Annotated in this window: 58 protein-coding genes, 1 pseudogene and 1 riboswitch (2 of these 60 only partly in view); of the genes and pseudogenes, 25 read left to right on the top strand and 34 right to left on the bottom strand. The window is 62.0% G+C overall.

Annotated elements, in window-relative coordinates; genetic code table 11:
- A riboswitch (TPP riboswitch) is annotated at nt 1-9 on the top strand; it begins 90 nt to the left of the window's first position.
- Nucleotides 10-45: 36 nt separating this feature from the next.
- Genes MWU54_RS08400 through MWU54_RS08390 form a run of 3 tightly spaced genes read left to right on the top strand, consistent with a single transcriptional unit; the run spans nt 46 to nt 3,213 of the window.
- On the top strand, nt 46-1,035 hold the full coding sequence (locus MWU54_RS08400; protein ID WP_247082116.1) for a thiamine ABC transporter substrate binding subunit: 990 nt from the start codon (nt 46-48) through the stop codon (nt 1,033-1,035).
- A complete protein-coding gene (locus MWU54_RS08395) occupies nt 1,011-2,528 on the top strand; it encodes a thiamine/thiamine pyrophosphate ABC transporter permease ThiP (protein ID WP_247082114.1) in 1,518 nt (505 codons plus the stop codon). Before MWU54_RS08400 ends, MWU54_RS08395 begins: the two co-directional genes overlap by 25 nt.
- Nucleotides 2,512-3,213, top strand: a complete 702-nt coding sequence (locus MWU54_RS08390) for an ATP-binding cassette domain-containing protein (protein ID WP_247082113.1) — start codon at nt 2,512-2,514, stop codon at nt 3,211-3,213. Before MWU54_RS08395 ends, MWU54_RS08390 begins: the two co-directional genes overlap by 17 nt.
- A 366-nt stretch (nt 3,214-3,579) precedes the next feature.
- Here the strand turns inward: MWU54_RS08390 and MWU54_RS08385 are convergent, their stop codons facing one another.
- Genes MWU54_RS08385 through petA form a run of 3 tightly spaced genes read right to left on the bottom strand, consistent with a single transcriptional unit; the run spans nt 3,580 to nt 6,308 of the window.
- Entirely contained in the window at nt 3,580-4,368 is a 789-nt protein-coding gene (locus MWU54_RS08385; protein WP_247082112.1) for a cytochrome c1, read from the bottom strand.
- Nucleotides 4,369-4,385: 17 nt separating this feature from the next.
- The gene (gene petB, locus MWU54_RS08380) at nt 4,386-5,732 is read right to left on the bottom strand and encodes a cytochrome b (protein ID WP_247082111.1); all 1,347 of its coding nucleotides are present in this window, start codon (nt 5,730-5,732) and stop codon (nt 4,386-4,388) included.
- 12 nt (nt 5,733-5,744) lie between these two features.
- A complete protein-coding gene (petA, locus tag MWU54_RS08375) occupies nt 5,745-6,308 on the bottom strand; it encodes a ubiquinol-cytochrome c reductase iron-sulfur subunit (protein ID WP_247082110.1) in 564 nt (187 codons plus the stop codon).
- Nucleotides 6,309-6,528: 220 nt separating this feature from the next.
- On the opposite strand from petA, the gene MWU54_RS08370 reads away from it, so the two are divergent.
- On the top strand, nt 6,529-7,191 hold the full coding sequence (locus MWU54_RS08370) for an outer membrane beta-barrel protein (protein WP_247082222.1): 663 nt from the start codon (nt 6,529-6,531) through the stop codon (nt 7,189-7,191).
- Here MWU54_RS08370 and pssA read toward each other — a convergent pair.
- From pssA to fsa, 7 genes are all read right to left on the bottom strand, one after another.
- The gene (pssA, locus tag MWU54_RS08365) at nt 7,188-7,937 is read right to left on the bottom strand and encodes a CDP-diacylglycerol--serine O-phosphatidyltransferase (protein WP_247082109.1); all 750 of its coding nucleotides are present in this window, start codon (nt 7,935-7,937) and stop codon (nt 7,188-7,190) included. The genes MWU54_RS08370 and pssA overlap by 4 nt on opposite strands.
- A complete protein-coding gene (locus MWU54_RS08360; protein ID WP_281496007.1) occupies nt 7,934-8,617 on the bottom strand; it encodes a phosphatidylserine decarboxylase in 684 nt (227 codons plus the stop codon). The genes pssA and MWU54_RS08360 overlap by 4 nt, the downstream gene beginning before the upstream one ends.
- Nucleotides 8,618-8,689: 72 nt before the next feature.
- Entirely contained in the window at nt 8,690-9,307 is a 618-nt protein-coding gene (locus MWU54_RS08355) for a glutathione S-transferase (RefSeq protein WP_247082105.1), read from the bottom strand.
- Nucleotides 9,308-9,417: 110 nt separating this feature from the next.
- Complete coding sequence (locus tag MWU54_RS08350) at nt 9,418-10,080, bottom strand: FMN-binding negative transcriptional regulator (RefSeq protein WP_348647629.1); 663 nt, start codon at nt 10,078-10,080, stop codon at nt 9,418-9,420.
- A 41-nt stretch (nt 10,081-10,121) separates the two neighbouring features.
- Nucleotides 10,122-11,048 carry a tyrosine recombinase XerC gene (locus MWU54_RS08345; RefSeq protein WP_247082103.1) on the bottom strand — a complete coding sequence of 309 codons (927 nt, stop codon included), beginning with the start codon at nt 11,046-11,048 and terminating at the stop codon, nt 10,122-10,124.
- Nucleotides 11,045-11,749, bottom strand: a complete 705-nt coding sequence (locus MWU54_RS08340) for a DUF484 family protein (RefSeq protein ID WP_247082101.1) — start codon at nt 11,747-11,749, stop codon at nt 11,045-11,047. The genes MWU54_RS08345 and MWU54_RS08340 overlap by 4 nt, the downstream gene beginning before the upstream one ends.
- Before the next feature lie 155 nt (nt 11,750-11,904).
- Nucleotides 11,905-12,558: a fructose-6-phosphate aldolase gene (fsa, locus tag MWU54_RS08335; protein ID WP_247082099.1), complete on the bottom strand. Its 654-nt coding sequence runs from the start codon at nt 12,556-12,558 to the stop codon at nt 11,905-11,907.
- A 78-nt stretch (nt 12,559-12,636) separates the two neighbouring features.
- Between fsa and MWU54_RS08330 the strand changes: the two genes are divergently transcribed.
- The 8 genes from MWU54_RS08330 (at nt 12,637) to uvrC (ending at nt 21,546) form a co-directional block, all read left to right on the top strand.
- Nucleotides 12,637-14,835, top strand: coding sequence for a primosomal protein N' (locus tag MWU54_RS08330; RefSeq protein WP_247082097.1), 2,199 nt, complete (start codon nt 12,637-12,639; stop codon nt 14,833-14,835).
- Between the two features lie 155 nt (nt 14,836-14,990).
- A complete protein-coding gene (locus tag MWU54_RS08325; protein WP_247082095.1) occupies nt 14,991-15,284 on the top strand; it encodes a Dabb family protein in 294 nt (97 codons plus the stop codon).
- Nucleotides 15,285-15,289: 5 nt separating this feature from the next.
- Nucleotides 15,290-16,498 carry an aminodeoxychorismate synthase component I gene (locus MWU54_RS08320; protein ID WP_247082093.1) on the top strand — a complete coding sequence of 403 codons (1,209 nt, stop codon included), beginning with the start codon at nt 15,290-15,292 and terminating at the stop codon, nt 16,496-16,498.
- Between the two features lie 153 nt (nt 16,499-16,651).
- Nucleotides 16,652-17,449, top strand: coding sequence for a S49 family peptidase (locus tag MWU54_RS08315; protein ID WP_247082091.1), 798 nt, complete (start codon nt 16,652-16,654; stop codon nt 17,447-17,449).
- 1 nt (nt 17,450) lies between these two features.
- On the top strand, nt 17,451-17,618 hold the full coding sequence (locus tag MWU54_RS08310; protein ID WP_247082089.1) for a hypothetical protein: 168 nt from the start codon (nt 17,451-17,453) through the stop codon (nt 17,616-17,618).
- 7 nt (nt 17,619-17,625) lie between these two features.
- Nucleotides 17,626-18,573 (top strand): calcium/sodium antiporter, encoded by a 948-nt coding sequence (locus MWU54_RS08305; protein ID WP_247082220.1) that lies wholly within the window; start codon nt 17,626-17,628, stop codon nt 18,571-18,573.
- A gap of 15 nt (nt 18,574-18,588) precedes the next feature.
- Nucleotides 18,589-19,368: an SDR family oxidoreductase gene (locus tag MWU54_RS08300; RefSeq protein ID WP_247082087.1), complete on the top strand. Its 780-nt coding sequence runs from the start codon at nt 18,589-18,591 to the stop codon at nt 19,366-19,368.
- 312 nt (nt 19,369-19,680) lie between these two features.
- A complete protein-coding gene (gene uvrC / locus MWU54_RS08295) occupies nt 19,681-21,546 on the top strand; it encodes an excinuclease ABC subunit UvrC (protein ID WP_247082085.1) in 1,866 nt (621 codons plus the stop codon).
- A 42-nt stretch (nt 21,547-21,588) separates the two neighbouring features.
- On the opposite strand, the gene MWU54_RS08290 is transcribed toward uvrC, so the two are convergent.
- The 18 genes and pseudogenes from MWU54_RS08290 to trpS all read right to left on the bottom strand — a co-directional run bounded on the left by MWU54_RS08290 (nt 21,589) and on the right by trpS (nt 36,342).
- Nucleotides 21,589-22,002, bottom strand: a complete 414-nt coding sequence (locus MWU54_RS08290; RefSeq protein ID WP_247082083.1) for a hypothetical protein — start codon at nt 22,000-22,002, stop codon at nt 21,589-21,591.
- 46 nt (nt 22,003-22,048) lie between these two features.
- A complete protein-coding gene (locus MWU54_RS08285; protein ID WP_247082081.1) occupies nt 22,049-22,489 on the bottom strand; it encodes a thioesterase family protein in 441 nt (146 codons plus the stop codon).
- The gene (locus MWU54_RS08280; protein ID WP_247082078.1) at nt 22,489-23,247 is read right to left on the bottom strand and encodes a TIGR02186 family protein; all 759 of its coding nucleotides are present in this window, start codon (nt 23,245-23,247) and stop codon (nt 22,489-22,491) included. The genes MWU54_RS08285 and MWU54_RS08280 overlap by 1 nt, the downstream gene beginning before the upstream one ends.
- A complete protein-coding gene (locus MWU54_RS08275) occupies nt 23,247-24,161 on the bottom strand; it encodes a sulfite exporter TauE/SafE family protein (RefSeq protein ID WP_247082076.1) in 915 nt (304 codons plus the stop codon). The genes MWU54_RS08280 and MWU54_RS08275 overlap by 1 nt, the downstream gene beginning before the upstream one ends.
- 148 nt (nt 24,162-24,309) lie before the next feature.
- Nucleotides 24,310-25,275 (bottom strand): ABC transporter permease, encoded by a 966-nt coding sequence (locus tag MWU54_RS08270; RefSeq protein ID WP_247082074.1) that lies wholly within the window; start codon nt 25,273-25,275, stop codon nt 24,310-24,312.
- A 3-nt stretch (nt 25,276-25,278) separates the two neighbouring features.
- A complete protein-coding gene (locus MWU54_RS08265) occupies nt 25,279-25,917 on the bottom strand; it encodes a LysE family translocator (RefSeq protein WP_247082071.1) in 639 nt (212 codons plus the stop codon).
- Between the two features lie 5 nt (nt 25,918-25,922).
- Nucleotides 25,923-27,029 carry an ABC transporter permease gene (locus tag MWU54_RS08260; RefSeq protein WP_247082069.1) on the bottom strand — a complete coding sequence of 369 codons (1,107 nt, stop codon included), beginning with the start codon at nt 27,027-27,029 and terminating at the stop codon, nt 25,923-25,925.
- A 403-nt stretch (nt 27,030-27,432) separates the two neighbouring features.
- Nucleotides 27,433-28,995: pseudogene (locus tag MWU54_RS08255) on the bottom strand (ABC transporter ATP-binding protein); the annotation flags it as partial.
- 94 nt (nt 28,996-29,089) lie between these two features.
- Complete coding sequence (locus tag MWU54_RS08250) at nt 29,090-30,085, bottom strand: BMP family ABC transporter substrate-binding protein (RefSeq protein ID WP_247082067.1); 996 nt, start codon at nt 30,083-30,085, stop codon at nt 29,090-29,092.
- A gap of 121 nt (nt 30,086-30,206) precedes the next feature.
- Nucleotides 30,207-30,650, bottom strand: a complete 444-nt coding sequence (locus MWU54_RS08245) for a GNAT family N-acetyltransferase (RefSeq protein ID WP_247082065.1) — start codon at nt 30,648-30,650, stop codon at nt 30,207-30,209.
- Nucleotides 30,647-31,222, bottom strand: coding sequence for a tRNA (adenosine(37)-N6)-threonylcarbamoyltransferase complex dimerization subunit type 1 TsaB (gene tsaB, locus MWU54_RS08240; RefSeq protein WP_247082063.1), 576 nt, complete (start codon nt 31,220-31,222; stop codon nt 30,647-30,649). The genes MWU54_RS08245 and tsaB overlap by 4 nt, the downstream gene beginning before the upstream one ends.
- On the bottom strand, nt 31,212-31,775 hold the full coding sequence (locus MWU54_RS08235) for a NifU family protein (protein WP_247082061.1): 564 nt from the start codon (nt 31,773-31,775) through the stop codon (nt 31,212-31,214). The genes tsaB and MWU54_RS08235 overlap by 11 nt, the downstream gene beginning before the upstream one ends.
- Nucleotides 31,776-31,874: 99 nt before the next feature.
- The gene (locus MWU54_RS08230) at nt 31,875-32,342 is read right to left on the bottom strand and encodes a hypothetical protein (protein WP_247082059.1); all 468 of its coding nucleotides are present in this window, start codon (nt 32,340-32,342) and stop codon (nt 31,875-31,877) included.
- A gap of 130 nt (nt 32,343-32,472) precedes the next feature.
- On the bottom strand, nt 32,473-32,928 hold the full coding sequence (locus MWU54_RS08225) for a universal stress protein (protein ID WP_247082057.1): 456 nt from the start codon (nt 32,926-32,928) through the stop codon (nt 32,473-32,475).
- A 66-nt stretch (nt 32,929-32,994) separates the two neighbouring features.
- Nucleotides 32,995-33,459: a GNAT family N-acetyltransferase gene (locus MWU54_RS08220; protein ID WP_247082055.1), complete on the bottom strand. Its 465-nt coding sequence runs from the start codon at nt 33,457-33,459 to the stop codon at nt 32,995-32,997.
- Nucleotides 33,456-34,316 carry a branched-chain amino acid aminotransferase gene (locus MWU54_RS08215; RefSeq protein WP_247082054.1) on the bottom strand — a complete coding sequence of 287 codons (861 nt, stop codon included), beginning with the start codon at nt 34,314-34,316 and terminating at the stop codon, nt 33,456-33,458. Before MWU54_RS08215 ends, MWU54_RS08220 begins: the two co-directional genes overlap by 4 nt.
- Nucleotides 34,317-34,377: 61 nt before the next feature.
- The gene (locus MWU54_RS08210; protein ID WP_247082052.1) at nt 34,378-34,965 is read right to left on the bottom strand and encodes a GntR family transcriptional regulator; all 588 of its coding nucleotides are present in this window, start codon (nt 34,963-34,965) and stop codon (nt 34,378-34,380) included.
- Nucleotides 34,966-35,310: 345 nt separating this feature from the next.
- Nucleotides 35,311-36,342, bottom strand: coding sequence for a tryptophan--tRNA ligase (gene trpS / locus MWU54_RS08205; protein WP_247082050.1), 1,032 nt, complete (start codon nt 36,340-36,342; stop codon nt 35,311-35,313).
- Between the two features lie 42 nt (nt 36,343-36,384).
- Here trpS and MWU54_RS08200 point away from each other — a divergent pair, with 42 nt between their 5' ends.
- Entirely contained in the window at nt 36,385-37,110 is a 726-nt protein-coding gene (locus MWU54_RS08200; protein WP_247082048.1) for a rhomboid family intramembrane serine protease, read from the top strand.
- On the opposite strand, the gene murJ is transcribed toward MWU54_RS08200, so the two are convergent.
- On the bottom strand, nt 37,107-38,654 hold the full coding sequence (gene murJ, locus MWU54_RS08195) for a murein biosynthesis integral membrane protein MurJ (protein WP_247082046.1): 1,548 nt from the start codon (nt 38,652-38,654) through the stop codon (nt 37,107-37,109). The genes MWU54_RS08200 and murJ overlap by 4 nt on opposite strands.
- A gap of 283 nt (nt 38,655-38,937) precedes the next feature.
- On the opposite strand from murJ, the gene MWU54_RS08190 reads away from it, so the two are divergent.
- Complete coding sequence (locus tag MWU54_RS08190; RefSeq protein ID WP_247082044.1) at nt 38,938-39,255, top strand: type II toxin-antitoxin system Phd/YefM family antitoxin; 318 nt, start codon at nt 38,938-38,940, stop codon at nt 39,253-39,255.
- Between the two features lie 9 nt (nt 39,256-39,264).
- Here MWU54_RS08190 and MWU54_RS08185 read toward each other — a convergent pair whose 3' ends face one another.
- The 3 genes from MWU54_RS08185 to MWU54_RS08175 all read right to left on the bottom strand — a co-directional run bounded on the left by MWU54_RS08185 (nt 39,265) and on the right by MWU54_RS08175 (nt 45,130).
- On the bottom strand, nt 39,265-41,154 hold the full coding sequence (locus tag MWU54_RS08185; protein ID WP_247082042.1) for a DUF4214 domain-containing protein: 1,890 nt from the start codon (nt 41,152-41,154) through the stop codon (nt 39,265-39,267).
- 27 nt (nt 41,155-41,181) lie between these two features.
- Nucleotides 41,182-43,863, bottom strand: a complete 2,682-nt coding sequence (locus MWU54_RS08180) for a [protein-PII] uridylyltransferase (protein ID WP_247082219.1) — start codon at nt 43,861-43,863, stop codon at nt 41,182-41,184.
- A gap of 85 nt (nt 43,864-43,948) precedes the next feature.
- Entirely contained in the window at nt 43,949-45,130 is a 1,182-nt protein-coding gene (locus tag MWU54_RS08175) for a penicillin-binding protein activator (RefSeq protein ID WP_247082040.1), read from the bottom strand.
- A gap of 86 nt (nt 45,131-45,216) precedes the next feature.
- Between MWU54_RS08175 and rsmI the strand changes: the two genes are divergently transcribed.
- From rsmI to gshB, 3 genes are all read left to right on the top strand, one after another.
- The gene (gene rsmI, locus MWU54_RS08170; RefSeq protein WP_247082038.1) at nt 45,217-46,074 is read left to right on the top strand and encodes a 16S rRNA (cytidine(1402)-2'-O)-methyltransferase; all 858 of its coding nucleotides are present in this window, start codon (nt 45,217-45,219) and stop codon (nt 46,072-46,074) included.
- A 38-nt stretch (nt 46,075-46,112) separates the two neighbouring features.
- Entirely contained in the window at nt 46,113-46,499 is a 387-nt protein-coding gene (locus MWU54_RS08165) for a YraN family protein (protein WP_247082036.1), read from the top strand.
- A gap of 66 nt (nt 46,500-46,565) precedes the next feature.
- Complete coding sequence (gene gshB, locus MWU54_RS08160; protein WP_247082034.1) at nt 46,566-47,501, top strand: glutathione synthase; 936 nt, start codon at nt 46,566-46,568, stop codon at nt 47,499-47,501.
- On the opposite strand, the gene MWU54_RS08155 is transcribed toward gshB, so the two are convergent.
- Nucleotides 47,502-49,010 carry a YifB family Mg chelatase-like AAA ATPase gene (locus MWU54_RS08155; protein ID WP_247082032.1) on the bottom strand — a complete coding sequence of 503 codons (1,509 nt, stop codon included), beginning with the start codon at nt 49,008-49,010 and terminating at the stop codon, nt 47,502-47,504.
- Nucleotides 49,011-49,148: 138 nt separating this feature from the next.
- Between MWU54_RS08155 and MWU54_RS08150 the strand changes: the two genes are divergently transcribed.
- Nucleotides 49,149-49,517 (top strand): YbaN family protein, encoded by a 369-nt coding sequence (locus tag MWU54_RS08150; RefSeq protein WP_247082031.1) that lies wholly within the window; start codon nt 49,149-49,151, stop codon nt 49,515-49,517.
- A gap of 15 nt (nt 49,518-49,532) precedes the next feature.
- Here MWU54_RS08150 and MWU54_RS08145 read toward each other — a convergent pair whose 3' ends face one another.
- Nucleotides 49,533-50,399: a glutathione S-transferase gene (locus MWU54_RS08145; protein ID WP_247082029.1), complete on the bottom strand. Its 867-nt coding sequence runs from the start codon at nt 50,397-50,399 to the stop codon at nt 49,533-49,535.
- 212 nt (nt 50,400-50,611) lie between these two features.
- Here MWU54_RS08145 and MWU54_RS08140 point away from each other — a divergent pair, with 212 nt between their 5' ends.
- The 7 genes from MWU54_RS08140 to MWU54_RS08110 all read left to right on the top strand — a co-directional run.
- Entirely contained in the window at nt 50,612-51,490 is an 879-nt protein-coding gene (locus tag MWU54_RS08140; RefSeq protein WP_247082027.1) for an RNA polymerase factor sigma-32, read from the top strand.
- Nucleotides 51,487-52,269, top strand: a complete 783-nt coding sequence (locus tag MWU54_RS08135) for a ChaN family lipoprotein (RefSeq protein ID WP_247082025.1) — start codon at nt 51,487-51,489, stop codon at nt 52,267-52,269. Before MWU54_RS08140 ends, MWU54_RS08135 begins: the two co-directional genes overlap by 4 nt.
- 60 nt (nt 52,270-52,329) lie before the next feature.
- Nucleotides 52,330-53,523, top strand: coding sequence for a bifunctional phosphopantothenoylcysteine decarboxylase/phosphopantothenate--cysteine ligase CoaBC (gene coaBC / locus MWU54_RS08130; RefSeq protein ID WP_247082023.1), 1,194 nt, complete (start codon nt 52,330-52,332; stop codon nt 53,521-53,523).
- A gap of 65 nt (nt 53,524-53,588) precedes the next feature.
- Entirely contained in the window at nt 53,589-54,032 is a 444-nt protein-coding gene (dut, locus tag MWU54_RS08125) for a dUTP diphosphatase (RefSeq protein WP_247082021.1), read from the top strand.
- Nucleotides 54,029-55,087: a molybdopterin-synthase adenylyltransferase MoeB gene (gene moeB, locus MWU54_RS08120; RefSeq protein WP_247082019.1), complete on the top strand. Its 1,059-nt coding sequence runs from the start codon at nt 54,029-54,031 to the stop codon at nt 55,085-55,087. The genes dut and moeB overlap by 4 nt, the downstream gene beginning before the upstream one ends.
- A gap of 92 nt (nt 55,088-55,179) precedes the next feature.
- Nucleotides 55,180-55,971 (top strand): transporter substrate-binding domain-containing protein, encoded by a 792-nt coding sequence (locus MWU54_RS08115; RefSeq protein ID WP_247082018.1) that lies wholly within the window; start codon nt 55,180-55,182, stop codon nt 55,969-55,971.
- Between the two features lie 18 nt (nt 55,972-55,989).
- A protein-coding gene (locus MWU54_RS08110; protein ID WP_247082017.1) for an amino acid ABC transporter permease crosses the window boundary here: on the top strand, nt 55,990-56,256 show its 5' end (the start). Its footprint extends 525 nt past the window's final position; the window shows 267 of its 792 coding nt (coding positions 1-267); the start codon lies at nt 55,990-55,992; the stop codon falls past the right edge of the window.

Here is a 56,256-nt window from a genome sequence, read left to right as displayed (position 1 = left end):
GATGCGTTCCTGTCTTGCCCTCTCGTCGCAAAACAGGAGTGAGCCATGAAAAAGGCCCTTTCATTTGCTGCGGGACTTCTTGCGTCGACCACCATGGTGGTGGCGGACGACAAGCCCGTTCTGACCGTCTATGCGGGCGATTACATCGTGTCCGAATGGGGTCCTGGCCCCAGGATCGAAGAGATGTTCGAGGCGCAGTGCGATTGCGATTTGCAGTTCAAGCCGGGCGATCTGTTGCCGCGTATCCTGCTGGAAGGCGACCGGACCGATGCGGATATCGTCTTTGGCCTGAACACGGATGTGACCAAGAAGGCACGCGAAAGCGGGCTGTTTGCGCCGCATGGGCAGGACACGTCGTCGCTGACGCTGCCCGTTGAGTGGACAGACGAGGTGTTCCTGCCGTTCAACTATGGCCACACCGCGTTCATCTATAACGAAGAGCGGATTTCGGATGTACCGGACAGCTTTGACGCGCTGCTGAATGCATCCGATGATCTAAAGGTGGTCATTCAGGACCCGCGCTCGTCGATCTCTGGCTTGGCCTTGGTGCTCTGGGTCAAGGCGGTCTATGGCGACGAGGCCGAGGCGGCGTGGGAAAAGCTGGCCCCCAAGATACTGACCGTGACCAAGGGCTGGTCGGAAAGCTATGGTCTCTTCACCGATGGGGAAGCGGACATGGTGCTGAGCTACACGACATCCCCCGCCTATCACATCATCGCCGAGGAGGACCGCACCAAGAAGGCGGCGATCTTCCCGGAAGGGCATTACTTCATGGTGGAACTGTCGGCCAAGGTCGCGGGCACCGACGTGCCGGAACTGGCGGATCAGTTTCTGGAGTTTCAACTTTCGGAGGAGTTTCAAGCAATGATCGCAACCGGCAACTGGTCGTTCCCGGCCAAGCTGGAGGCCGACAAATGGCCGGATGGGTTCAAGGAACTGAACCTGCCGGAAAAGGTCCTGTTCTACTCTGAAGATGACGCCGCGGCCCTGCGCGATGAAACGGTTGAGGAATGGCGACGCGCGCTTTCGCAATAATCGCGGCACTGACCGTGGCCGGTCTGGTGATCGGCCCGGTCACGGCGGTGATCCTGCGCGCGGAGGCGTTTTCCGGGTTCACCCCGGCCGATGGGCAGGCGTTGCGGTTCACCTTGGTGCAGGCGACCCTGTCGGCTGCGCTTAGCGTGCTGTTTGCCATTCCGCTGGCCCGCGCCCTGGCGCGCCGGCAATTTCCCGGTCGGGGGGTGTTGGTGGCGCTTCTCGGCGCACCCTTTATCCTGCCGGTGATCGTCGCGGTGCTGGGGTTGATTGCTGTCTTCGGCCAGACCGGGCTGCTGAACCGCGCCCTTGCGCCGCTCGGGCTGCCCGAGATGCAGATCTACGGGTTGCACGGCGTTCTGATTGCCCATGTGTTTTTCAACCTGCCGCTGGCAACGCGGCTCATCCTGCAAGGCTGGCTGGCGGTTCCGGCCGAGCAGTTTCGGCTGGCCGCCACGCTCGGTCTTGGGCCGCGCGCGGTCTGGTCAAGCATCGAAGCGCCGATGCTGATGCGGATCGTGCCCGGTGCGTTTGCGGTGATCTTTGTGATCTGCCTGTCGTCCTTTGCCGTGGCTCTGACGCTGGGGGGTGGCCCGCGCGCGACGACGCTGGAACTGGCGATTTACCAATCCATGCGGTTCGATTTTGACCTCGCCCGCGCGGCGGCGCTTGGGCTGGTGCAGCTTGGCCTTGCGCTGACCGCTGGTCTGATCGCGCTGAAGATCACATCGGTGCCCGTTGCTGCCCGCGGATTGGACCGCGTGGTGCCGCGCTGGGACGGGCAGGGCGCGTTGTCGAAGGGGCTCGATACGATGTGGATCAGCCTTGCCGCTGCATTTCTGCTGACACCGCTTGCGATGGTGGCGCTGAGCGGGCTGGCAGGCATCCCGACGCTGGGCGCGTCTGTCTGGCAGGCGGCGGGCCATTCGATCACCGTGGCGCTGGGATCAACGCTCCTGTGCCTGCTTTGGGCGCTGCCGCTGGCGACGCGTTGGGGCGAATGGCTGGGGCTTGCGGGGATCGCGCTGTCACCACTGGTGCTGGGCATCGGGTTGTTCCTGATTGTGCGGCCCTTTGCCAATCCGTTTGACTTGGCGCTCTACGTCACCGCGACGGTCAATGCCTTTGTCAGCCTGCCGTTCGTTCTGCGGATCCTGCGCCCCGAGGCTGAGGCGATCCGCGCCGATTACACCCGCTTGCGGGCCGCGCTGGGTCTGTCGGGCTGGGCGTGGCTGCGCTGGGTGTTTCTGCCGCGTCTCAAGCGCCCGCTTGGGTTTGCCGCCGGGCTGACGGCGGCGTTGTCGATGGGTGATCTGGGGGTGATCGCGCTCTTTGCGGATCCGGACCGCGCCACCTTGCCGCTGAAAGTGTTTCAATTGATGGGTGCGTACCGGATGGAGCAGGCGGCAGGGGCGGCATTGCTTTTGCTGATCCTCAGCCTTGGCCTCTTCTGGGCGCTTGACAGGGGAGGGCGCGTTGGCTCTGCATCTTGATCATATCCATGTGCAGGCGGGTGACTTTACGCTTGCTGCTGACCTACGTCTGCACGCCGGCAGCCGGACGGCGATCATCGGGGCGTCCGGATCGGGTAAATCGACGCTGCTGGATGTGATTGCCGGATTTCGCGCGCCAACCCAGGGGCGGGTGAGGTGGCATGACCACGACCTGACGGCACAGCCACCGGCCAAACGGCCCATCAGCATCCTGTTTCAGGATACGAACCTCTTCCCGCATCTGACGATTGGGGAAAACCTCGCCCTTGCTCTGAACCCGCGCACGGGGCGGGTGTCGGCAGAGGAGCGCGCGCGGATTGACGATGTGCTTGCGCGGGTGGGCCTTGCAGGATTTGCCCCGCGCCGGATGTCGGACATGTCGGGGGGGCAGCAAAGCCGCGCGGCTCTGGCGCGGGTGCTGGTGCAGGACCGGCCCGTGCTTTTGCTGGATGAGCCGTTTTCGGCCCTGGGGCCGGCGCTCAAGACCGAAATGCTGGACCTGGTCATGGAGATCGCAAACGCATCAGGCATGACGGTGCTGCTGGTCACCCACGATCCGGCCGAGGCGCGGCGGTTTGCGCCCCAGATTGTCGTGGTCGAGCAGGGCAAGGCGTGGCCTCCAACCGAGACTGGTCCGTTGCTGGACAACCCGCCAACGGGGCTACGCGCCTATCTGGGGTCCTAGCACCAACGCCCCGCGCGGGGTGTGTCCCGGCAGGGTGTGATGTCTGGTCATTGGTGAAGCGGCGCCGCCCCGAGGGTGGACATGCTTTGCAATTGTGACAGGGGCTGCCCCCTGCGACTTTCAACGTCGGCCTTTGTCAGTCAGCGCATGTGCGCCACGGGCAAAGTGATGTCAGATCGCGGCATGGGAGTGACCCTTCCCGCTCAAAAGCTTTTGTGCGGCGACAGTGCCCGCGCACCTGTAAAGCCTTGGCAAATGCGGCGTGCGTTGCGTGGGCAAGCCCTTTCGAAAGGGCTTCGAGTGTGGCAACGAAAAAGCCCCGCTGCGGACAGCGGGGCTTTGTGTTTGGTCGGGTGCGGACCCACGTTACTCTTTGGCGCGGGCCTTGACCGGCGCCCAGATGCGCTTGTTGGTCAGATACAGCAGTACCGACAAGACGGTCAGGAACAACACACCGGCAAAACCGGCCTGTTTGCGCGCCATCATCTTGGGTTCTGCCGCCCACATCAGGAACGCGGCCACGTCCTTGGACTGTTGCTCGATTGTGGCTTCTGTGCCGTCAGCGAATTCAACGTCATCGCCGTAGAACACCGGGGCCATCGAGATCCATCCACCCGGGAACGCCTTGTTCTCGTAGAGGATCGCACCGGCTTCTTCTTTCTCTTCGCCAGTGTATCCCGCCAGAAGCGAAGCGATGTACTCGGGTCCACCCATGCCTTTGAAGAACTGGTTGATGCCCAGACCGTATGGTCCGTGGAAGCCCGCACGGGCTTTGGCCATCATGCTCAGGTCAGGGGCGCCAACCGCATCATTGGCCGGGAAGTGATCCGACGGACGCGCCGGACGGAAATCATCCAGCTCGGGATCGAAGACTTCGAAGGTCTGTGCGGCATAGGCACGAACCTGATCTTCCGGCATCCCAACGCCACCTTCATCATGCAGGGTGCGCAGGGGCACGTATTTCAGACCGTGACACGCGGAACAGACCTGCGTGTAGATCTGAAGGCCACGTTGCAACTGCGCCTGATCATAGGTGCCGAAGGGGCCTTCGAACGAGAATTCGAAGTTTGTGACCTCTCCGGCAGCTCCGGCGGCAAACGCACCGGAGATGGGGGTCAGGGCCAGTGTGGCCGCGAGGGCAAGTTTCTTAAGCATTGGTCGCTTGTCCTTTCTTACTCGGCCGGGGTCGCTGCAGGAGCGCCATCTGTGGACGAGGACTTGCCATAGTGCGCCTTGAAGTCTTCTTCGATGGTCTCGGGCTGCGGCAGCGGCTTTTCAAGCACACCCAGCAGCGGCAGGATCACGAGGAAGTAGGCGAACCAGTAGGTGGACCCGATCAGGGCGATGTAGGGGTAGATGCCTTCAGCTGGCATCGCGCCGACCCATGTGAGAACCACGAAGTTCACCACAAAGACCCAGAACCACATCTTGAACATCGGACGGTAGCGGCCGGAGCGCACGGACGAGGTGTCCAGCCACGGTGCCAGTGCCATCACAACGATCGCACCAAACATCGCGATCACGCCGAAGAACTTCGCGTCGATGATGCCGCCGGTCAGGAAGTTGACCGCGATCACCAGCCACACTTCGGTGTCGAACGCACGCAGGATCGCGTAGAATGGCAGGAAGTACCATTCCGGCACGATATGTGCAGGTGTCACCAGCGGGTTGGCTTCGATGTAGTTATCCGGGTGGCCGAGGTAGTTCGGCATGAAGCCGACAACCGCAAAGAACACCGCGAGGATCACCGCCAGGGCGAACAGATCCTTGATCACGAAGTAGGGCCAGAACGGCAGGGTGTCTTTCTCGGCATCTGCTTTCGAGGTGCGGCGCACTTCAACACCGGTCGGGTTGTTGTTGCCCGTGGTGTGGAAGGCCCAGATGTGCACGATCACCAGACCGGCAATTACAAATGGCAGCAGGTAGTGCAGCGAGAAGAAGCGGTTCAGCGTGGCGTTGTCCACGGCAGGTCCGCCCAGCAGCCATGTCTGGATGCTTTCACCGATGAACGGGATCGCGCCAAACAGGCCGGTGATCACGGTCGCGCCCCAGAAGGACATCTGTCCCCATGGCAGAACGTAGCCCATGAACGCGGTGCCCATCATCAGCAGGTAGATCAGCATACCGATGATCCACGTGATCTCGCGCGGGGCCTTGTAGGACCCGTAGTAGAGACCGCGGAAGATGTGCAGGTACACAGCCACAAAGAACAGCGACGCGCCGTTCATGTGCAGATAGCGCAGCATCGCACCACCGTTCACGTTGCGCATGATGTGTTCGATGCTGGCAAAGGCCAGATCAATATGCGGCGTGTAATGCATCGCCAGAACGATGCCGGTGATGATTTGCAGGGCAAGACAGAAAGTCAGCACGATGCCCCAGATCCACATCCAGTTCAGGTTCTTGGGTGTGGGGATCATGATGGTGTCGTACATCAAGCCGACAATCGGAAGGCGGGAGTGAATCCAACGCTCGCCTTTCGACTGTGGCTCATAATGGTCGTGTGGAATTCCAGACATTCAAAAGTCTCCTTATCCCAGCAGGATCGTTGTTTCGTCGACAAATTCGGCGGGCGGGACCGGGAGGTTCGTCGGTGCCGGGCCCCGGCGGATACGGCCAGAGGTGTCATAGTGCGACCCGTGGCATGGGCAGAACCAACCATTGTAGTCGCCTGCGCCGTCGCCCAGTGGCACACAGCCAAGGTGGGTGCAGACACCCATCATCACCAGCCATTCGCCAGCTTCGTCCAGCGTACGGTTTTCGTCGGTCGCGTCTGCAGACCCGTCGATGTTTTCGTTCTGTGCAATCGGATCGATCAGGTCAGACAGTTCAACTGACCGCGCATCGTCGATCTCTTCCTGGGTTCGGCGGCGGATAAAGACCGGCTTGCCGAGCCACTTCACGGTAATTTGAGTGCCTTCTGACACGCCTGACACGTCCACTCGGATTGAGGACAACGCCAGAACGTCAGCAGACGGGTTCATCTGGTTGACCAGAGGCCAAACAGCGGCACCAGTTGCAACGGTTCCTGCACCGGCGGTTGCGTAGTAGAGGAAGTCTCTTCGAGTGCCTTCGTGATGTTCTGCGTTGGACACGAGGTTATCTCCGTTCATCGGCCAAATAAGACCACAATTCTGGGTTAGGCTGCAGCAAGTCGCAGCGCTCCGAGGCGCTATTTAGCGGGCTACCCCCTAGCCGTCCACCTTTGGACGGACTACGTTAGGAATAAGCGCCGAAGTGTCGCGGCAAAATGGAAGACACAGCGCTAACAACGCGGTTATGCTGCATCTGCACGGTCGACTGGACGACAAAATGATGAAGAAAACGATTCTCTCAGGTATTCTGGCACTTGGCGGTGTGGCCACACCCGCTTTCGCCGAGATGGAGCTGTCGATTTATTCTGGTTGGCAGACGTCGCCGCACAGCCGTGTCTATGGCGATTACCCGGGCACCGGCGCGGATATCGACGCGCTGATCGGCTGGGAAGGCCGGTCGTTCGAAATGCCGCCCTATTACGGTGTGCGTGGGACTTGGTGGAAAAACGAACGCCTGGGCTTCGGGCTCGAATTCACCCATGCCAAAGTCTACGCGCCGGATAGCGAAAAAGAAGCGATCGGGTTTTCCGACCTGGAATTTACCGATGGGCTGAACATCCTGACCGTGAATGCCTATCAACGCTGGCCCGGCCTGTGGGCGCAGGGCGCGATGACGCCCTATGTCGGCGGCGGTCTGGGCGTGGCGATCCCGCATGTGGATGTCGACACGACAACCGGCACGGAAACCTATGAGTTTCAACTCACCGGCCCGGCGGCCCGTCTGACGGCGGGTGTGTCCTATGACCTGAACGACCGGTTTGCGGTGTTCGGCGAATACCAGTTCACCTATTCCAGCAACAGCGTCGATCTGCCGGATGGCGGCTCACTTGAGACCGACATCAAGACCAACGCGCTGAACGTCGGTTTGACGCTGAAATTTTAGGTTTCCCGGTCCTTGGCCAATGCCCGGCGCGAGCTGGGCAACATCCAGATCACGGCCGAGATGTAGATCAGGCTCAGCACCACCAGCGCCACCCAGGTATAAATCGCAATCGCGGCCCCCACGGCGGCAAAGGCGACAAGGAACACCTTGACCCGCCGCTGGCTGATGCGCGTGGTTTTGAAGGACCACACCGGGAAGCGTCCGATCATCAGGAACCCGATCACCGCGATATAGATCGACAGAAGCACGTCCGGCAGGATCTGTTCGCTGTCAAAGGCAAAGGACGCGTACATCGGCAACATGACCAGAATCGCCCCTGCGGGGGACGGGATGCCCATGAAATACGCGTTTTCGGCCGAGCCATTTTCGGCCTTTCGGGCCACGTTGAACCGGGCCAGACGTGTCACGGCGCAAACGGCATAGACCAGCACCGCCAGCCACCCCAACTGCCGCGTGTCATCCAGCGCCCAGACATAAAGCAGCATACCCGGGGCCACGCCGAAATTCAGAAAATCGGCCAGCGAATCAAGCTCTGCGCCCATCTTGCTGTCACTGCCCAGCGCACGGGCCAACCGCCCGTCCAGCCCATCCAGAATGGCGGCCAGCAGGATCAGCTGCACCGCCAGTTCATAATTGCCCTGCAACCCGAACCGGATCGCCGTCAACCCGGCCACAATCGCCGTGATGGTCAGCATGTTGGGCAACAGCTGGACCAGCGTCAGCTTATCGCCGCTTTCCTTGCTCATTTGGTCAGATCCGCGATGATCGTTTCCCCGGCGATCATTGTCTGGCCGATCTTCACCGACGGCGCGACACCGTCGGGCAGATAGATATCCAGCCGCGATCCGAACCGGATCAGGCCAAACCGCTCACCCCGGTCGAGAACGGCGCCTTCCTGTGTGAAACTGACGATGCGCCGCGCCACAAGGCCCGCGATCTGCGTCACGGTGAGAATGCGGTCATCCTCCATCCGGATCACCAGCGAATTGCGCTCGTTGTCCTCGCTTGCCTTGTCCAGCGAGGCGTTTAGGAACTTTCCGGGTTTATAGGCAATCTTCTCGATCTTCCCGGCCACCGGCGCGCGGTTCACGTGACAGTTGAACACCGACATGAACACGCTCACACGGGTCAAGGGCGCCTCTGGCAAGCCAAGCTCGCGCGGCGGAACCGCAGGTTCGATCAGCGACACAATCCCGTCAGCCGGGCTGATTACCAAGCCCGGTGCATCCGGTGTGACCCGTTCGGGATCACGAAAGAAGTAGTAGCACCACACTGTCAGGCCGACACCGATCCAGCCCAGAACATCTTCGATGGCAAACAGCACAAGCGTGATGGCGGCGAAGATCGCGACGAACTTGCGGCCCTCGGGATGCATCGGTTTGATAAACGTGTCGGTCATCCGCATTGCGGTCTCATCCTTTGACAAAGTTGCGTGTCGGTAAACCGATGCACGCGGGGGCGCAAGTAGAGGCCGCCCTTGCGACGCACCGTCCCGCGCTTAGGCGGGTGCGGGATCGGCGGGCACCGTTGCGACCATGCTGTCGCGCTTTGAAAACCCGTCATACCATGCCGCCAGGGCATCGCGCCCGGTGCGCCAGGACCGCGCATCATGCCGGAAATCAAGATACCCCAAGGCGCAGCCAATCGCGATATGGCCCATATCCATCTTGCCGTTCAGATGGCTCATCCAGCGCGTGTTCAACGCATCCAGCGCGCGGGACACCTTGCCCCACTGGCCTTCCATCCATGGCTCGTAGACGAACTCTTCGGGGCGGAAGCGCATCTCGTAGATCACCAGAACGGCGGCTTCCATGATCCCGTCGGCGGTGGCCTCCAGCGTCAGCGTGTCCCAGCGCCGCCGTTCCGGATAGAGGCCGGCATCCGCCCGGTCGTCCAGAAACCGGCAAATGACCCGGCTGTCATACAAGGTCGGCCCGTCCGGCCGGATCAGCGCCGGGATCTTGCCCATCGGGTTGGCCGCAATCAGCTTTGAATCCGGCTCAAGCGGAGACGCCGTGACATCCACTTGCTCCACATCGTCGAACTGGTTGGTTTCGTGCAGGGTGACCAGCACCTTGCGAACAAAGGGCGACGGACCGGCGCGCAACAATTGCATGATGAGACCTTTCGATATGGCACAATGTATAGCTAAGCCCGCGACACGCGGATTGCAAAGCGCAGGATGCGTCGACGCATCCTTGTCTTTCCGTCGCCGGAAAGACCCGCCTACAAACGGGGAGGGTCTGTCATCAGTGCAGAGAGCGCCTGCAGCCCGGTGCCAATCCCGGTCGTCAGCGCGTCGGCTGCCCCCAACCGCGCGGCCTCATCCTTGTTCTGCCCCAGTTTCCACGTCGCGGCGATGTCGTGCACCTGCATCCGGCAGGGCACGATCATCCGCATCATCCGGTCCAGCACCTCGGGCGTCATCTTGTCCGGACTCCATGGCGTCTTGGGGGCCAGTCGCGTCTCGTAAAACGCCGATTGCGTGTCCAGCACATGCCGCATCTCGTCCTGTGGCAAGCGCTCCAGCGTTCCGGTCAGTTGTACCGCAACGTAGTTCCAGGTCGGCACCTGATCCGCAACGCCGTACCAGTCCGGAGAGATATACCCATCCGGTCCCATCACGGCGATCCGCGCCGGGCAGGGCGTTGTCAGAGCCCGCGCAATCGGGTTCGACCGGACAAGATGGATCAGCACTTCTGCCCCGTCTTCGGACAAGAGCACCGGCACATGTGCGACATGCGGCACCGGGTCGGCATTGATCACCAATGTGCCAAAGGCGCGATCGCGCACGAAGGCGATGTCCTTGGCGTGGTCCGTGCTGTGAAAACTCGGGTTCGGGTGCATATGCGGGCTCGTGTCCTGGGCATGGTCCGGGCCAAGATGCATGACGCGGCGCAATTGTCCCGCGCTTTATTGTACCCGAACATTCATCCCGCCTTGGGATGCGACGCCTCGTAGACCTTCATCAGGTGGACCGTATCAACCGAGGTATAGGCCTGCGTGGTCGACAGGGAGGCATGGCCCAGCAATTCCTGAATGGCCCGCAAATCGCCGCCCGCCGACAACAAATGGGTGGCAAAGCTGTGCCGCATGGCATGCGGTGTTGCCGTTGCGGGCAGACCCAGCTGCAGCCGCGCCTGTTCCGTCACCTTCTGCACCAGCCGCGCATTCAAGGCCCCACCGCGCACGCCACGAAAGACCGACGCGTCGGGCTCCATGTCGAACGGGCAGAGCGCGACATAGCGCTGAACCGCCTCGCGTGCGACCGGCAGGACCGGCACAACCCGTTCCTTTCCGCCCTTGCCAATGATGCGCATCGCCTCGCCCAACGGCAGGTCGCGCCCGAGCAGACCGAGCGCTTCGGAGATCCGCAAGCCGCAACCGTAAAGCAGCGTGACAACCGCCATATCGCGGGCGCCGACCCATCCCTTCTGGGATTGCGTTCCCACGGTCTCGATCATCGCGCGCGCGGCGTCTTCGTTCAGCGGGCGCGGCAGCTTCTTTTCGAATTTCGGCGCGCGGGTCGACAGAACGGCGGTGGGTTCAAACCCCTCGCGCTCGGACAGCCAGCGGTAAAAGGATTTCACTGCAGAGAGTTTGCGCGCCAGCGATCGTGCGCCAGCCCCACCCGTCCGGGTTTGCGCCATCCAGGCGCGCATGTCCGGCACCGTGATGCGCGCCAGCGGGGCCAAACCCTGCGGTTCGGCCTTGTATTCGGTCATGAAGGCAATGAAATCGACCACGTCCGTGCGGTAGGCGGTCAGCGTGTTTTCTGCGGTGCCATTCAGGGCCCGACTGGATGCGAGCCATGCCTCCAGCGCGTCGCGCGCGGCAGGAGACAGGGTCAGGCTCACGACAACCAGCGCCGCATCTGACGCTCGAACACCCCGGTGAAGAAGGTCAGCAAATCCGTCCCCTGCTGCGGCGTGAACTGATGCGGGTCTTCTGCCCCCATCACCAGCAGCCCCGGCAAACGCCCGGGGCCGAAATCCAGCTTCAGACAGGCCTCTGACCGGATCCAGTCAGCTTTTTCGCCATAGATATCGCGCGAACCGGTGTCGATCTGGCGCAATGTGACCTGCCGCACCGGCGCGTCCCGTCCGCCAATGAGGTAGTCATCAATGAACCCCGGTGCCGCCACAGACAGGACCGACCCCAAGCGTTTGATCGCGGGGTCTTCGTCATTCTGCACCGATTCCAGCACCAGCTTGATCACATCCACCCGCAGGATATCGGCGACGTCGCCACCAAGATCCTTCAGGAACGGTTCAAACTCGACCGGATCCATCAGGCGCAGGATCGCGCGATGCACCTGGTTGGTGCCGGCAAGGTTTTCATAGGCCGCCGCGATCACCGACCGATGGGTGTCTTCCAACCGGTCCAGCCGGGCTTCCAGCCGGTCCATCGCAATGCCGCGCAGGTCCACGATATTGCCGCCCATCGCACGCTCATTGGCGGCGATCAGGGCGCGCATCAGGTCCTGATCCTCAAGAATCACATCGGGGCGCGTCATGATTGATTCGCGCAACTCGTCATCGATACGGGGGCTGCTCATGCCATCCTCGTCACATTATTTTTCGGCACACTACCAGCGCTTTGCCGGAAATGCGCGTCGTTTTTTCGGACCCGGTCAAAACTGTGGCAGAAGCGCAGGACCGCTTTTCGAAAAGCGGTCCCAAGCGATTTCGAAATCGCTTTGTGCACCCGGGATCAGACGATCTTGATGTTCGCCGCTTCAGCGTCTTTCACGAACTGGTCCAGACCCTTGTCGGTCAGCACGTGGCTTGCCATCGCCTTGATCACCGCAGGCGGCGCCGTTGCCACATCCGCGCCGATCTTCGCACATTCGCTCATATGGTTGGCGGTGCGGATCGACGCGGCAAGGATGTTCGTCTCAAACCCGTAGTTGTCGTAAATTTCACGAATATCCGCGATCAGGTCGAGGCCATCCATGTTCAGATCGTCCAACCGCCCGATGAACGGGGAAATAAACGTCGCCCCCGCCTTGGCCGCCAGAAGTGCCTGGTTGGCCGAGAAGCACAGCGTCACGTTCACCATCTTACCCTCGTCTGTCAGCGTCTTGCACGCTTTCAGGCCGTCCCAGGTCAGCGGCACCTTCACCGCGATGTTCTCGGCAATCTCGGCCAGTTTGCGGCCTTCGGCGATCATGTCGTCTGACTTGAGCGCCACCACTTCTGCGGATACCGGGCCGTCCACCAAGTCACAGATCTCCTTTGTGACTTCCAGAATGTCGCGCCCCGATTTCTTGATCAGAGAGGGGTTTGTTGTGACGCCGTCGACCATGCCAAGGTCGTTCAGCTCAGCGATGGCATCAATTTCTGCGGTATCGACAAAGAATTTCATGGGCGCGGTCCTCCGATGGGTTGGCCTTTCCTATCGTGGGCTTTACCCCAGTGCAACGAGGACGGAAACCCTGAACCGATGGCGCTAACACCCAGCTATTTCGACGAAGGCGCGCTGATTGGCGTGCTCACCACGCAACCGCTGGATCGCGTGCTGGATTACCGCGCGCCCGAGGGCGGGTGCCATCTGGGTGCCTTTGTCGAAGTGCCGCTTGGGCCACGCAAAGTTCTGGGTGTTGTCTGGGGCACCGGGCAGGGCGACTATGATATCTCCAAGGTGCGCTCTGTCATTCGCGTGCTCGACGCGGCACCCATGCGGGACGAACTGCGGACGTTCCTTGAAAAGGCCGGCGCGTACACGCTGACCCCCCTGACCGCCATGCTGCGGCTGGCCACCCGCGCGCCGGGGCTGGGTGATCCGCCGTCGATGCGCAAGATCTACCGTCTGGGGGACACAACGCCCGACCGCATGACCGACGCCCGCACCCGCGTTCTGGACGCGCTGCGCGACATGGGTGGGTTGTCCCTCACGCTCAGGGAACTGGCCGAAGCCGCAGGTGTCACCACCTCGGTTGTCAAAGGCCTCGCCAAACTTGGCGCGGTGCGCGAGGAGGACAGCCCCCGCGACACGGCCTTTCCGGTGCTCGATCCGAGCTATCCCAGCAAGGACCTGACCAACGATCAGGCCACCGCCTCCACCCAACTCCGCGCCGCCATCGCTTCGCGCCGCTATGGCACGACGCTTCTCAAAGGCGTCACCGGGTCGGGCAAGACCGAGGTGTATCTCGAAGCGGTTGCAGAATGTCTGTCCCAAGGCCGACAGGCGCTGGTGCTTCTTCCCGAAATTGCGCTGACCGCCGAATTCCTCACCCGCGTCGAAGCCCGGTTCGGCGCGCAACCCGCTGAATGGCACTCGGGCGTGACTGTCACCGAACGCCGCCGCGTGTGGAAGATGGTGGGGCAGGGCAACGCGCAATTGGTCGTCGGCGCGCGCTCTTCGCTATTCCTGCCCTTCCGCGATCTTGGCCTCATTGTCGTCGATGAGGAACACGACACGTCCTACAAGCAAGAGGACGGCGTGCTCTACAACGCCCGCGACATGGCGGTTCTGCGCGCCTCGATCTGCGACGCGCAGGTGATCCTCGCCTCGGCCACGCCGTGCCTGGAGACATGGGCCAACGCGGAGTCCGGCAAATATGCCAGGCTCGAACTCACCTCCCGCTTCGGCGACGCGATCCTGCCGGACATGCGCGCCATCGACATGCGGACCGAGCAGCTTCCCGGATCAAGCTGGATCAGCCCGACGCTGCAACGCGCGGTCCAGCAGCGCCTTGACCAAAAGGAACAGTCGCTTCTGTTCATCAACCGCCGTGGATACGCCCCGGTCACCATCTGCCGCGCCTGCGGGTACCAGATCGGCTGCGACCACTGCGATGCGCGCATGGTCGAACATCGGTTCCTGAAACGCCTCGTCTGCCACCAATGCGGCGAAACCAAACCGCTGCCATCGGTCTGTCCAAGCTGCGACGCCGAAGACCGCCTTGCCGCCGTTGGCCCCGGTGTCGAACGCCTTGCCGAAGAGGCACAGACGCTGTTCCCCGATGCCCGCCTAGCGGTGCTGTCGTCGGACATGTTTGGCTCTGCCCGCGCGCTGAAGGCCGAGATCGAGACCATCGCGTCCGGTGGCGCGGACCTGATCATCGGTACGCAACTGGTCGCCAAGGGGCACAACTTTCCGCTCCTGACGCTGGTCGGAGTCATCGACGCAGACCTTGGCCTGCAAGGATCAGACCTGCGCGCCGCCGAACGCACGTTCCAACTGATGCGTCAGGTCGCAGGCCGGGCCGGTCGCGCCGACAAACCCGGTCAAGCACTGCTGCAAACCTTTCAGCCCGAGCACCCGGTGATCCGGTCGATCCTATCCGGTGATGAACATAGTTTCTGGGCGGCCGAAGCGGATGAGCGCCGCCATGCAGGCGTGCCGCCCTATGGTCGTCTTGCCGGGATCATCCTGTCCTCGACGGATGTGCAAGAGGTGTTCGACCTTGGCAACGCGCTGGCCCGCAATGACGGGCCATTGCGCCACGCAGGGGCACAGGTCTTTGGCCCGGCGCCTGCACCCATCGCCCGCGTGCGGGGCCGCCACCGCGTGCGCCTGCTGGTCAAAGCGCCCAAAGGCACCCCGCTGCAACCCGCGCTTGCCGCGTGGGTCGCGCCGTTCAGGCTCAAGGGCGAATTGCGCATGGCCATCGATATCGACCCGCAGAGTTTTTACTGAAACTACTGGCCGATCACCGGCACCATTCCGCGCAGGATCAGATTGGCACCCCCCACCCGGTGCAGCGGCGCATGTTTGCTCTGGAACTGACGCTGCGTTGCAGCTAAAGGCTCCGCGATCCGAACGCAGCGTCACGTATCGCAAAGGAATGCCCCATGTCTGACCGCCCGAACATTCGACATGTCGTTTTCTTCAGTGCCAAGGACAAGGCGGATCTGCCCCGCATCATGGAGGGGTTGCAGCGTCTCGGAAACATCCCGCATTCGGATCATTTCGAGGTGCGCAAGAACAACAGAAACGATCCACTGTCGGGCGAGGTGGACATCGTCGTTTATGCCGAGTTTTCAAGCGATGCCGCCCTGACGGCCTATAAATCGCATCCGATCTATCACGAAGCCATCGACATCGTACGCCCCTTGCGGGACATGCGCATCGCTGCGGACTTCTGACGGTGATGGACAGGGCTGCTGGCCGTCAGGTCATCTTTGATACCGGGCCGATCCCCGGCGGTACTTCGTTCACCGATCCCATCGACACGATCCGCGCCGACACCCCCCAAGAGGTCGAGGCCGCCTTCGCCGCGATGGAAGAAGCCAAAGCGCGGGGCTATTGGCTGACAGGCTATGCCAGCTATGAACTGGGTTACGTGTTTTCGCACAAACTGCGCGACCGCATTCCGGGCAAACGGACCCTGCCGCTTGTGCAGTTCGGCGTCTTCCGCGCGCCGGAACCGAACCGCGCCGCGCCGCCCGCCCAGCCTGCCGCGCTTGGCGATTTGCAGCCCGTTTGGGACGAAACCCGCTACAGTCGCGCGTTTCAGCAGGTTCAGGACTACATCGCGGCAGGCGACATCTATCAGGCGAACCTGACCTTTCCCCTGACCGCCCGCTATTTCGGCACGCCGCTGGACCTTTACCGCACGCTGCTGGCCCGGCAGCCCGTTCCATACGGCGCGTTTGTGGATTTGGGCGGGCCGACCTTGTTGTCGCGTTCCCCCGAACTGTTCTTTGCGGTGGATGCGCAGGGCCATATCGAAACCCATCCGATGAAAGGCACCGCCGCGCGCGGGGCCACGCCGGACGAGGACGCCGCCCAGATCGCGTGGCTGCGCAATTCTGAAAAGAACCGCGCGGAAAACCTGATGATCGTCGATCTGATGCGCAACGACCTGAGCAAGCTGGCCGAGGTCGGAAGCGTCAAAGTCCCCGATCTGTTCAAGATCGAAACCTATGTGACCCTGCACCAGATGATATCCCGCATCGTCGCGCGGTTGCTGCCCGATGTGACCTTGTTCGACATCTTCGAAGGGCTGTTCCCCTGCGGTTCGATCACCGGGGCGCCAAAGATCCGCGCGATGCAGATCCTGCGCGACTTGGAACCCGAGGAACGCGGACCCTATTGCGGCGCGATTGGCTGGATTGCGCCGAACGGGGCGATGCAGTTCAACGTCGCGATCCGCACGGTCGTGTGCGACGCGGACGGGCAAGCCCGGCTTAGCGTGGGGGGCGGTGTGGTCCATGACAGCGTGGCGTCAGAGGAATATGCCGAGGCGCTGCTCAAATCCCGTTTTGCATGTGTCGGGCGGGATGATTGCACCGGGGCAGGGCAGGCCGCGACAGACGAACCTTTCGCGCCAGGCCTTGTGATCCCGAAAGCCTCTTAACAACTGGTTAATAGGTCCGGTCCGGCCCCAATGTTTCGCGCGCGAAACAATAGGTCAGATTGCGTGCCCATTTCCGAGGCAGGCATCCCACACCGGACCCATATTTGTGCCAATACCTTGTATGCCCCAGACCGCCAATCTACATGGGCCTTCATGAAACGCTTTATCCCCTTCATCAAATCGGACCCTGTCGTGTCGGTTGTGCGGCTTCAGGGAACGATTGCGGCAGGCAACCGCGGCACGTTGAACGATGTTGGCTTGCGCAGTCTTTTGGAAAAAGCGTTTCGCAAGGGCAAACCGGCGGCGGTTGCGCTTGAGATCAATTCCCCCGGCGGGTCGCCGGTGCAAAGCTCTTTGATCGGCGCGCGCATCCGCAGGCTGGCCGAGGAAACCGAAACCCCGGTCTTTGCCTTTGTCGAAGACGTGGCCGCGTCCGGCGGCTATTGGATCGCCAGCGCGGCAGACGAGATTTATGCCGACGCCAGTTCGATCCTTGGCTCTATCGGTGTGATTTCGGCAGGCTTTGGGGCGCATGTGTTCCTGCAGCGTCAGGGGATCGAACGGCGCGTGCACACAGCGGGCAAGTCGAAATCCATGCTGGACCCGTTCCGCCCGGAAAACGACGAAGACGTTTTGCGTCTGAACCGGCTGCTGGGGCAGCTGCATGACACATTCATCACCCAAGTCAAAACCTCGCGCGGTGCAAAGCTCGCCGATGAACCGGACCTGTTCACCGGGGAAATCTGGGTTGGACAGAACGCGGTGGATGTCGGGCTGGCCGACCACGTGGGGCATCTTGTGCCGGCGATGAAAGACAGGTTCGGCGACAAGGTCCAGTTTCGCCGCTACGAACAACGCCGTCCGCTGCTGAGCCGTTTCGGCGCGAAACTGACATCCGATGCGCTGGGCGCACTCGAAGAGCGCGCCGAATTTGCGCGTTACGGACTCTGACGTGATTTCAAAAATTGTCATCCTCTTTCTGATTTTCATCGCCGTGCTGGCGATGTTCGGCAAATTGCGGTTCCCGGGCAGCACGCGGCTGGCCAATGCCAAGTGTCGCAAATGCGGGCGCTACCGGATCGGCAAGGGTCCGTGCCCCTGCTCTGGCAAGGGTCGTTGACATGTTGATGGTCTGGGGCGGTGTGGTCATCGGGCTGGTGATCCTGCTTCTGGCAGGGGACGCTCTGGTCAAGGGGGCGGTGAACCTGTCGCTGCGCATGGGGATTCCGGCGCTGATCGTCAGCCTGACGATTGTGGCCTTCGGCACGTCCGCACCGGAACTGCTCATCTCGATCAACGCGGCACTGGATGATGCGCCGGGGATCGCCTTGGGCAACGTGGTCGGTTCAAACACGGCCAACGTTCTGTTGGTGCTTGGGATACCGGCTCTGCTGGCGGTGATGCACACCAGCCAATGCGACACACGCAAAAGCTATGTCATCATGCTGGTGTCCTCGGTGCTGTTCATCGCGCTTGCCTTCCGCGGGGTGTTTGACGCCATTGCGGGGCTGATCCTGCTGGCTGTTCTGGCGGTGATCCTCGTGGACGCGATCCGCGAGGCCATGGCGCATCGGCGCGCCGGACAGGCGCTGGAGGTCGAGGAAGAGCCAGAGGGTGCCGACCCCGACATGCCGTGGTGGAAGATTGCCCTGTTCCTCGTTCTGGGCCTGATTGGCCTGCCCCTTGGGGCGGACCTGCTTGTCGACAGTTCGGTCGAGATCGCCAAGATCTTTGGCGTCAGCGACACGGTGATTGGTCTGACACTTGTTGCGCTGGGCACGTCCTTGCCCGAGCTTGCGACCACCGTGATGGCGGCGCTGCGGCGTCAGGCGGACGTGGCGCTGGGCAACGTGATCGGGTCCAACATGTACAACCTGCTGGCCATCATTGGTGTGGCCTCGCTGATCACACCCATTCCGGTGGACCCCGAGTTCCTGCGCTTTGATCTGTGGGTCATGCTGGGCGCGTCCCTGCTGATCTTTCCGCTGGTGTTTCTCGCCAAGGATCTCACGCGGATTTGGGGGGTTGCCTTGTCGGCGCTGTATCTGGGCTACATAGCGCTTGTCCTCATTTAACGGCAGGGGTGTTGCATGACGAAAGCTTTGATCACGGGCGCAGGCAAACGTCTGGGTCGCGCAATGGCGCTGTACCTGGCGGATCGCGGGTTTGACGTGGCCGTGCATTACGCAAGCTCTGCCGCCGAGGCAGACAGCGTTGTGCAGGAGATCGCGGCGAAAGGGCGCTCTGCGGTTGCGCTGCAGGCGGATCTTTTGAACGAAGACGAAACACAGACGCTGGTGGCCCGCGCGACAGAGGCGCTGGGCGGGCCGCTGACCGTGTTGATCAACAATGCGTCGATCTTTGAATATGACACTCTGAGCACCGCCACGCGGGAAAGCTGGGACCGGCATCTGGAAAGCAACCTGCGCGCGCCGTTTGTCCTGACACAAAATTTCGCTGCGCAATTGCCCGAGGCTGCGTGTGACGAAAACGATGAAACCGTTGCGTCCGGTTTGGTGGTCAATATGATTGACCAGCGGGTCCGAAAGCTGACGCCCGAGTTCATGACCTACACCATCGCCAAGATGGGGTTGTGGGCGTTCACACAAACGGCTGCACAGGCGCTTGCGCCGTCGTGCCGGGTCAATGCGATTGGCCCGGGTCCGACCCTGCGCGGCAGTCGGCAAAGCGAAAGCCACTTTGCCAAACAGCGCGCCGGAACGCTTCTTCAGCGGGGGGCAAATCCCTCCGATATCACAGCCGCGCTGGGGTACTTCTTGGACTCTCCCGCCGTGACGGGGCAGCTTTTGTGCGCCGATGGCGGGCAGCATCTGGGGTGGCAGACACCGGACATTATCGGGGTGGAATGATGTATGGCTTTGACAGGTTTTGCACCGCTCACGGTGACGTAAGGAAAGCGTTACAAAAGTGTTAACGATTTCAACATCTTGTAAAATGTTCCATAAAAAATACCATAAAATCAAACAGTTATGAATGTGCCTAAAAAATAGGCAAACCTGAGAACCGGCTCAAAAACATAGGAAATTCTGCTATTCCCGAAACTTCTCCGCAGACTTATCCACAGAAACCGTGGACGCCTTAAGCCTTGCATCACCGGTTCCATTCTTGCAGCAAATGTCCGAGAATCGGGGTGAAATCCGAAGATGTCTCGCCAGGTTGACATGACCCAGGAAACTGACACCACACCGCCCACTGGGCACGCGTGTATTCAAAGCTATTTGAAGACCCTCGACGCCAGTCCGGGGGTCTATCGCATGCTGGATGCACAGGCGCGGGTGCTTTATGTCGGCAAGGCGCGCAACCTGAGGGCGCGGGTGTCGAACTATGCGCGACCGTCGGGGCATTCGGGCCGGATCGCGCGGATGATTTCCGAAACCGCGTCGATGATGTTTCTGACCACTCGGACAGAAACCGAGGCGTTGCTGCTTGAGCAAAACCTGATCAAGCAACTGAAACCGCGTTACAATGTGCTGCTGCGGGATGACAAATCCTTTCCCAATATTCAGGTCACGGATCATGCCTTTCCGATGATCCGCAAACATCGCGGGGCCAAGAAGGAAAAGGGCGCGTATTACGGACCTTTCGCGTCTGCCGGGGCCGTGAACCGGACGCTTAATCAGCTTCAGCGTGCGTTCCTGCTGCGCAATTGTTCGGACGCCATGTTCGACAGCCGCACGCGGCCCTGCCTGCAATACCAGATCAAACGCTGTTCCGGCCCCTGTGTCGGCAAGGTCAGTGAAGCAGAGTATGCGGCCAGCGTACGCGACGCGCAGCGGTTCCTGTCAGGCAAGTCGACCAATGTGCAAGAGACGTTGGCCAAGGAAATGGCAGATGCGTCGGATGCGATGGAGTTCGAGCGCGCGGCTGCCTTGCGCGACCGGATCCGCGCGCTGACACAGGTTCAGACCGCGCAGGGCATCAACCCGCGTGGCGTGTCCGAGGCAGACGTGATCGCGCTGCATCTGGAAAAGGGACAGGCCTGCGTGCAGGTGTTCTTTATCCGGGCCAACCAGAACTGGGGAAACCGCGATTTCTATCCGCGCGTGGGGGCGGACGTGGAGGAAGCCGAAGTGCTCGAAGCGTTTATCGGCCAGTTCTACGACACCAAGGAACCACCGCGTCTTTTGCTGCTGTCTCACCCGATAGAAAACGACGATCTGATGATGGAGGCGCTGTCCGACAAGCTGGGCCGCAAGGTTGAGATTTCGGTGCCGCGCCGGGGCGAGAAATCAGAGCTGGTGGATGGCGCGTTGCGCAATGCGCGGGAAAGCCTTGCGCGGCGCATGGCGGAAACGGCCACGCAGGCGAAACTTCTGCGCGGTCTGGCCGAGGCGTTTGATCTGGACGGGCCACCGCAGCGGATCGAGGTGTATGACAACTCGCACATCCAGGGCACAAACGCGGTTGGCGCGATGATTGTTGCCGGTGCGGACGGGTTTCTCAAAAACCAGTACCGCAAGTTCAATATCAAGGGGGACGACCTGGCCCCCGGCGATGATTTCGGCATGATGAAAGAGGTGCTGACCCGGCGCTTCAAGCGGTTGCTCAAGGACGATCCGGATCGGGACAAGGGGCTGTGGCCGGACCTGTTGCTGATCGACGGGGGCGCGGGGCAGGTGTCTGCGGTGCAAGAGATCATGGAAGAGTACGGTGTCGAGGACGTGCCGATGGTGGGCGTCGCCAAGGGGCTGGACCGGGATGCGGGGAAAGAGGAATTTCACCGCACCGGCAAACGGCCCTTTGCGTTGCGGCACAATGATCCGGTGCTCTACTTCGTTCAGCGGTTGCGGGACGAGGCACACCGGTTCGCCATTGGCACCCACCGGGCCAAGCGCGCGAAATCGCAAATGGCCAATCCTCTGGATGAGATCGCCGGTGTCGGGGGTGCCCGCAAACGTGCGCTGTTGGCACATTTCGGATCGGCCAAGGCGGTCAGCCGCGCGAACCTTGCCGACCTCAAGGCGGTTGACGGGGTCAGCGAAGCGCTGGCCGAACGCATCTACGGCTTTTTCCACGAAAACGGTTAGGACACCGGCGAAACAGATCGCGGCTTGCTTCAGGCAGGTCTGTTACTGGATCGACAGATCAATCGTGAACCCGCTTGTTTTGCCGGAATCCCTGTCATTGCCCATTTGATATACGCGGATGGCGTAGGTGCCTCTCTCGGGCAGATCGACGGTTGTCGTATTCCCGTTCATCGAACTGTTGTAGATCGCGGTGCCATCGCTGTCCGGGGGCAGAATGTTGAAATAGACGGTGCCGTTGCCATTGCTGTCGGTGACGTTCAGTTCCACAAACATCTGCTGACCCGCCTTCGCGCCCAGCCTGTAGTCGATATAGGTGTCTCCGACCACGGTGCCGGACACCATGGTGCCGAAATTGCCGGCTTGGAATTTTACGTCAGCGACGGATTGCGCCGCGACCGGGGATGTCAGTGCGAAAAGCGCGACGGCGGCGAGAGCGGCGAGGGGTTTGGACGTCATGGGATCACCTTTGTTGGGCGTCGGGTCGACTTGAAGCAGGTGGCGTTTAGTCTGCGACCACGGCAATACGTGTCAGGATCTCTTGCACGTTAGGCGCGAACGGGGCGGGGCGTCCAGACGAATCCACATGGACCTGTGTGAAGAACCCTTCGGCCGCGGCGGTGTCGCTGTCATTGGCAAAGAGCGCGATGTCATAGCGGAACGACGATCTGCCGATATGTCCGATCCGAAGCCCGGCGGTCAGGATATCGGGAAAGCGCAGTTCGGAATGATACCGGCACCCGCTTTCCACAACAAGAAACCGGGTGGCCTTTGGGCCACGGATTTCGATGCCGTGTTCGAGTTGCCAAAGGCTGACAGCGGTGTCGAACAGTTCGAAATAGGTGGCGTTGTTCAGGTGGCCGTATTCATCATTGTCGCGCCAGCGCGTGGGCAGGGTGCGAAAGGCGCGATACGCGGCCCGGGTTCCGGGAGGCGTGCGCCCCATCAGCCCGACCGCAACACGCGGAAGGCGGCGGACGCGCCCCATCCTGCCGCGATGGCGATGGCAAGCGACAGCAGGCCATACAGCAGCGGTTGTTGCCGCGACAGGTTGAACAGCCAGCGTTCCAGCCCGACCTTGCGGACGTCAATGCTGGTTTCATAGGTCGAAATCACCTTGCCTCCACGGGTCAGGAAGATGCGCGTGGCGTAATCGCCTTCGGTCAGGTTGGCGGGCATCTGGATCGAGGTGGTGAATAGTGTGCTGTCGCGCAGCTCGACCGCGTTTTCCTTGAGCGCGTAGGAGTTGTTGTTCATGCGGATGCGGATCAGCGCGTCGATGAATTCCTGCGGATCGTCAACCTGGCTCCACGCGCCCACAGACCGGATCGCGCGCGGGATCGAGATCGTGTGACGCAGATCGTCGGCTTCGTTGATCACCTCGTCCCACGGGGCCGATGTGCCAATCGCATAAAAACTGGGGGCGGCGCTGACCGACAGCGAATCCACGTTGACCCAGATGCCCAGCCTCTGGTCCTTGCGGCGGACGGTGACCGGTTCCAGCGGGCCCGAGATGGTTACGATGATCTGCAACGGATTGTCGTCCGGGATCGGCTTTTCCCGTTTGATCGCACCGTAGAGGGTGATTTCCGATCCGTCGAAATTGGTTGTGATCGCCACTTCGTCCTGGCTCAGGCCAAGCACAACTTCTTCGGCCTGCAGCGGCGCGGCGATCAGCGCAAGGAGAACACACAGCCAGCGCATCAGTGCCCCCCCGTTGCGCCGATAGAGAAGAGCTCGGACGGCTGGATCAGCAGGTCCAGCGCCAGCTTGCCACAGACCACAAGCACCATGAGAGCCAGCAGGATGCGAAGCTGCTCTGCCTTGAGCTTGGCCCCGATGACAGTGCCGAACTGCGCGCCGATAACGCCGCCCACCAGAAGCAGGACCGCCAGAACCATGTCGACGGTGTAGTTTGTGGTTGCGTGCAGCAGGGTTGTGAAACCGGTCACAAAGATGATCTGGAACAGAGATGTGCCGACAACGACCTTGGTGGGCATGCCCAGCAGGTAGATCATGGCAGGCACCATGATGAAGCCGCCACCAACCCCCATGATCGCGGCAAGAACACCCACGAACACACCAACGATCAGCGGCGGGATCACCGAGATATACAGACCCGAGGTCCGGAACCGCATCTTGAACGGCAGACCATGCACCCAGTTGTGTTTCTTGCGCGCGGGCGGTTTGCCGGATTTGGTTTTGCGGATCGCGTTCAGGCTTTCGACGAACATCAGCGATCCAATGATCCCGAGGAACAGGACGTAACACAGTTTGACCAGCAGATCGACCTGACCCAGGCTTTTGAGATAGTTGAAAACCGCAACGCCCAAAGCGGCCCCGGCAAGGCCGCCGATGAGCAGCACCGTGCCCATTTTCAGATCAACGGTCTTGCGCCTGAGATGCGCCAGCACACCAGAAAAAGACGAGGCCACGATCTGGTTGGCTTCTGTTGCGACGGCGACTGCAGGGGGGATGCCGATAAAGAACAAAAGCGGCGTCATCAGGAACCCGCCACCAACGCCGAACATGCCGGACAGCACGCCTACCATCCCCCCCAATCCCAGGAGCAGGAACGCGTTGACGGACACCTCGGCAATGGGAAGGTAGATTTGCATGTGTGTCCTTAAACCCAACCCTTGCCGCGTTTCAAGCGATGCGGTGCCGCAGAGTCAATTTGCTTTGCAGGCGTCGGATGCACAAGGTCGCCAACGGGGGGAAGATGCGAGGACGCATCTTCGGTTTTCCGGCGACGGAAAACCCATCTCAGCGCTCTTTCACGTAGGGTTCGCCCCCGGCGCGCGGCGGGATCGCCTTGCCAACAAAACCGGCAAGGATCACCACGGTCAGGATATAGGGCAGCGCGTCCATGAACTGCACCGGAACCACAAATGCACCCAGGTCGATGTTCTGGTAGCGCAGCGCTACCGCCTGCAACAGACCGAAGAGCAGGCAGGCATAGAGCGCGTACCAGGGACGCCATTTCGCAAAGATCAGCGCGGCAAGCGCGATAAACCCGCGGCCGGCGGTCATGTCCTTGACGAACCCGGCTTGCAATGCGGTGGCAAGATACGCCCCGGCGATGCCGCAGAGCACACCGCAGATGCCCACGGCGACATAGCGCAGGCCAACCACGGACACCCCGGCGGTGTCGACCGCTTCGGGCGCTTCGCCAACCGCGCGCAGGCGCAGGCCGAACCGGGTGCGGTAAAGCAACCACCAGGTCAGTGGCACCATCAGGAAGGCGATGTAGACCAGTTCGGAATGGCCCGAGATGAGTTCGGAATAGATCTGACCGATGACGGGAATGTTGGCCGCAGCCTCGGCACCCGGCAGCGTGATTGGTTCAAACCTTGCCTCGCCAACCAAAGAGGGCGTGCGTCCGCCCTGCTGGAACCAGTCCTGTGCAATCAGAACGGTCAGCCCGGCGGCCAGAAAATTTATCGCGACGCCGGAAATCAGCTGGTTGCCCCGGAACGTGATGGACGCCAGCCCGTGGATCACCGACAGCGCCAGCGATGCGGCGATGCCTGCGCCCAGACCCATCCAGACATCCCCGGTCAGGGCTGCCACCGCTGCCGAGAAGAACGCGGCTGCGAGCATCTTGCCTTCGAGGCCGATGTCGAAAATCCCGGCGCGTTCAGAGAAGAGGCCGGCCAGACAGGCCAGAAGAAGCGGCGTGGCGAGGCGAATGGTGCTGTCGAGAACCTGAAGCAGCGTCAGAAAGTCCATGGCTCAGATCCTTGTTGTCGCGAGTTTGAAGGCGGTGAAGGCAAAGAACACGCCCAGGGTGGCTTCGACCCAGGTCCGTCCGCGCGCGTAGAGGGCTGTGAAGGGACGGGAGGAAAGGGCAATCGCCCATGCGCCGTGCCCGATGACCGAATTGACAAACGCGCCCAGAACGAACAGCGCGATGATTGGCCAGGGGGCGGCTGCGAAGTTTGCAACGGCCACGGCCGCCAGCCAGTACATGATCGCCTTGGGGTTGGTGATCTGCATGGCAAACCCGGCCAGCGCGACCGCGCCGGCACGCCGGTTCAGCACACCTGTGGGCGTGGCAACCGGGGGCGGCGGCGGTGAAACTGCGCGTCCAAAGGCTTTCCAGGCCAGCCAGCCAAGATACGCCGCGCCCACCAGTTTGACGGCGGTCATGGCCCAGACGACATTCGCCACCACGGCACCCAGCCCGATCACCGCCAGCGTGGACAGGCAAACCGCGCCTGCGCCGATGCCAAAGCAGGTGGTGACTGCCGCGGCGCGGCCCTGCGTGGTGGCAACGGTCAGGATCAGCGCCACACCCGGTCCGGGGGACACGACGCCCAGCAGTTGCACGGCCCATCCGGCAAGGAGATTGGGAAGCCATTCGGCGAGCATCGGACCTACCTCGCCGATCCGGACTGGGCGCGGCGGCGTGCGAGGAAGATCTTTTCCAGCGGCATCCGCACCATGTTGTCAAGCGCGCCGGTGAAGAGGATCACCAATGCCTGGATCACCACGATCAGTTCGCGCGGGATATTCGTCCACAGGGCCAGTTCGGCCCCACCCTGATAAAGAAAGCCAAAGAGCAACGCGGCCAGCAAAACGCCAAACGGATGCGACCGTCCCATGAGCGCTACGGCGATGCCGATAAAGCCCGCGCCTTCGGTCGCGTTCATCACCAGACGTTCGGCCTCGCCCATCGTGGTGTTCAGGGCCATCATGCCCGCAAGGCCACCAGAGATCAGCATCGCCACAACGGTGATCTTGACCGGGCTGATACCTGCATACTTGGCGGCGGATTCGCTTTCACCGAACGCCCGGATCTCGTAGCCGAGGCGGGTGCGCCAGATCAGGGCCCAGACCACAAGGCACATCACCAGCGCCAGGAAGAACGTTACGTTGGCCGGAGCGCCCCGGAACATGGCGGTTTCGGCGGTTGAGAACATGTCCTGGAACGTGGGCAGATGTGTCGGTTCGGGGAACTTGGCGGTGGACGGGTCCATGGCCCCTTGCGGGCGCAGGATGTTGACCAGCACGTAGTTCAGGACCGCGGCCGCGATGAAGTTGAACATGATCGTCGTGATCACGATATGGCTGCCGCGCTTGGCTTGCAGATAGGCCGGGATAAAGGCCCACATTGCGCCAAACAGCGCCGCAGAGGCAGTGGCCCCGATCAGGGCGACATACCAGTTGGGCCACGGGATGTAGAGACAGGCCAGCGCCACGCCCAGACCGCCGATCATCGCCTGGCCTTCGCCGCCGATGTTGAACAGGCGGGCGTGGAAGGCGACCGATACGGCAAGGCCGGTGAAGATGAAGTTGGTGGCGTAATAGAGCGTGTAGCCCCATCCCGACGACCGCATCAGCGCGCCGTCTACCATCAGCTTGAAGGCGGCGACGGGATCTTCGCCGATGCCGATGATCACCAGCGCAGACAGAATGGCGGCAAGGATCAGGGAAATCAGGGGAACGAGGACCGCGTCGGCCCATCCGGGCATCTTATCCATCTTTGTCGGTCTCCTGGGGGTCTTTCTTGACCGGTTTTGACACGGCGGCCTGCGGCGTCGACTGCTGGATCGTCGCGCTGAAGCCGCCGATGCTCATGCTGTCGCCCGGTTTGGGATCAAGGTCGATCGGGCCGGAGGAGGTGTCGATGTTGACCGTTTCCGGCGCGGAGTCGTCAGAGGTCGTGGTGACGACCTCGATCGGGGCGTCATCCGGGGCAACCGTTGTATCCGGGATGTTTGTGTCACGCTCCGCTGTTTCTGTGGCGGCGGTGTCTTGCGGGGTGTCCAGAGAGACGTCATCCGATGCGGAGGCCGTTTCGGTTTCTTCTTCACTGGCGGCGTCAGGTGTGTCTTCAACCGGCGCCTCAAGCGGTGCCGCGTCCGTCGGCGCGACGGCTGCCGCCGTGTCGGTGATCCCGGCCATGAGAAGGCCCAGCTCTTTCTCGTTGGTCTCGGACGGGTCGCGTTCGCCCATGATCTGGCCGTCGAACATGACGGCGATGCGATCCGAAAGCGAGAAGATCTCATCAAGCTCGACCGACACCAGCAGGATCGCCTTGCCTTCGTCGCGCAGGCGGATGATCTGCTGGTGGATGAATTCAATCGCGCCGATATCGACGCCTCGGGTGGGCTGGCCGATCAGAAGGATATCGGGATTGCGTTCGATTTCACGGGCCAGCACGATTTTCTGCTGGTTGCCGCCGGAAAAGTTGCGGGCCGCCAGTTTCGGGTTGGGCGGACGCACGTCGAACCGCTCCATCTTGGCGGCCGCCTCGGCCTTGATCGCGGCGTTGTTCATCAACGGTCCGGTGCCAATGGCCGCGTCCCGGTGATAGCCGAACACAGTGTTTTCCCATGCCGAGAACGACATGATCAGACCTTCGCGGTGGCGGTCCTCGGGCACATGGGCAATGCCGCGCGCGCGCCGGGACTGGCCGTCAGAATGGGCGCCGGTCAGGTCGATTTGCTGACCGTTCACACGGACGATGCCGGTGGCATCTGCGTACCCGCCGAGCACTTCGAGCAACTCGGACTGTCCGTTACCAGCGACGCCCGCAATGCCAAGGATTTCGCCTGCACGGACCTCCAGAGAGATGCCTTTGAGCCGCACGACCCCTTTATCGTCGGTGAGCTGCAGGTTTTCGACCTCAAGCACCGGCGCGCCGGGGGTGGCCTCGTCCTTGCTCACCTGAAGCAGAACCTTGCGGCCCACCATCATCTCGGCCAGCCGTTCGGGGCTGGTTTCGGATGTCTGGACGGTCGCGGTCATTTCGCCACGACGCATGACCGATACGGTGTCGGTCGCATCCATGATTTCGCGCAGCTTGTGGGTGATCAGGATGATTGTTTTTCCCTCGGAGCGCAGGTTGTCGAGGATGCGGAACAGGTGATCTGCCTCAGCCGGGGTCAGAACGCCCGTCGGTTCATCCAGGATCAGGATATCCGCCTGACGGTAGAGCGCCTTGAGGATTTCGACGCGCTGCTGGTGGCCGACGCTCAGGTTTTCGATTAGCGCGTCGGGATCGACGTTAAGCTCGTATTCCTCGGCCAGCTGCTTCAACACACCGCGCGCCTTGTTCAGCGAGGGGCGGAGCAGGGGGCCGTCTTCGGCACCAAGGATCACGTTTTCCAGAACGGTGAAGTTCTGCACCAGCTTGAAATGCTGAAAAACCATGCCGATGCCGGCCTTGATGGCGGCCTGGCTGTCAGGGATTTCGGTTTCGCGGCCATTGATGAAAATCTTGCCGCTGTCAGCCTTGTAAAAGCCGTAGAGGATCGACATCAGGGTCGATTTTCCAGCGCCGTTTTCGCCGATGATCCCGTGGATCGTGCCCGGTTTGACACTGATCGAGATGTTCTTGTTGGCTTGAACGGGACCGAAGGCTTTGGAGATGCCTTTGAGTTCAATTGCAGGCACGACCGGTTTCAGGTCAACCTCTGGCGCGTCGGCAACGGCGGTGGTCATGGACTATCCCTGTGTTCGGCGTCGGGTCTTTTGCCCGATAGACGTCGAAGCGGCCGTTGCCAGCCGCTTCGCATGTGTGTGTTCCGGCGTCAGATCAAAAGCTGATCGCGGGGCAGCTGTCGTCGGACATGTAGTCATGCACGGTCAGCTCACCGCTGGCGATCTTGGCCGATGCGGCATCGACGGTGGCCTGCATTTCGGCGCTGATTAGGGATGCGTTGTGTTCATCCATGGCGTAGCCGATACCGCCATTGGCGATGCCCATGACGTTGATGCCGGTTTCAAGGTCTGTGCCCATGGTCATCGCGTCATACACAGCGTTGTCGACGCGCTTCATCATGGAGGTCAGAACCTTGCCCGGGTGCAGGTAGTTCTGGTTGCTGTCGACACCGATGGACAGGATGCCTTCGTCCGCGGCGGTTTGCAGAACACCAACCCCGGTGCCACCCGCAGCGGCGTAAACCACGTCAGCGCCCTGGCTGATCTGGGCTTTGGTCAGTTCGGACCCTTTCACGGGGTCGTTCCATGCCGCAGGCGTTGTGCCGGTCATGTTGGCAACCACGGTTGCGTCCGGGTTCACGGCCAGCACGCCTTGTGCGTAGCCACAGGCGAACTTGCGGATCAGCGGGATGTCCATGCCACCGATGAAGCCGACGGTGCCGGATTCAGAGGCTTGTGCCGCCATCATGCCAACGAGGTACGACCCTTCGTGTTCGTTGAAGACCACGGAGCGCACGTTCGGCTGATCGACAACCATGTCGATGATTGCAAACTTGGTATCCGGGTAATCCGGGGCCACTTCGGACAGCACGTTGCCAAAGGCAAAGCCGGTCATCACGATGGGGTTGTTGCCGTTTTCGGCGAAACGGCGCAGCGCCTGTTCGCGCTGGGCTTCGGACTGAAGCTCGATCTCCCGGAACGATTCGCCGGTTTCTTCGGCCCAACGCTGCGCGCCGCCAAAGGCCGCTTCGTTGAAGGATTTGTCGAACTTGCCGCCAAGATCAAAGATCAGGGCAGGCTCTGCAGCCGCCGCGCCGGCGGTGAGCGCCAGCGCAGCGGCGGCTCCGTACAGTTTCGTCATAAGGGTCATTTTGCAGCTCCCAGGTGTTGGACTGCGACGGCTTGATTGCGTCGCTTGAAGAGATCGTATGATCAGCTGCAATTAAGGCCGTACCCGTCGCAGAGGGTCAACCGCTTTTTGCCCTGTTGGCTTATGACGTTGGCGTATCCGGCCCCGGATCAAGCGGGATGGGCCGGGAAAGCACCAAGGCATCGTCCTTGCGCCCGTCGCGCAGCGTGTAATAGGCGCGGCGTTTGCCGATCTGTGCGAATCCTCTGGCGGCGTAAAATGCGCGGGCGGGTACGTTGGCGGCGGCAACTTCGAGGAAGAGCCGATCCGCGCCTTCCTGACGGGCCTGCGCAATTGCGCGGGTCAGAAGCGTGGTGGCAATGCCGGTGCGCTGTGCTGCGGGGTCAACGGCGAAGGCCAGGATTTCTGCCTCGCCCGCGATGGTTTGCAGCAAAAGACCGCCCTGCGGGTGCGCCAGCAGGATCACATGCGGGGTGTCGAGGGTGCGTGCGATTTCGGCTTCCGACCACGGCCGCATGTCCACATAGGCGCGGTCCATAACCTGCGCGAATGCGGCAGGTGTCATGGCAGGATCACCGGGGCGGTGTAACGCGATGGCGCGGCGTCTGCCGGTTTGATATAGAGCGGTTTGGGACGATCCGTTGACGCAGGGTCGGCTAGCGCAGCACGATATGCCATCGCGCGGACCAGCGCGCCGGCATCCTGCGCAAAGACGGGTTGCGTGACCTCGGATGCGTCGGTCAGGCGCGGCGCGGTGCCGGGGCTTTGCACGTAAAGCATGTCGCGCGGCGCCGGGACAGCCGCGATGGCGGTTGGGTGATCCTGGTGGATCGCCTCAAGCGACGAGACCCCGATCGCCGGAATGCCCAATCCAAGCGCCAGCCCCCGCGCGGCGGACACAGAAATGCGGATGCCGGTAAAGTTCCCCGGCCCAACCCCAACGCCGATCCGCGTGAGATCCGACCATGTCTTTCCATGCTCCGACAGCATCTCCTCCAGCATCGGCATCAAACGTTCGGCCTGCCCCTTGGCCAGCGGTTCCACGCGGGTTTGCAGGATGACGGAGCCACAAAGCAAAGCGGCTGCGCAATGCGCAGCCGATGTGTCAAATGCGAGGATCAGGTCGTCAGACGGCAACCGGGCGCACCTCGGTCACTTCAGGGATGTAGTGGCGCAGCAGGTTCTCGATGCCCATCTTGAGAGTCAGCGTCGAGGACGGGCAGCCCGCGCAAGCGCCCTGCATGTGCAGGTAAACCACGCCGCGGTCGAAGCCGTGGAAGGTGATGTCGCCGCCATCCTGTGCCACGGCAGGGCGCACGCGGCTGTCCAGCAGCTCTTTGATCTGGCCAACGATTTCGCCATCTTCGCCGGTATGTTCCGCATGCCCGGACGGTGCTTGCGCATCGCCGGACATCACCGGATCACCGGATTGGAAATGCTCCATGATCGCGCCAAGGATGGACGGTTTGAGGTGGTCCCAGTCGTTCGCGTCTTCCTTGGTAACGGTCACGAAGTCATGGCCAAAGAACACCCCTTTGACGCCGTCAATGGCGAACAAACGTCCGGCCAAAGGCGACGCAGATGCGCCGTCGGAATTCGGGAAGTCCGCCGTCCCCATGTCGAGCACGGTCTGGCCGGGCAAAAACTTGAGCGTTGCCGGGTTCGGCGTGGATTCAGTTTGGATAAACATGGCGGCACCTCCTGCGGTTGCTCTCTATATGCGCACGGGTCTGGCGGGCGTCAAGGATTAGAACAGTTCTAAGTCTGACGCCCGCTGCTGCGCATGTCTTTAACGGACTGGCAGCAGCGTAACGGCGAATGTGCCCGATACGGGCATCGGCGTTCCAAAATCAATTGTCTGACCGAAATTCGTGCTTTGACCCAGAGTTCCGGTGAAGGTTCCGCTGACCTGCAACAGGCTGTCAGCCAGCGATCTGTCCGTGATGAGAACCGCGAGACCGCCACGATCCGATTGTCCATACCATCTCTCGAACCCAGCATCTTTGGTGCGGCGCAAGAGGGACATTTCCGGGCTTTGGGCACCGCTGCGCAACAGATCGAATGTCAGCCGCAGGGACTGGAACCGCTGCCATGTTTCAACCTGGCTTGGCCGCGCCATAATGCTGACCTCGGCAAACCCACGCGATCCGGTCCAATCGCTGTGACCTGCGCTCAGGGGCATTTCGAATTGCTCGTCGGCCAAGGTAAGCGTGATAAACCCGGTTTCCTGAGCGTTGGCGCATGACGCCAAAGTCACAGCGGCGCAAAGACACAGCGCCCGCAATGCGCTCGGCGGACTTTGAGCCAAATCGGCGTTCACCAAACCCTCCTTTTCTGCGGCGTCTGACTCGGCCCCCATTTGCCCCTGTAAACGAAACAGTGATGTCTCAGGTGATGGCTTCGAGCCGTTCTTTCGACAATTCGCCCGGAACGATGGTAATCGGGATGGGCAGCGTTCCCGAGCTTTTGGTCAGTTGCGTGACCAACGGACCGGGTCCCTTGTTGCCGGTGTTTGCACCAAGCACGAGCACCCCGATATCGGGATCGTCCTGAACCTGCGCGATGATCTCGGTGACGGCTTCCCCTTCGCGGATCACCAGTTCCGGATCGACGTTTTGTTTGTCGCGCATCCACTTGGCGAAGACCTCGAAATGCGCATGGATGCGTTCGCGGGCTTCTTCGCGCATGACTTCGCCGACACCAATCCAATGGTTGAATTCATCTGCGGGAATGATCGACAGCACCTCGACACCGCCCCCTGTACGAGACGCCCGCATCGCGGCGAACCGCATGGCGTTCAGGCATTCCCGGCTGTCGTCCAGTACGACTAGAAACTTGCGCATAAATCGTCTCCCTTTCAGGATCATGACGCAGGAACACAGCCCGCGCAATAGACCTTGCGATGTGGTTCAGGGGCGGGTGGTCGGCAGCGTCAACACCGGCAAGAGGCGGTTTGGAATGACCTCTGACGGAGTTTCACCGACCTGCACCGCGCCATGTGCGGCGTAGAAGGGAACGGCCCCGGGATCGGCCTCGATGCGCACACTGGCGTGCCCTGCGCGGGCCGCTTGCTCCATCGCCCAGGTGATCAGCACGGTGCCAACACCTTGGCGCATATAGGCGGGATCAACGAACAGTTTTGATATCTCGGGGGCGTCCCCGCCAAGCTCCAACGCGATGAGACCCGCAACCGCATTGTCTTTGCGCACGATGGCCAGAGGCTGTGACAGGTGCCCAGGCGTGATGCGCAACACGTCCCGGCAGGATGCGATAAACTGCGCGTCATATCCCCAATGCGCCTTGGAGCGCAGGCAGAGGTCGGACAAGGCCGCAAGCGTCGCGTCATCCGCCTGTGTCAGGCGTTCCGGGGTCACGCAGACCGGGCCCAATCCCAGTAGAGATCCCGCACGCGGCGGGTGACCGGGCCGACCTGATAGGAGATGTCCTCGAACCCGGTGACGGCGGTGACCTTTTGCATGTTGCCGGACAGGAACACCTCGTCCGCATCCTTGAAATCGGCAAAGGTGAGGACGGTTTCATGCACCTTGGTGCCATCGGCGCGCAGGTTGGTCATGTGGCGCGACCGGGTGATCCCGGCGAGGAACGTGCCATTGGGAATGGGGGTGAACACTTCGCCGTCCTTGACCATGAACACGTTCGACGTGGCGCTTTCTGCCACGTTGCCCATCGCGTCGGTGACAAGGGCATTCTGGAACCCCCGGGCGCGGACTTCGGCCAGCATCCGCGCATTGTTGGGATAGAGGCACCCGGCCTTGGCATTCACGACCGCGTCCTCCAGGACCGGACGCCGGAAGCGGGTTTTGCCCAGCGTCACGCTGGCGGTGTCCGGTGCAAGCGGGATTTCTTCGAGGCTGATGGCAAACCCTGTCTTGTCTGCCTTGGGCACAATCGCGGTCTGGTCACCGTCAATCGCCCAGTACATCGGGCGGATATAGACCGCGGCGTCCTTTGGGTACGCTTGCAAGCCGTCCCAGACGATCTGCACCATCTCTTCGGCGCGCATTGTCGGGGTGACCATCAGCGCCTTGGCCGAGCGGTTCACCCGTTCGCAATGTGCCAGGAGATCGGGCGCCACATCATGCGCGTAGCGCGCCCCGTCAAAGACCCCGCTGCCCAGCCAGGCACCATGATCTGCGGCGCGCATGATGGCGACGTCACCGTCGTGCCATGTGCCGTTGAAATAGGTGCGGATGTTTGTGCCGGTTGCCATGGCGATGCCCCCCGATTGCGATGCCGTTTCACGTCCACAAAGGTGGCGCGCGCGGCGAAAGTCAATCCCCCGGGGACGGGGTGGGGGCAGTGGTATGCTGGGCCATCTCCTGAATATACCGTTGACCATTATGGGATGCCGCCAATAGCAGGATGCGGCTTTTGCCCGACAACGCACCGTCCACGGCGTTTTGCAGGTTCGCTTCCACCGATTTCCAGATTTCGGTACCGCCGGTCTGAATGTCCTGCGCCCGCCACCTTAGCGCGCGCCAATGGGCCGCCTGAATGGCAAAGCACAGGATCGGGTCCATCACCGTCAGCGCCATCGCGTCAATCACCCGCCCGTAGAGCGCAACAAACGCATCTGCAGAGCGATCATCATCCACCTTGAGCATGTTCTGCACCGCCATCAATTCAAGTGTTGTATGACGCGGTGCAGGCGTGTCCCCGGCGATGTGGGCAGCGATACGGGTGATGTCCATGTAAACACGGAAATGCGAAACCTTGTCCGCTTCGTTCATCACCACGCTGGATGTGCCGACGCCTATATGGGTTTCCACCAGCTGGGCATGGGCCAGCAATTGCAGGATCTGGCGGATGGGTGTGCGCGACACACCGAATTCTTCGGCCAGTTCCGTTTCCTTGAGCATGAGCGGCCGCGTTGGGTCCGACAGGCACATGCGTTTGCGCACGGCCCTTAATATCTCGGCCTGGCGAAACGCCTATTGGGGCATCGTCGAGGCCAAGGTGCGGGTGTTGTACCAACCACAAGGACTCTGGCCTCTCATGCAGGCCACACAATATGTGTTTACACCCATAAACCCTCTGCACTCCCCATGCAGACGGCGCAACCAACTGGTACGCAACGCAATCATCACCCTTTGCGCGGCCCCGTCGAGCGCCGGACCAGCACAAAGCGTGGCCTGAACACCAGCCCGATCCTGAAAAGAAACGACCAAATGACTTGGGGCGCTCGATCAGAGCGCCCCTTTTTGTCATCCGACCATGCCGACGATCTCGTAGGTCTTTTTGAGGATCGGCGCGGCGATCTCTCTGGCGCGGCCGGCCCCCTTGGCGAGGATCGCGTCGATTTCGTCTGGGCTTTGCATCAGGCGGGCCATTTCCGACGAAATCGGGGACAGCTTTTCCACGGCCAATTCCGACAACAGCGGCTTGAATTCCGAGAACTGCTTGCCACCCATTTCCGACAGCACGGACTCCACCGACTGATCGGCCAAAGCGGCATAGATGTTCACCAGGTTGCGCGCCTCGGGCCGGTCTTCCAAGCCCTTGGCCTCTGAGGGCAATCCGTCCGGGTCGGTCTTGGCCTTGCGGATCTTTTGCGCAATCGCGTCGGCGTCATCGGTCATGTTGATGCGGCTGGCATCCGACGGATCAGACTTGGACATCTTCTTGGACCCGTCGCGCAGGGACATGACCCGCGTGGCGGCGCCTTCGATCACCGGTTCGGTGATCGGGAAGAAGTCGGTCTTGAAGTCGTGATTGAACTTGGTCGCAATATCGCGCGTCAGTTCAAGATGCTGCTTCTGGTCTTCGCCGACGGGCACATGTGTGGCGTGATAGACAAGGATGTCTGCCGCCATCAGGGCCGGGTACGCAAACAGGCCAAGAGACGCGTTTTCCTGGTTCTTGCCGGCCTTGTCTTTCCATTGCGTCATGCGCTTCATCCAACCCATGCGGGCGACGCAGTTGAAGATCCACGCAAGCTGCGCGTGTTCGGCCACTTGTGACTGATTGAAAAGAATGGATTTATCCGGGTCGATGCCACTGGCGATGTAGCCCGCGGCCAATTCGCGGGTCTGGCGCCGCAACGCGTCCGGGTCTTGCCAGACGGTGATCGCGTGCATGTCGACCATGCAGTAAATCGTTTCGTACCCGACGCCCTGCATTTCGACGAAACGCTTCATGGCCCCCAGGTAGTTGCCGAGTGTCAGCCCGCCTGAGGGCTGAATCCCCGAGAAAACCCGGGGCGTGAAAGCGGGAGAGGTTTGGACCCCCTCGGACATGGCAATTCTCCATCTGGCAAATGTGGTTCCGGTGCCTTACCCATGACCCCCAGTGCCGTCAAGCAAGGGCCCCGCGCCGTGACCCATCCACATAACGAACCCCCTCTCAACCCATTGCCGCCCGTGGTGATTGCCTTGTTCCTGGTGATCGTCGGAATAGAGGTGGCGGTGAACCTTGGCGCGCGGGGGATCGTGGGTGGTCCGACTGCGGTGGGATGGCGGATTGTGCTGCTGGAGCGGTTCGCTTTTTCGTCCGAGATTTTCGCCTGGATGCGCGAAACCGGGCGCTGGCCGATGGAGCATGTGTTCCGCATGTTCACCTACCCGTTTGTCCATGCCAGCTTTACCCACGCACTGTTTGCCGGTGTGATGCTGCTGGCGCTGGGCAAGATGGTCGGAGAGGCCATGGGCAGCTTTGCCGTGCTTGCGATTTTCTTTGTGTCCGCTGCCGGAGGAGCCGTGTTCTACGCCGTCACCATCGGTGGGTCGCAACCGTTAATTGGCGCGTTTCCAGCGGTTTACGGGTTGATCGGTGGGTTCACCTACATGCTGTGGTTGCGGCTGGGGCAGTTGGGCGAAAATCAGGTCCGGGCGTTTTCGCTGATCGGGTTTCTTTTGGGAATTCAGTTGCTGTTTGGCCTGCTGTTCGGATCCAACGCGGAATGGGTGGCGGACCTGTCAGGCTTTGCCATCGGGTTCCTGCTGTCGATGATCCTAGTGCCCGGCGGGTTTGCGAAACTGCTGGACCGGTTGCGGCAGCGGGACTAGGCGCTGCCTCGCCGGAACGCGCCTTTGAGTTCGCGCAGGGAAAACGCGCCGAGAAGTTGTCCGGCAAGCGCGTAGCTGACCATGCCGATGGCGATCAGCGCCGCGAGCGCGATGAAGCGAATCCCTGCAAGAGCCAGGAACGGGCCCAACAGGAGCGTGGTAAACCACAAGACCGCACCCATCACGATTGAGGCCAGGCAGACCCGCCAGATGCGGCGGCGGAACTGGCTGTCGAAGCGCGCGACATCGCCCAGTTTGCGGCCACCGATCCCCAGCAGGGCGACCATGACCCAACCGGCCACGGTGGTGGCAATTGCCGGAGCGATCCAGCCGATGACAGGGGCCAGGCCGATGGCAATCACGGCATTCACGATCATCGCCCAAACCGCGAATTTAAAGGGGGATTTCGTGTCTTCGCGGGCAAAGAACAGTGGCTGCAGAACCTTCTGAAGGACAAAGGCCGGCAGGCCCAGACCGTAGATCGCAACGGCGGCGGCGATGGCCGCGCTGTCATCGGCCCCGGTTGCCCCGCGCTGGAAGAGAACCGACACAAGAGGCAGGGGAATCACCACAAGCGCCACAGCAGCAGGAATGGTTAACGCGAGGGACAATTCCCCGGCGCGCGAAAAGGCGTGTTTGGCGCCTGCATCATCCTGCGCGCTCAGGCGGCGGGAGAGGTCTGGCAAGAGCACAATGCCCACCGCAATCCCGACCACGCCCAATGGGAGCTGGTAGAGCCGGTCGGCCGCATAAAGCCACCCGACGGCCTTGTCGAAATGTGACGCAACCTGTTGACCAACAAGCAGATTGATCTGCATCACGCCCCCCGCGAGCGCTGCAGGCACGGCCACGACAACAAGGCGTTTCATCTCGGGCGACCAGCGCGGACGCGCCGGGCGCAACCGGACGCCAGCGCGATCTGCAGTAACCCAGACAAGAGCCAGCTGGGCAAGGCCCGCCACGGGCACCGACCAGATCAGCCAGCGAATAGTTTCGCCCCCGAGATACGCCCCGGTCGCCATGGATAAGCATACGAAAATATTGAGGAAAACCGGTGCCGCCGCCGCTGCCGCAAAGCGACCTGCGGCGTTCAGGACGCCGGAAAACAGGGCTGTTAACGAAATCAGGAAGATGTAGGGAAAAACGATGCGCCCATAATCGACGGTAAGGTCAAAGCGGGCGTCTCCGACGAAGCCTCCGGCGGTGGCCCAGACCAATGCGGGCATGAAGATCATCGCGAGTGCGCTGAGGATCAGCAGGACAAAGGCCAATCCGCTCAGCGCCTGCGTGGCAAAACCTTCCGGGTCGTCGCCGGACTCTAACCGCTTGGAAAACATGGGAACAAAGGACGCGTTGAACGCGCCTTCGGCGAAGAAGCGGCGGAACATGTTGGGCAGGCGGAAGGCTGCGACGAAGGCGTCCATCACCGGGCCTGGGCCGATGAGGGCGAGGATCATCACTTCGCGCAGGACGCCCAGAACGCGGCTCATGAGGGTCCAGAAGCCGACGGTGAGAACACCGGATATGAGGCGGATGGGTTTCATAAGGCTCCTTGTGCGTGAGGACTGGCCTAGAGCAGAAATCCGGCCGCGAAAAGGGGCTGTTGTACGCTTGGAGCGGACGGTTTGTACGGCTCACGCGGGAAAAACAGCGGATTTTCGGGGGTTTTGGGGGAGTTGTCGGTGTTGGAACGGTTGTTGTACGAATTGTACGGCTGGACCGTCCGGTTCGATGTGGTGTTGCCGCGCGCAAATTGCGGTCGGTCCGCAAACGATTTTTCAACCTTTTGCCGACAGGGTGGGGGCCCGCGTCTGTGAAAGGGCACCCATGTTTATCTATAATTCGTCTCCGCTGGAGGACATCAGCACCGAGACCCTGCGCAGCAATCTGCGGCGCGTTCTGGATGATGTGAATTTTCACGACACGCGCTACGCGATCCTCAGGCGGGGGCGGCCCGTGGCGGGTTTGGTTCCGATCACCGAAGCGCGCGCGCTGTTCGAGGCGACGCGCCGGGACCGGCGGTACCGGGATGTTCACTTGCAACAACAGGCGCGGGATCAGGAGCGATTGCGCCGCGCGATCTCGGGGCGTGACCCCTTCGGTGACGATGACGCGCCGAAGGGGCCGGACTTGAGCGGGTATTAGGCGCGGCGGTCAGACCGCTGCAGAGAAAGGATCATCAATGACACCCACCACCGGCAAGAGCAGGTCTGTGGACCCAAGTTCAGCGGCAGCGAGGGCGTCGTCGGCAAGGCCGATGGCATTGAACAGGCTGGAAATGCTGCCATCAAACGCATCCATCACATCGCGCGCATCGGCAACATCGCTTTGACCCTGAATGACCGCAAAATAGAGGCCGATATCGGTTTTGGTTTCGATAAAGGCGACATCCTCGGGCGATCCGGTTTCGGCCCGCGCCCCGGCGAGGAAATCGACGATGAAGCCTGCCTGGGTGACGTTTCCGGCGTCAAGCTGCGAGGTCCAGAAGGTCCGCCCGTCATCATCGGCATTGCGACCGAAGACATTGCCATAGACCGCATTTACAAAAGCGGTGTTCGACATGCCATCATAGAGCGATTGTGTTTCGGGTTGATCGAAGAAGAGCTCTGCGATTTCGCGCAGGGAGAAGCCGTTTTTCTGAAACGCGGTGGCCCAGAACGACAGACCCAGCGCGTCGGCGGCGCGGTTGAAATAGGCGATATACAGCTCGGTGAGGGTGGTCAGGTCTGCCGCGCTGATCTGGCCGATCCCGTCATGCCGGTCGAGGGCGAACTGAACGCCGCCGCTGGTTTCGATGATTTCGACGCCCAGCATCGCGGTGCTGCCATCGGGGGTGTCGCGGTCGGTCAGGGTGCTGATCGCGCCGGAGAAGGTGATCGTGCTTTGACCTTCGTCGATCTCGGCGAAGACGACGGTGTCGGTGCCATTGCCCCCCGAAACGCTGTCATTGCCGAGGTTGCTGGCAAAGAACGTGTCGTCCCCGTCAAATCCGCGGACGAGCTGGTTGCCCATGCCGTCTGTCACAACGTCGTCAGTGTCTGTGGCGAGCAGGATCGTGCGCAAGGGCGTGCCCGTAATGTCGAGCGATTCAATGCCGCCGAACCCGTCATTGGCGACAACGCCGGTGGCGAAATTGAGGTCCAGCCCGGCGCTGGCATCGGTGAACAGGAAATCAAGGATCGGCACCGCGCCTTCGGCGTCGATATCGTAGCTGTCGGACCCTGGCCCGCCGATCAGGGACACCACCTGGCCCGGGGCAAGGCGAACGGTGTAGCTGTCATTGCCGGAGGTGCCTTCCAGCCCGAGATAGGCCGACAGCGCATTGGTGACATCTTGATAGGTGTCGGTGAAGCCGGCGCCTGTGGCGGACCCGGTGTTGAGGACGCCGTCGATATCGAAGGTCACGGGCGCGTTGATCCGGTCATAATCGAGGATGAACCCCGGCGCGTCGGTGCCCGTGGTTGGGTTGAAGATGAACGTATCATTGCCCAGGCTGGCGACGATCCGGTCGCCATCTTCGGTATTCGTGCCAGTGTTGATCGTGTCGGCGCGGGACGTGCCTTCGACCGCGTCGTCAAAGCGCGACCCGATGAAGGTGATCGGCTGGGTGAGAAGCGGCAGGAAGGGTTCCCAGGCAAGTTCCTGATCGAACCCGCTCAGCCCGCTGCTGGCGTCGATGGTGATGGGGCCGGATTCGTTGAACAAGTCCGCGATGCCGGTGAAATCGGCCGCGTTCGCGATGTCGAACAGGGCCTGCTGAAACGCAACGGCGCTCCAGCCGATGTCGCTGACGGTGGCTTGCCGGATATCGAGCCCGTTGAATTCAATGGAGGTGATGATCCCTGATGTGAAAACACCCTGAGCATCCGCCGCGAACCCGAACCCGCGGAAGGTGACAAAGACATTGGCCTCGGCGTACACGGTGTGCGTCAGGACAAACTCCGTGGGCGTTGAGGAGGTCAATGCGACGCTGAGCGTGCCGGTGCCGTCAAAGAATGACTGGTCGAGAAACGCGGGGTTTGTGCCTGTGTAGGTGAACTGCATGATGTACTCCGAACTCTGAGACGAGGCTTATTCCTTGGCGCGGGCTGCACCTTCGCTGATGGCGCTGCGCAGCTTGGCTTCGAGCGATCTTTGCTTGCTTTCGGCGTGAAACTTCAAGCCGAACATGTCTTTGACATAGAACGTGTCCACCACCTGTTCGCCATAGGTCGCGATGACGGCGGAGGCGATATAGACATTGGCGTCGGCCAGCGTGCGGGTGAGATCGAACAACAGGCCGGGACGGTCGCGGGTGTCGACTTCGATGATCGTGTAGATTTCGGACCCGTCATTGTCGAAGGTGATGGATGTCGGAACGTTGAAGGCGCGTTCGCGTTTCTTGAGCTTGTCGCGCGGTTTGATCGCGTCGCGCGCAACGACTTCGCCGCTGAGCGTTTTGGTGATGGTCTGGCGCAACCGGGGAATGCGGCTGTCTTCGTAGGGTGACCCGTCGCCATCCTGGATCCAGAAGGCGGCGGTGGCGTAGCCGTCTTTGGAGGTAAAGGTGCGTGCGTCGACGACATTTGCCCCGGCCAGCGCCAGCGCTCCGGAGAGGCGCGAAAAGATGCCCGGGTGATCGGCGAGGGCAAAGCAGACGCGGGTGGCGTCACGATCTTCATCGGGGTGGATGTCGATCTTGATCTCGTCGTCTTGGATGTCGCGCAGAAGCTCGGCAAAAACCTTGTGCGCGGTGACATGCAGGCCCTGCCAATAGGGTGGATAATGCCGCCCGGTTTCGATCCGCAGCGATTTCGCGTCCCAGTCGGCCAGTTCGGCGCGCAGGGCTTTCTTGGCCTCGGTTCCGCGGTTTTCCCGGTTGAGCGCCTCCATCCCGTCTTCGAGCGCGCGGCGGGTCTGGCGGTAGAGCGCGCGGATCAGGACCGCTTTCCAGTTGTTCCAGGTGTTTGGACCGACGCCCCGGATGTCACACACGGTGAGCACGCAGAGCAGATCGAGCCGTTCCTTGGTTTGCACCGCCTTTGCGAAATCGCGCACGGTACGCGGGTCGGCGATGTCGCGTTTCTGCGCCATGTCGGACATCAGGAGGTGGTAGCGGACCAGCCATTCGACGGTGGCGACCTCGGCCTTGTTCAGGCCAAGCCGGGGGGCGACCTTGCGCGCGATCTTGGCACCCAGGATGGAGTGATCTTCCTGCCGGCCCTTGCCGATGTCGTGCAGCAACAGGGCGACGTACAGAACCTTGCGGTTCACGCCGTCCTTGAGGATCGTGCTGGCGACGGGCAGGTCTTCTTCGAGGTTGCCATGTTCGATCTCGCTCAGGTGCCAGATGCACTGGATGGTGTGTTCGTCCACCGTGTAATGGTGGTACATGTTGAACTGCATCATCGCGACGATGGGTTCGAATTCGGGGATGAAGGCGGAGAGCACGCCGAGTTCGTTCATCCGGCGCAGGGCACGTTCGGGATTGCCGTGTTTCAGCAGCAGATCGAGGAAGATGCGCTGGGCTTCCTTGTTGGCGCGCATGTCGGTGTCGATCAGGGTGAGGTTGGCGCTGATCAGGCGCATGGCGTCGGCGTGGATCAGCAGGCCGGTGCGCAGGGCTTCCTCGAAGATGCGCAGCATGTTCATCTTGTCCGACAGGAATGCCGTTTCGTCCGCGATGGCGAGGCGGTTGTTGACCACCTCGTAGCCCTTTTTGACCTTCGGCGCGCGTGTGAAGAGCCGCATCAGCAGCGGCGGTTCTTTTTTCTGCGAGGCTTCCAGTGAAGTCAGGAAGATGCGGGTGAGATCCCCGACCGATGTGGCGTGGCGGAAAAAGTCCTGCATGAACCATTCCACCGCGCGGCGGCCGCCCTTGTCGGTGTAGTGCATGCGGGCTGCCACCTCGACCTGCATGTCGAAGGTCAGCTGTTCGGTGGCCCGGCGCGCGGCCAGGTGCAGGTGACAGCGGACGGCCCAGAGGAAGTTTTCAGCCTTCACGAAGGTCTGGTATTCTTCGGGCCGGAAGACGCCGATGCGGACGAGGTCTTCAATATCGTCGGTGTGGTTGATGTACTTGGCGATCCAGAACAGCGATTGCAGGTCGCGCAGACCGCCCTTGCCCTCTTTGACGTTGGGTTCGACCATGTAGCGCTGGCCCTGCTTGACGTGGCGGGCGTCGCGTTCGGTCAGCTTGGCGTCGATGAATTCGCCTTCGGTGCCGTGAAACAGCTTGGTCCAGAGCTGGGTGTCGAGGTCTTCGGCGAGCGGGGCATGGCCGACCACGAAGCGGTGTTCGAGCATCGCGGTGCGGATGGTGAAATCCTCGGCCCCGAGGCGCAGGCAATCGTTCACAGTGCGCGCGGAGTGACCGACCTTGAGCTTGAGATCCCACAGGATGTAGAGCATCGATTCGATGACGCTTTCGGCCCAGGCGGTGATCTTGTACGGCGTCAGGAACAGCAGGTCGACATCCGAGAACGGGGCCATGGCCCCGCGCCCGTAACCCCCGACGGCCAGCACGCTGATGCGTTCGCCTTCGGTCGGATTGGGGTTGCGATGGATGCGCAGGGTGACGATTTCCCAGGTCAGGGTGATCAGCTGATCGGTGAGCCAGGTATAGCCCGAGATCACCGGTCCCGCGGCAAGCGGGGCCGCGTCGAGCCGGGCTTCGACGGCGGCGCGGCCGTCTTTCTGCGCGGCCTTGAGCACCCCGACAACGGCGGCGCGGATGGTCGGTTCGTCCATCGCGTCGCCGACAGCATCCCACATCGCGTCCCGCAGGGCGGCGACGTCAAGAATATCGGCGTTCAGCGCATCTGCGCCGGGCATGTCGACCGGGAGGTCGGCGGTCGGATCAGAAGCCTGCGCTGCCGAAGCCGGATGGGGCTGAGTCAAGGATGGTCACCTGCTTGTTGCGCACGGTTGCAACCGCAAGTCCGCGCTCGTTGGTTCCGTCGGACCGGAGGCGGAACACGCCTGTGGCCCCCTGGAAGCCAGAATTCTGTGTCAGTGCCCGCCCGCTCAAGGCGTCTGAGCGGCCCTGTTTGACCAACGCGCCGACGGCTGCGATGCCATCAAAGGCAAGGCCCGCCAGCGGGTGCGGATCGGCCCCGTAGCGCGCGCGGTACCGGCTTTCAAAGGCGTTTGTCGCGCCGGGATCGGTCAGCGTGAAGTATCCACCCTGTGCGCCCGGCATTGCCAGGATTTGTGGCGGCACGTCCCACCGGGCCAGGCCGATATATTGCGTGGCGGCGGGGCTGACACCGGCCTCGGGGAGCAGTTGCAGGAACATCGGCAATGCGCCGGCGGCGGTAGAGGTCAGGAACACGGAATCCGCGCCATTGGCCTGAATGCTGCTGGCGATCCGGGGAACGGCGGCGGTCACGCCGTCTTGCGAGAACGGGAAGGATTCCACAGCGGCCACGCGGACCCCGTTCTGGGCGGCTGCGGCCTGAATCGAGGCTTTGCCAAACTCGCCTTCGACGTTTTGCGGGTGCACGATGACAACGGAGTTTTTGCCTTGCCGCGCGGCGTAGCCCAGCAGGCGGTTGGCGGTGTTGCGGAAGGTCGCGCCAAGGATGAAGACGTTGCCGCCCGCGATGCTTGGGTTGTTGGAGAAGCTGAGGACGTTCACATTGTTGTCCGACACGGCGACACCCGCCGCGTTGGCCGCTTCGCCGAAGAGAGGGCCAAGGATGATCTGGGCGCCTTCGGAGACGGCGCGTTCGGCCTGGGTGGCGGCCTGTTGCGCATTTCCGGCGGTGTCATAGACGCGCAGGTCGATCTGGACACCATCGAGCGAAGCCAGCGCAAGCCGGGCTGCGTTTTCCATGCTGCTGGCCACCGCCCCGGCGCTGCTGTCGGTGCGCGGGATCAGGAGCGCGACCGGAACCGGTGCGTTCGTGTCGACGCGCGGACCCGTGCCGCCGCCGGTGCCGGCCATCATGCTGGGATCACATGCGGCCAGTCCCATAAATGCAACGACCGCCACGGCTTTCCGCATGAGCTTGCGGGGGGTGGACAAAACAGCCAACATAAAAACACTCCCTGATCGCGTCACGTTCGTCGCGCGCGTATTTTGGTTGTGCGGGATAATAGACGACGCGAAAGGCGGGTCCAGACATGAATTGGCAGGCACGCGATATCGCGCCGGGATTGTACCTTGTGGCGACTCCGTTGGGCAATGCACGGGACATCACGCTGCGCGCGCTGGACCTTTTGGCAGGGGCCGATGTTCTGGCGGCCGAGGACACCCGGTCGTTGCGCCGGTTGATGGATATTCATGGCGTGCCTTTGTCGGAGCGACCGCTGGTTGCCTATCACGATCACAATGGCGACCGGGCGCGGCCGCGTTTGCTTGCGGCGCTGGAGGCAGGGCAATCGGTGGTTTACGCGTCCGAGGCGGGCACGCCGTTGATCTCGGACCCGGGGTTTGACCTGATGCGGGCAGCATTGGAGGCAGGATACGATTGCACCACTGCGCCGGGGGCAACAGCTGCGGTGGCCGCGTTGACGGTGTCGGGGTTGCCGTCGGACCGGTTTCTGTTTGCCGGGTTTCTGCCGAACAGTTCGGGCAAACGGAAAAAGGCGCTGGCGGAATGTGTGGATGTGCCCGCGACGCTGATTTTCTACGAATCCCCCAAGCGGTTGGGCGCGATGCTGCGCGACGCCGCAGAGGTTCTGGGCGCGGATCGGGCGGCGGTGGTGTGTCGGGAATTGACCAAGAAATTCGAGGAACGCCGGGCCGGGACGTTGACGGAACTGGCGGAGGCGTACCTGGCGGATGCGCCGCGAGGAGAGATCGTGGTGGTCATTGACCGGGGCCAGGGCCGCGTGGCGGATCAGGCGACGCTGGATGCGGCGCTGGAAGAGGCGTTGCGCCGACTGTCGGTGAAAGACGCGGCCAGCGAGATCGCGCGTCGCTTTGGCGTGCCAAGGCGGGAGGCGTATCAAAGGGCGATGGCATTAGGCGAAAATTAGATGTCTTGTTTTAGGGTGATTCTGACTGGAGGTGGCAGATGCCCTTTGATTTTCAGAATGATGTCTCGGCGACGGGACAAACCAATTACCATGCCGGGATCAGCGCGGAAAAAACGGTGGAACACACATACGGGCGGCGCGGGGCGCGCTTGCGCGAGGCGCGTTGGCGCGGACCCTATGGAGAAATTGATCTGATCTTTTCCGAAGGCGAAACGGTGGTTTTTGTCGAGGTCAAGAAAAGCCGCACCCATGCGCAGGCGGCGCAGCGGCTGACGGCACGGCAAATGCAGCGTATTCTGCACAGCGCGGATCACTATCTGGGGTCGTGTCCCAAGGGCGCGCTGACGGATGCGCGGCTGGATGTGGCGCTTGTGGACGCGCAGGGCGTGGTTGAGATCATCGAGAACGCAAGTCTGGCGGCCTAGCCGCATCGCTTGCGCCCCGACAGGCGTTGCGCCATTACGAGGCCAGCACAGCAAGGGGGCCATTTCATGAAAATCGCGTTCCAGATGGATCCGATCCAATCCGTCGACATCTCGGCCGACAGCAGTTTTCGCCTTGCCGAAGAGGCACAGGCGCGTGGACACGACTTGTTTTTCTACAGCCCCGACAAACTGGCCTATGACGAGGGCCGGATCCTGGCCAAAGGGCATTCTTTCACGGTAAAGCGTGTGCAGGGCGATCACGTGGCGTTGGGGCCCGAGGAACAGGTGGATCTGGCGGATTTCGACGTGATCTGGCTGCGACAGGACCCGCCGTTTGACATGCATTACATCACGTCGACGCATTTGCTGGACCGTCTGGCGGGGCAGGCCCTGGTGGTGAATGACCCGTTCTGGGTGCGCAATTATCCCGAGAAGCTGTTGGTGCTGGATTTTCCCGATCTGACACCGCCAACGATGATTGCGCGGGATCTTGAGACGATCAAATCGTTCAAGGCGCGGTATGGGGACGTTATCCTCAAGCCGCTTTACGGCAATGGCGGGGCCGGGGTGTTCCGGCTGGATGCGAATGACCGGAATCTGACATCGCTGCACGAGTTGTTCACCGGCTTTTCGCGTGAGCCGTTGATTGTTCAGAAATTCCTGCCGGATGTGTCGGCGGGGGACAAGCGGGTGATTCTTGTCGATGGCGATCCTGTGGGTGCGATCAACCGGGTGCCGGCGGCGGGTGAAACGCGGTCAAACATGCATGTGGGCGGGCGGCCTGAAAAGATCGGGCTGTCAGAGCGCGATTTGGAGATCTGCGCACGGATCGGGCCGCTTTTGAAGGAAAAGGGGCAGGTGTTTGTCGGCATTGATGTGATCGGGGATTACTTGACCGAGATCAACGTGACCTCGCCCACTGGCATTCAGGAACTGGAACGGTTTGACGGGGTAAATATCGCCGAGAAGATCTGGCAGGCGATTGAGGCAAAGCTGTCCTGATCATGCGGTTTGCGGCAAGCGGTAGCTGAGCGCTTCGGCGACGTGATCGCGGCTGACGGCGTCGGAGGCGTCGAGGTCAGCGATGCTGCGCGCCACCCGCAGGACGCGGTGATAGCCACGGGCGGACAGGCCGAAGCGGTCGGCAGCCTGGGTGATCAGGGCGCGGGCGTCTGTGTCGAGCGCGGTGGCGGTGTCGAGCAGTTCGCCCTGAAGGTCGGCGTTGTGGGTCAGGTTTGGCGTGTCGGCAAAGCGGGCGCGCTGGACCGTCTGGGCCGCGGCGACGCGGGCGGCGATCTGCGCCGAGGTTGCGCCTGTGTTCGGGCCGTCGAGGTCGCGGAAGGCCACGGGCGGGACATCGACGCGCAGGTCAAACCGGTCGAGCAGCGGGCCGGAGATGCGGCCCATGTAGTCTTCTCCGCAGTGCGGGGCGCGGGAACAGGCGCGGGCCGGGTCGGACAGGTGGCCGCATTTGCAGGGGTTGGCGGCGGCGACCAGCATGAAGCGGCAGGGATAGGTGACATGGGCGTTGGCGCGGGCGACCATGACTTCGCCGGTTTCGATGGGCTGGCGCAGCGTTTCCAGCACGGCGCGGGGAAATTCTGGAAACTCGTCCATGAACAGAACGCCGTTATGCGCCAGGCTGATTTCGCCGGGTTTGGCGGTGCGCCCACCGCCGACGATGGCGGCCATCGAGGCTGTGTGATGGGGTTCACGGAACGGGCGATGGCGGGAGATGCCGCCGGCCTCGATCAGGCCCGATAGGGAGTGCACCATGGAGGTTTCGAGCGCTTCGGACGGGGTGAGCGGTGGCAGGATGCCGGGCAGGCGCGCTGCAAGCATGGATTTACCCGAGCCGGGCGTGCCGACCATCAGCACGTGATGCCGTCCGGTTGCGGCGATTTCGAGCGCGCGCTTGGCGCGTTCCTGACCTTTGACATCGGCCATATCGGTGGTCGCGGCGGGCATCTGCACCTCGCCCGGGTCGCAGGGCGGCAGCGGGGTGCGTCCGGTCAGGTGCTGGATGATATCCATCAGGCCACCCGCGCCGATGACCTGGCAGCCGCCGACCCAGGCGGCTTCGGCCCCCGAGGCGGCCGGGCACAAAAGCGCGCGGTTTTCCGAGGCGGCGGCCATTGCGGCGGGCAGGGCGCCGATGACGGGGATCAGCGCGCCGTCGAGTGAGAGTTCGCCCAAGGCAACCGCCTGTGCCACGGCGTCTTTGGGCAGGATGTCAATCTCGGCCAGCAGGGCGAGGGCGATGGGCAGATCGAAATGCGACCCTTCCTTGGGCAGGTCGGCCGGTGACAGGTTGATGGTGATGCGCTTGGAGGGCAGCGCGATGTGCAGCGTGGAAAGAGCGCCGCGCACGCGGTCACGGGATTCCGACACGGCCTTGTCGGGCAGGCCGACGATGGAAAAGGCCGGCATGCCGGGGGTCACGGCGCATTGGACTTCGACGATGCGCGCTTCGACCCCTTCGAACGCAACTGTGTAGGCATGGGCGACCATGGCACCTGCTTTCTTTTGCCGGGGCAGGGTGCCTGTGCCATGGTTGCCAAAAGGTTAACGACTGCGGGTGCGATTTGGTGTGACTTTGCCGGGACGCACGCCATATAAACCGGCAAGGGTGTGTGAGCGAGCGGTGATGTGACACGACCGATCTGGACAGTTTTAGGCGCGGTGTCGCTGGCATTTGCGGCCATCGGTGTTGTGCTGCCGGTGCTGCCAACGACGCCGCTTGTCCTGTTGGCGGCGTTCTGTTTCACCCGAGGGTCGCCGCGCCTTGCGGCGATGCTGGAGGGGCATCATCTGTTTGGCCCGATCATCGCGGATTGGCGGGAAAACGGGGCCATTGCGCCGAAATTCAAGGTGATGGCCCTGTCGATGATGGCGGCGACATTCGTGGTCAGCCTGTATTTCGGTCTGCCGGTGTTCGTGCTGACGGTGCAGGCGGTGTGCATGTCGGGAGCCGCAGCCTACGTGTTGAGCCGCCCGAGCCACGGCGCGCGCGGCTAGGGCGGGCCATGTGCCTTAGGTGATGGCGATGAAGGCGGGCCAGGCCTCGGGGTCTTGGACGGTTTCATCGCGGCAGAGCTTGTTTTCAAAGCCGTAGATTTGGCCTTTGTATTCAAGGAACCATGCAGGCGTGCCGCCGGTGAACGGGCAGGTTGCGTTGACCGACGGGCCGGTTTCGACCGGTTTCGCGGGCTGTGGCGTTGGGCCGGGCCAGGGTTTGGTGTCAAAGGGTTTGGCATACCATGGCAGGGTTTTTCCGGTGACCAGTGACATGGTGCGCCATTGGCGGAACATCGTGTCGTTCAGGTGGGTGTCGACATAGGCTTGTGCTGTATCGGACAGGGCCACGTCATAACCGGCGAACCGCGCCGCCACCGGGGCATAAGCGATGTCGGCGATGGAGTAGGTGCCGAGCAGCCATGGGCCCTGGTCGGCGTATTTGTTGCGGGCAAAGCTCCAGATTTTTTCGATGCGGGCAATGTCGGCCCGGGTGTCGTCGGACAGGTCGACGGCGCGGTAGGCGGTGCGCAGGTTCATCGGGCATTCGGTGCGCAGGGCGGAAAAGCCTGCGTTCATTTCGGCGGCAAGGGCGCGGCCCAGGGCGCGGGCGGTGGGATCGGAGGGCCAGAGGCCGCCATCGGGGTGACGGTCGTGCAGTTCTTCGGCCATGGCCAGGGATTCCCAGACCGGGGTGCCTTCGGGGGTGCGCATGCAGGGCACGGTTCTGGCGGGGGCCATGTCGGGAATTTGGTCCGCGACGCTGGAGGTGCTGAAATCGACGAGATGCAGGTTGGGTTTGAGGCCCAGGTGGCGGAACAGGAGCCAGCCACGCAGAGACCAGCTCGAATATGCGAAATCGCCGATATAGAGGTCGTAGGTCATGTCGTGTCCCGGTTTCTGTTCGTGTTGGGTTAGCCTAGTGTGAAGACCGCGAAACGCCCAATTGAGAATTGTGCGGTTGCCGATCACGGATCGGCATTTATGTCAGGGCTTTTTATGCAGCCTGCGCGCTATTCATGTTTTGGAGATAAATTTTTGATCCAGCCTTGTGGGTGCCCCGTAGACAGTACGAGGGATCAAGACTGGGGGCACAGATGGCACTCGACGCTTTTAACGACCAAACCTTGTCACGCCGCGCGATGAAGGCAGAGCTTCTGGATGCGGAAACCGAACTGAAGCTGGCCTATGCCTGGCGCGACGAACGGGACGAGGCCGCGCTGCACCGTTTGATCACCGCGTATATGCGATTGGCCATTTCGATGGCGTCCAAGTTCAAGCGTTACGGCGCGCCGATGAATGATTTGATCCAGGAAGCGGGTCTGGGCCTGATGAAGGCGGCGGACAAGTTCGACCCGGATCGTGGCGTCCGCTTTTCGACCTATGCCGTGTGGTGGATCAAGGCGTCGATTCAGGATTACGTGATGCGGAACTGGTCGATTGTGCGCACCGGGTCCACATCTTCGCAGAAATCTCTGTTTTTCAACATGCGCCGGGTTCAGGCGCGGCTGGAGCGGGAAGCGGCGGCCGAAGGCAAGAAGCTGGAAGGGCACGAGATGAGGCGTTTGATCTCGGAAGAGATCGGTGTGCCGCTGCATGACGTGGAGATGATGGAAGGCCGCTTGTCCGGGTCGGATTATTCGCTGAACGCGACGCAATCGACCGAAGATGAGGGCCGTGAGTGGATTGATGCGCTGGAGGATGACAGCGCGCAGGCCGAAGAGATGGTCGAAGAAGACATGGATCTCGCGCAGTTGCGTCAGTGGCTGTTGATGGCGATGAACCAGCTGAATGAGCGCGAACGGTTTATCGTGCGTGAACGCAAGCTGCGGGAAGATGCGCGGACGCTGGAAAGCCTTGGCAACGAGTTGGGCTTGTCAAAAGAGCGGGTGCGCCAGCTTGAGGCGGCGGCGTTCCAGAAAATCCGGAAGTCGCTTGAAGCCCAGAGCCCAGAGGTGCATCACTTCCTCGCATGAAGCATTTAGTTTTTGTTCTGGCCTGCGCCCCCACGGTTCTGACCGCTGGGGGCGTTTTTGATGGGGCGGATGTGGTGTTCCTGGGGGAGCTGCATGACAACCCCGGACATCATGCGCGACAGGCGGACTATGTCGTGGCGTTGCAGCCGACGGCGCTGGTGTTCGAGATGCTGACGCAGGCGCAGGCGAATCTTGTGACGCCGGACCTGGTGGCGGATGAGGTGGCTTTGGAGGCCGCGCTGGGCTGGGCTGACAGCGGCTGGCCGGATTTTTCGATGTATTATCCGATTTTTGCAGCCGCCCCGGAGGCGGCGGTGTTTGGTGCGGCGGTTCCGCGTGAGACGGCGAAGGGTGTCATGGAGACCGGTGTTGTGGCGGCGTTTCGCGGGGATGGCGCGCGTTATGGTCTGACCACCCCCTTGCCCGAAGACCAGCAGGCGACCCGAGAGGCGCTGCAATTGTCGGCCCATTGCGATGCGATGCCGCAGGAGATGTTGCCGTTGATGGTGGATATCCAGCGGTTGCGGGATGCGGAGTTGGCCTATTCCGCGGTTCAGGCATTCGAGGCTTATGGCGGGCCGGTGGTGGTGATCACGGGCAACGGGCATGCCCGCCTTGATTGGGGCGCACCGGTTTACCTGATGGAGGCGGCGCCCGGGGTGCGGATTGCCGCATTGGGGCAGGCCGAGGACGGCGCGGGGGCGCCGCTGGGCGCGTTTGATCTGGTTGAAACATCGCCGCCGGCTGACCGCGGGGATCCCTGTGAGGCGTTCCGTTGATTGAGTTTTCCCGGGCAGGCTCGTAACACTTGGGGCAGGCAACAACCTGGGGCGGGCCTTATGCTAAGCGGCAAGCGTGTGTTACTGATCATCGGCGGCGGGATCGCGGCGTATAAGTGCCTTGATCTGATCCGGCGTCTGAAAGAGCGCGGCGCGGCGGTGACGCCGGTGATGACGCGGGCTGCGGGCGAATTTGTGACACCGTTGTCGGTGTCGGCATTGGCTGGTGAAAAGGTCTATACCGATCTGTTTGATCTGACCGACGAGGCCGAGATGGGGCATATCCAGCTGTCGCGGGTGGCGGACCTGGTGCTTGTGGCCCCGGCGACGGCGGATCTGATGGCGAAGATGGCCAATGGGTTTGCCAGCGACATGGCGACAACCTTGCTTTTGGCGACCGATACGCCGGTGATGATGGCCCCGGCGATGAATGTGCGGATGTGGGAGCATCCGGCGACGCAACGCAATCTGGCGGTGTTGCGCGGGGATGGTGTGGCGGTGGTCGGGCCGAATGACGGTGACATGGCCTGTGGCGAGTTTGGGCCGGGGCGCATGGCGGAACCGCTGGAGATTGTCGACGCGGTGATCGGCGCGGTGGCGGCGGGGCCGTTGTCGGGCAAGCGGATCGTTGTGACCTCGGGGCCGACCCATGAGCCGATTGACCCGGTGCGGTACATCGCAAACCGGTCGTCCGGGGCGCAGGGTACAGCGATTGCGGCGGCGTTGCGGGCGTTGGGGGCCGAGGTGGTGTTTGTCACCGGTCCGGCCGAGGTGTCGCCGCCTGACGGCGTCGAGGTGGTGCCCGTGGAGACGGCGCAGCAGATGCGCGACGCCGTGCATGCGGCGCTGCCTGCGGACGCGGCGGTGTTTGCGGCCGCCGTGGCGGATTGGAAAGTTGTGGGTGCCTCGGACAGCAAGATCAAGAAACAGGCGGGGCAGTTGCCGACCCTGTCGTTCGAGGAAAACCCCGACATTCTGGCGGAGGTGTCGCAGATGGCAGACGGACGCCCCGGACTGGTTGTTGGATTTGCGGCCGAGACGGATGATGTGGTGGCCAATGCGACGGCCAAGCGTCAGCGCAAGGGCTGTGACTGGATCGTGGCGAATGATGTGTCGCCTGCCACGGGCATCATGGGGGGATCCGAAAACGCGGTTACGGTGATTTCGGACAGCGGCGCGGAGGGCTGGCCGCGCATGGGCAAGGATGCGGTGGCGCGGCAATTGGCAGCGCGGATTGCCGACGCGTTGGTCTGACGGTGCGGGCGCACCATTTGGCATATTTGTAAAAAGAAGAAGGGCGAAGCGTGGTCACGATAGAGATGACGTGGGACGACGGTGCGGACAGGTCATTGGGGCTGCCGAGCTATGCAAGCGCTGGCGCGGCGGGGGCAGATCTGCGGGCAAATTTTCCCGATCGCGGGGCGGTTGTGCTGGAGCCGGGCGCGCGCATGCTGGTGCCGACAGGTCTGCGGCTTGCGATCCCGGAGGGCTACGAAGTGCAGGTCCGGCCGCGGTCAGGTTTGGCGCTGAAACACGGGATCACGTTGCCCAACAGCCCCGGTACGATTGACAGTGACTATCGCGGGTCGCTGGGGGTAATCGTCATGAATACAGGGGCGGAGCGGTTCGAGATTTCGCATGGCGACCGGATTGCCCAGATGATCGTTGCGCCGGTTGTGCGCGGGGCCTTTGTCGAGGTTGCGGCGTTGGACGAGACCGATCGGGGGACCGGGGGCTTTGGATCGACCGGGGTGGCGTCATGATTGTTGTCTTGTCGATGGCGGTTGCCCTTTGGGGCTTGGGCGCGGTGCTGCGGATTCCGCGCAAGGCGCGGCTTTACATGGTGGGATTGCTTTACGTGGCGGTGCTGTTTGTGCAGGTGGCGTTGCCTTTCGGGCATCCGTTGCGCATGGCGACCGGCGAAAGCGCGGCCTTGTGGATTTTGATCGGTGTCTCTGCGGCCGTGGCGGTTCTTTATGGCAAGGTGGTGCAGGGTCTGAAGGCACGGGCCGAGGCCAGGGAGCAGGCCGAGCATGTACCGGTGGTGCGGTCGGAGAAGTTTTCCGGCACAGAGCTTGAACGCTATGCCCGCCATATCGTGCTGCGCGAGATCGGCGGGCCGGGGCAGAAGGCGCTGCGCGATGCCAAGCTGTTGGTGATCGGGGCCGGGGGGCTGGGCGCGCCGGCGTTGCAATATCTGGCCGCCGCCGGTGTCGGCACCATCGGGGTGATTGATGATGACGTGGTGGAGAATGCCAATCTGCAACGGCAGGTGATCCACCGGGACGAAGATATCGGTCTGCCCAAGGTGTTTTCGGCGCAAAAAGCGATGATGGCGCAGAACCCCTATGCCGAGGTACGACCCTATCACCGACGGTTGACCGACGCGATCGCGGAAGAGTTGTTTGCCGAATACGATCTGGTTCTGGACGGGACGGATAATTTCGAGACGCGGTACTTGGCGAACCGGGTGGCGGTGGCGTCGGGCACGCCTTTGATTTCCGGCGCTTTGGCGCAGTGGGAGGGGCAGATTTCGGTGTTTGATCCTGCAAATGGTGCGCCGTGTTACCAATGTATTTTCCCTGAAGCCCCGGCGGACGGTCTGGCGCCGTCCTGTTCGGAGGCGGGGGTCATTGGGCCGTTGCCGGGGGTGATCGGGGCGATGATGGCGGTGGAGGCGATCAAGCTGATCACGGGCGCGGGGCAGCCCTTGCGGGGCGAGCTGTTGATCTATGACGCGCTTTGGGGAGAGACCCGGAAGATTGCGTTGAAGCGGCGGGTAGACTGTCCGATTTGTGGGTCGGGGGTGCCGGGCTGAAGCCCGGCCTACGGGGCGGGTACGCAGGTGGTGCTTGCCCTGACGGATGGGCGCGGCATACTTGGCGGCAAATCCAAGAGGGAGTCGGACGAATGAAACGCATGTTTGGTGCAGTCGCAGCGGTGGTGTTTGGCGCAAGTGCGGCGCTGGCCGGGGGGCATTTGCCCGATCTGGAAGGGCGCGAAGTGGTTGTGGTGACTGAAAACGCCTATCCGCCGTTGCAGTTCGTGGATCCGGCCAGCGGTGATGCCGTAGGCTGGGAATATGACGCCATGGCCGAGATTGCCGAGCGGCTCAATATCACCGTGGTTTACGAGAATATCTCGTGGGATGCGATGATCGCGGCGGTGAGTGAAGGCCAGTTCGATATGGGCATGACCGGGATCACCATTCGGGAGGACCGGGCCGAGAAGGTGGATTTCTCGGAGACGTATATGACGTCCGAGATGTTGATGATGGTGCGCTCAGACGAAGACCGGTTTACGGATGCCGCGTCTTTTGCGGCGGATGCGGATCTGTTGATGGCCGCGCAGCCGGGGACCACGCCGTTTTACGTCGGGGTGTATGACGTGCTTGACGGCGATGAAGCCAACCCGCGGATCAAGCTTTTCGAGACATTCGGAGCCGGGGTGCAGGCGCTGCGCACGGGCGACGTGGATCTGGTCTTGTCGGACAGCACGGCGGCCAATGGCTATGTCGAGGCGTCTGAAGGGACCTTGAAGATCATCGGAGACAAGCTGGGCACCGAGGATTTCGGGTTCATCTTTCCCAAGGGGTCCGACCTTGTGGAGCCGATCAACGCGGCGATCAAGGATATGCGGGAGGATGGCACCATTGATGCGCTCGACAAGAAGTGGTTCCTTGATTTCAAGATCGGCGGTTAATTCGGCGCGTTCGCGCGGATGATCCCGCAGTCTAAGCCTGACAGCGATTTTCCCTACTGGCTGGTGGCCGTGGTCGGCCTTGGCCTGTGGGGATTCTGGCAAATTCTGGAAAGTGACCTGCACACGCAGATCCTGAGCACGCTCATGCGCGGTGTGCAGGTGACGGTGTTTGTCACGCTGGTGGGGTTTGCGCTGGCGGCCGCTTTGGGGTTGCTGATTGCGCTGATGTCTCTGTCAGGGTCGCTGATCCTGCGGCAGGTGGCGCGGTTTTATACCGAGATCGTG

This window comes from Marivita sp. S6314, from assembly GCF_023015985.1.
Classification (GTDB): Bacteria; Pseudomonadota; Alphaproteobacteria; order Rhodobacterales; family Rhodobacteraceae; genus Marivita.
This window is presented reverse-complemented; position numbering and strand designations above follow the sequence as displayed.

Coding starts and splice junctions, on each gene's coding strand:
- MWU54_RS08250 (WP_247082067.1), bottom strand. CDS start 30,085: ATGACCCTTATGACGAAACTGTACGGAGCCGCCGCTGCGCTGGCGCTC.
- MWU54_RS08200 (WP_247082048.1), top strand. CDS start 36,385: ATGACCCCCAGTGCCGTCAAGCAAGGGCCCCGCGCCGTGACCCATCCA.
- MWU54_RS08290 (WP_247082083.1), bottom strand. CDS start 22,002: ATGACGTCCAAACCCCTCGCCGCTCTCGCCGCCGTCGCGCTTTTCGCA.
- MWU54_RS08115 (WP_247082018.1), top strand. CDS start 55,180: ATGAAACGCATGTTTGGTGCAGTCGCAGCGGTGGTGTTTGGCGCAAGT.
- MWU54_RS08225 (WP_247082057.1), bottom strand. CDS start 32,928: ATGCGCAAGTTTCTAGTCGTACTGGACGACAGCCGGGAATGCCTGAAC.
- MWU54_RS08155 (WP_247082032.1), bottom strand. CDS start 49,010: ATGGTCGCCCATGCCTACACAGTTGCGTTCGAAGGGGTCGAAGCGCGC.
- MWU54_RS08320 (WP_247082093.1), top strand. CDS start 15,290: ATGGACAGGGCTGCTGGCCGTCAGGTCATCTTTGATACCGGGCCGATC.
- MWU54_RS08185 (WP_247082042.1), bottom strand. CDS start 41,154: ATGCAGTTCACCTACACAGGCACAAACCCCGCGTTTCTCGACCAGTCA.
- trpS (WP_247082050.1), bottom strand. CDS start 36,342: ATGTCCGAGGGGGTCCAAACCTCTCCCGCTTTCACGCCCCGGGTTTTC.
- MWU54_RS08305 (WP_247082220.1), top strand. CDS start 17,626: ATGGTCTGGGGCGGTGTGGTCATCGGGCTGGTGATCCTGCTTCTGGCA.
- MWU54_RS08235 (WP_247082061.1), bottom strand. CDS start 31,775: ATGTTTATCCAAACTGAATCCACGCCGAACCCGGCAACGCTCAAGTTT.
- MWU54_RS08165 (WP_247082036.1), top strand. CDS start 46,113: ATGCCCTTTGATTTTCAGAATGATGTCTCGGCGACGGGACAAACCAAT.
- MWU54_RS08275 (WP_247082076.1), bottom strand. CDS start 24,161: ATGCAAATCTACCTTCCCATTGCCGAGGTGTCCGTCAACGCGTTCCTG.
- MWU54_RS08285 (WP_247082081.1), bottom strand. CDS start 22,489: ATGGGGCGCACGCCTCCCGGAACCCGGGCCGCGTATCGCGCCTTTCGC.
- MWU54_RS08355 (WP_247082105.1), bottom strand. CDS start 9,307: ATGCAATTGTTGCGCGCCGGTCCGTCGCCCTTTGTTCGCAAGGTGCTG.
- MWU54_RS08140 (WP_247082027.1), top strand. CDS start 50,612: ATGGCACTCGACGCTTTTAACGACCAAACCTTGTCACGCCGCGCGATG.
- MWU54_RS08300 (WP_247082087.1), top strand. CDS start 18,589: ATGACGAAAGCTTTGATCACGGGCGCAGGCAAACGTCTGGGTCGCGCA.
- MWU54_RS08315 (WP_247082091.1), top strand. CDS start 16,652: ATGAAACGCTTTATCCCCTTCATCAAATCGGACCCTGTCGTGTCGGTT.
- MWU54_RS08245 (WP_247082065.1), bottom strand. CDS start 30,650: ATGACACCTGCCGCATTCGCGCAGGTTATGGACCGCGCCTATGTGGAC.
- MWU54_RS08325 (WP_247082095.1), top strand. CDS start 14,991: ATGTCTGACCGCCCGAACATTCGACATGTCGTTTTCTTCAGTGCCAAG.
- MWU54_RS08135 (WP_247082025.1), top strand. CDS start 51,487: ATGAAGCATTTAGTTTTTGTTCTGGCCTGCGCCCCCACGGTTCTGACC.
- MWU54_RS08385 (WP_247082112.1), bottom strand. CDS start 4,368: ATGCTTAAGAAACTTGCCCTCGCGGCCACACTGGCCCTGACCCCCATC.
- pssA (WP_247082109.1), bottom strand. CDS start 7,937: ATGAGCAAGGAAAGCGGCGATAAGCTGACGCTGGTCCAGCTGTTGCCC.
- MWU54_RS08400 (WP_247082116.1), top strand. CDS start 46: ATGAAAAAGGCCCTTTCATTTGCTGCGGGACTTCTTGCGTCGACCACC.
- uvrC (WP_247082085.1), top strand. CDS start 19,681: ATGACCCAGGAAACTGACACCACACCGCCCACTGGGCACGCGTGTATT.
- MWU54_RS08350 (WP_348647629.1), bottom strand. CDS start 10,080: ATGCATCTTGGCCCGGACCATGCCCAGGACACGAGCCCGCATATGCAC.
- murJ (WP_247082046.1), bottom strand. CDS start 38,654: ATGAAACCCATCCGCCTCATATCCGGTGTTCTCACCGTCGGCTTCTGG.
- MWU54_RS08190 (WP_247082044.1), top strand. CDS start 38,938: ATGTTTATCTATAATTCGTCTCCGCTGGAGGACATCAGCACCGAGACC.
- petB (WP_247082111.1), bottom strand. CDS start 5,732: ATGTCTGGAATTCCACACGACCATTATGAGCCACAGTCGAAAGGCGAG.
- dut (WP_247082021.1), top strand. CDS start 53,589: ATGACGTGGGACGACGGTGCGGACAGGTCATTGGGGCTGCCGAGCTAT.
- moeB (WP_247082019.1), top strand. CDS start 54,029: ATGATTGTTGTCTTGTCGATGGCGGTTGCCCTTTGGGGCTTGGGCGCG.
- MWU54_RS08340 (WP_247082101.1), bottom strand. CDS start 11,749: ATGAGCAGCCCCCGTATCGATGACGAGTTGCGCGAATCAATCATGACG.
- MWU54_RS08265 (WP_247082071.1), bottom strand. CDS start 25,917: ATGCTCGCCGAATGGCTTCCCAATCTCCTTGCCGGATGGGCCGTGCAA.
- MWU54_RS08270 (WP_247082074.1), bottom strand. CDS start 25,275: ATGGACTTTCTGACGCTGCTTCAGGTTCTCGACAGCACCATTCGCCTC.
- MWU54_RS08215 (WP_247082054.1), bottom strand. CDS start 34,316: ATGGCAACCGGCACAAACATCCGCACCTATTTCAACGGCACATGGCAC.
- rsmI (WP_247082038.1), top strand. CDS start 45,217: ATGAATTGGCAGGCACGCGATATCGCGCCGGGATTGTACCTTGTGGCG.
- MWU54_RS08180 (WP_247082219.1), bottom strand. CDS start 43,863: ATGTGGGATGCTGTCGGCGACGCGATGGACGAACCGACCATCCGCGCC.
- MWU54_RS08330 (WP_247082097.1), top strand. CDS start 12,637: ATGGCGCTAACACCCAGCTATTTCGACGAAGGCGCGCTGATTGGCGTG.
- MWU54_RS08175 (WP_247082040.1), bottom strand. CDS start 45,130: ATGTTGGCTGTTTTGTCCACCCCCCGCAAGCTCATGCGGAAAGCCGTG.
- MWU54_RS08395 (WP_247082114.1), top strand. CDS start 1,011: ATGGCGACGCGCGCTTTCGCAATAATCGCGGCACTGACCGTGGCCGGT.
- gshB (WP_247082034.1), top strand. CDS start 46,566: ATGAAAATCGCGTTCCAGATGGATCCGATCCAATCCGTCGACATCTCG.
- MWU54_RS08370 (WP_247082222.1), top strand. CDS start 6,529: ATGAAGAAAACGATTCTCTCAGGTATTCTGGCACTTGGCGGTGTGGCC.
- MWU54_RS08260 (WP_247082069.1), bottom strand. CDS start 27,029: ATGGATAAGATGCCCGGATGGGCCGACGCGGTCCTCGTTCCCCTGATT.
- MWU54_RS08145 (WP_247082029.1), bottom strand. CDS start 50,399: ATGACCTACGACCTCTATATCGGCGATTTCGCATATTCGAGCTGGTCT.
- coaBC (WP_247082023.1), top strand. CDS start 52,330: ATGCTAAGCGGCAAGCGTGTGTTACTGATCATCGGCGGCGGGATCGCG.
- fsa (WP_247082099.1), bottom strand. CDS start 12,558: ATGAAATTCTTTGTCGATACCGCAGAAATTGATGCCATCGCTGAGCTG.
- MWU54_RS08280 (WP_247082078.1), bottom strand. CDS start 23,247: ATGCGCTGGCTGTGTGTTCTCCTTGCGCTGATCGCCGCGCCGCTGCAG.
- MWU54_RS08210 (WP_247082052.1), bottom strand. CDS start 34,965: ATGCTCAAGGAAACGGAACTGGCCGAAGAATTCGGTGTGTCGCGCACA.